The 57,671-nt window shown below is 54.8% G+C and carries 47 protein-coding genes, 5 tRNA genes and 1 pseudogene (2 of these 53 running past the window's edge); 30 read left to right on the top strand and 23 right to left on the bottom strand.

Annotated features, from left to right (window positions below):
* Positions 1 to 1,092: the 3' portion of a carbamoyltransferase HypF gene (gene hypF / locus SOM82_RS15850; RefSeq protein WP_320460443.1), read on the top strand. The gene continues 1,137 nt to the left of window position 1, outside the view; 1,092 of the gene's 2,229 nt are visible here — the last part of the coding sequence; its start codon lies off the left edge, out of view; its stop codon occupies positions 1,090 to 1,092.
* A 694-nt stretch (positions 1,093 to 1,786) separates the two neighbouring features.
* Here the strand turns inward: hypF and norW are convergent.
* Positions 1,787 to 2,920, bottom strand: a complete 1,134-nt coding sequence (gene norW / locus SOM82_RS15845) for an NADH:flavorubredoxin reductase NorW (RefSeq protein WP_320460442.1) — start codon at positions 2,918 to 2,920, stop codon at positions 1,787 to 1,789.
* Positions 2,917 to 4,365, bottom strand: a complete 1,449-nt coding sequence (norV, locus tag SOM82_RS15840; protein WP_320460441.1) for an anaerobic nitric oxide reductase flavorubredoxin — start codon at positions 4,363 to 4,365, stop codon at positions 2,917 to 2,919. The genes norW and norV overlap by 4 nt, the downstream gene beginning before the upstream one ends.
* A 186-nt stretch (positions 4,366 to 4,551) precedes the next feature.
* On the opposite strand from norV, the gene norR reads away from it, so the two are divergent.
* Positions 4,552 to 6,066 (top strand): nitric oxide reductase transcriptional regulator NorR, encoded by a 1,515-nt coding sequence (gene norR, locus SOM82_RS15835; protein WP_320460440.1) that lies wholly within the window; start codon positions 4,552 to 4,554, stop codon positions 6,064 to 6,066.
* Here norR and gutQ read toward each other — a convergent pair.
* Positions 6,063 to 7,028: an arabinose-5-phosphate isomerase GutQ gene (gene gutQ, locus SOM82_RS15830; protein ID WP_154125988.1), complete on the bottom strand. Its 966-nt coding sequence runs from the start codon at positions 7,026 to 7,028 to the stop codon at positions 6,063 to 6,065. The genes norR and gutQ overlap by 4 nt on opposite strands.
* A 203-nt stretch (positions 7,029 to 7,231) precedes the next feature.
* Between gutQ and mltB the strand changes: the two genes are divergently transcribed.
* The 18 genes from mltB (at position 7,232) to luxS (ending at position 21,279) form a co-directional block, all read left to right on the top strand.
* Positions 7,232 to 8,332 carry a lytic murein transglycosylase B gene (mltB, locus tag SOM82_RS15825; protein WP_320460439.1) on the top strand — a complete coding sequence of 367 codons (1,101 nt, stop codon included), beginning with the start codon at positions 7,232 to 7,234 and terminating at the stop codon, positions 8,330 to 8,332.
* Between the two features lie 303 nt (positions 8,333 to 8,635).
* A complete protein-coding gene (locus SOM82_RS15820) occupies positions 8,636 to 9,289 on the top strand; it encodes a metal ABC transporter ATP-binding protein (protein ID WP_320460438.1) in 654 nt (217 codons plus the stop codon).
* Positions 9,286 to 10,146, top strand: a complete 861-nt coding sequence (locus SOM82_RS15815; RefSeq protein ID WP_154125985.1) for a metal ABC transporter permease — start codon at positions 9,286 to 9,288, stop codon at positions 10,144 to 10,146. The genes SOM82_RS15820 and SOM82_RS15815 overlap by 4 nt, the downstream gene beginning before the upstream one ends.
* A 14-nt stretch (positions 10,147 to 10,160) precedes the next feature.
* The gene (locus SOM82_RS15810; RefSeq protein WP_320460437.1) at positions 10,161 to 11,039 is read left to right on the top strand and encodes a metal ABC transporter substrate-binding protein; all 879 of its coding nucleotides are present in this window, start codon (positions 10,161 to 10,163) and stop codon (positions 11,037 to 11,039) included.
* 130 nt (positions 11,040 to 11,169) lie between these two features.
* Positions 11,170 to 11,667 carry a nicotinamide-nucleotide amidase gene (gene pncC / locus SOM82_RS15805; RefSeq protein ID WP_154126493.1) on the top strand — a complete coding sequence of 166 codons (498 nt, stop codon included), beginning with the start codon at positions 11,170 to 11,172 and terminating at the stop codon, positions 11,665 to 11,667.
* An 83-nt stretch (positions 11,668 to 11,750) separates the two neighbouring features.
* The gene (gene recA / locus SOM82_RS15800; RefSeq protein ID WP_154125983.1) at positions 11,751 to 12,809 is read left to right on the top strand and encodes a recombinase RecA; all 1,059 of its coding nucleotides are present in this window, start codon (positions 11,751 to 11,753) and stop codon (positions 12,807 to 12,809) included.
* Positions 12,810 to 12,876: 67 nt separating this feature from the next.
* Positions 12,877 to 13,377 (top strand): recombination regulator RecX, encoded by a 501-nt coding sequence (recX, locus tag SOM82_RS15795; protein WP_320460436.1) that lies wholly within the window; start codon positions 12,877 to 12,879, stop codon positions 13,375 to 13,377.
* A gap of 131 nt (positions 13,378 to 13,508) precedes the next feature.
* Positions 13,509 to 16,136: an alanine--tRNA ligase gene (gene alaS, locus SOM82_RS15790; protein WP_320460435.1), complete on the top strand. Its 2,628-nt coding sequence runs from the start codon at positions 13,509 to 13,511 to the stop codon at positions 16,134 to 16,136.
* A 241-nt stretch (positions 16,137 to 16,377) separates the two neighbouring features.
* A complete protein-coding gene (gene csrA, locus SOM82_RS15785; RefSeq protein WP_000906486.1) occupies positions 16,378 to 16,563 on the top strand; it encodes a carbon storage regulator CsrA in 186 nt (61 codons plus the stop codon).
* A 342-nt stretch (positions 16,564 to 16,905) separates the two neighbouring features.
* Positions 16,906 to 16,998: transfer RNA gene (locus SOM82_RS15780), tRNA-Ser, on the top strand.
* A 4-nt stretch (positions 16,999 to 17,002) separates the two neighbouring features.
* A tRNA-Arg gene (locus tag SOM82_RS15775) sits at positions 17,003 to 17,079 on the top strand.
* A gap of 65 nt (positions 17,080 to 17,144) precedes the next feature.
* Positions 17,145 to 17,221 (top strand) — tRNA-Arg (locus SOM82_RS15770).
* Between the two features lie 197 nt (positions 17,222 to 17,418).
* Positions 17,419 to 17,495, top strand: a tRNA-Arg gene (locus tag SOM82_RS15765).
* A gap of 162 nt (positions 17,496 to 17,657) precedes the next feature.
* Positions 17,658 to 17,734, top strand: a tRNA-Arg gene (locus SOM82_RS15760).
* Between the two features lie 257 nt (positions 17,735 to 17,991).
* Positions 17,992 to 18,558 carry a fructose-1-phosphate/6-phosphogluconate phosphatase gene (yqaB, locus tag SOM82_RS15755; RefSeq protein ID WP_320461283.1) on the top strand — a complete coding sequence of 189 codons (567 nt, stop codon included), beginning with the start codon at positions 17,992 to 17,994 and terminating at the stop codon, positions 18,556 to 18,558.
* Positions 18,555 to 18,983, top strand: a complete 429-nt coding sequence (locus SOM82_RS15750) for a YqaA family protein (protein ID WP_320461284.1) — start codon at positions 18,555 to 18,557, stop codon at positions 18,981 to 18,983. Before yqaB ends, SOM82_RS15750 begins: the two co-directional genes overlap by 4 nt.
* 83 nt (positions 18,984 to 19,066) lie before the next feature.
* Positions 19,067 to 20,611 carry a glutamate--cysteine ligase gene (gene gshA, locus SOM82_RS15745; protein WP_154125979.1) on the top strand — a complete coding sequence of 515 codons (1,545 nt, stop codon included), beginning with the start codon at positions 19,067 to 19,069 and terminating at the stop codon, positions 20,609 to 20,611.
* A gap of 152 nt (positions 20,612 to 20,763) precedes the next feature.
* Positions 20,764 to 21,279 (top strand): S-ribosylhomocysteine lyase, encoded by a 516-nt coding sequence (luxS, locus tag SOM82_RS15740; RefSeq protein WP_154125978.1) that lies wholly within the window; start codon positions 20,764 to 20,766, stop codon positions 21,277 to 21,279.
* Between the two features lie 168 nt (positions 21,280 to 21,447).
* Here luxS and emrB read toward each other — a convergent pair whose 3' ends face one another.
* From emrB to SOM82_RS15680, 12 genes and pseudogenes are all read right to left on the bottom strand, one after another.
* The gene (emrB, locus tag SOM82_RS15735) at positions 21,448 to 22,986 is read right to left on the bottom strand and encodes a multidrug efflux MFS transporter permease subunit EmrB (protein ID WP_320461285.1); all 1,539 of its coding nucleotides are present in this window, start codon (positions 22,984 to 22,986) and stop codon (positions 21,448 to 21,450) included.
* A 16-nt stretch (positions 22,987 to 23,002) separates the two neighbouring features.
* Positions 23,003 to 24,175, bottom strand: coding sequence for a multidrug efflux MFS transporter periplasmic adaptor subunit EmrA (gene emrA / locus SOM82_RS15730; protein ID WP_320461286.1), 1,173 nt, complete (start codon positions 24,173 to 24,175; stop codon positions 23,003 to 23,005).
* A gap of 189 nt (positions 24,176 to 24,364) precedes the next feature.
* On the bottom strand, positions 24,365 to 24,895 hold the full coding sequence (mprA, locus tag SOM82_RS15725; RefSeq protein ID WP_154125975.1) for a transcriptional repressor MprA: 531 nt from the start codon (positions 24,893 to 24,895) through the stop codon (positions 24,365 to 24,367).
* A 382-nt stretch (positions 24,896 to 25,277) separates the two neighbouring features.
* The gene (locus SOM82_RS15720; protein ID WP_320461287.1) at positions 25,278 to 26,462 is read right to left on the bottom strand and encodes an MFS transporter; all 1,185 of its coding nucleotides are present in this window, start codon (positions 26,460 to 26,462) and stop codon (positions 25,278 to 25,280) included.
* Between the two features lie 217 nt (positions 26,463 to 26,679).
* Positions 26,680 to 27,675, bottom strand: coding sequence for a glycine betaine/L-proline ABC transporter substrate-binding protein ProX (gene proX, locus SOM82_RS15715; protein ID WP_320461288.1), 996 nt, complete (start codon positions 27,673 to 27,675; stop codon positions 26,680 to 26,682).
* Positions 27,676 to 27,745: 70 nt separating this feature from the next.
* Positions 27,746 to 28,813: a glycine betaine/L-proline ABC transporter permease ProW gene (proW, locus tag SOM82_RS15710; protein WP_154125972.1), complete on the bottom strand. Its 1,068-nt coding sequence runs from the start codon at positions 28,811 to 28,813 to the stop codon at positions 27,746 to 27,748.
* On the bottom strand, positions 28,806 to 30,008 hold the full coding sequence (proV, locus tag SOM82_RS15705; protein WP_154125971.1) for a glycine betaine/L-proline ABC transporter ATP-binding protein ProV: 1,203 nt from the start codon (positions 30,006 to 30,008) through the stop codon (positions 28,806 to 28,808). Before proV ends, proW begins: the two co-directional genes overlap by 8 nt.
* Positions 30,009 to 30,340: 332 nt before the next feature.
* A pseudogene (gene nrdF / locus SOM82_RS15700) lies at positions 30,341 to 31,300 on the bottom strand (class 1b ribonucleoside-diphosphate reductase subunit beta).
* A gap of 9 nt (positions 31,301 to 31,309) precedes the next feature.
* On the bottom strand, positions 31,310 to 33,454 hold the full coding sequence (gene nrdE, locus SOM82_RS15695; protein WP_320461289.1) for a class 1b ribonucleoside-diphosphate reductase subunit alpha: 2,145 nt from the start codon (positions 33,452 to 33,454) through the stop codon (positions 31,310 to 31,312).
* Positions 33,427 to 33,837, bottom strand: coding sequence for a class Ib ribonucleoside-diphosphate reductase assembly flavoprotein NrdI (gene nrdI / locus SOM82_RS15690; protein ID WP_154125968.1), 411 nt, complete (start codon positions 33,835 to 33,837; stop codon positions 33,427 to 33,429). The genes nrdE and nrdI overlap by 28 nt, the downstream gene beginning before the upstream one ends.
* Positions 33,834 to 34,088, bottom strand: coding sequence for a glutaredoxin-like protein NrdH (gene nrdH, locus SOM82_RS15685; RefSeq protein ID WP_154125967.1), 255 nt, complete (start codon positions 34,086 to 34,088; stop codon positions 33,834 to 33,836). The genes nrdI and nrdH overlap by 4 nt, the downstream gene beginning before the upstream one ends.
* A 246-nt stretch (positions 34,089 to 34,334) precedes the next feature.
* Positions 34,335 to 34,661: an ElaB/YgaM/YqjD family protein gene (locus tag SOM82_RS15680; RefSeq protein ID WP_100779197.1), complete on the bottom strand. Its 327-nt coding sequence runs from the start codon at positions 34,659 to 34,661 to the stop codon at positions 34,335 to 34,337.
* A 160-nt stretch (positions 34,662 to 34,821) separates the two neighbouring features.
* Here SOM82_RS15680 and SOM82_RS15675 point away from each other — a divergent pair, with 160 nt between their 5' ends.
* Entirely contained in the window at positions 34,822 to 35,166 is a 345-nt protein-coding gene (locus SOM82_RS15675) for a DUF2002 family protein (RefSeq protein ID WP_100779198.1), read from the top strand.
* Positions 35,167 to 35,199: 33 nt separating this feature from the next.
* Here SOM82_RS15675 and alaE read toward each other — a convergent pair whose 3' ends face one another.
* Positions 35,200 to 35,649 carry an L-alanine exporter AlaE gene (alaE, locus tag SOM82_RS15670; protein WP_154125966.1) on the bottom strand — a complete coding sequence of 150 codons (450 nt, stop codon included), beginning with the start codon at positions 35,647 to 35,649 and terminating at the stop codon, positions 35,200 to 35,202.
* A gap of 647 nt (positions 35,650 to 36,296) precedes the next feature.
* Here alaE and stpA point away from each other — a divergent pair.
* On the top strand, positions 36,297 to 36,701 hold the full coding sequence (gene stpA / locus SOM82_RS15665) for a DNA-binding protein StpA (RefSeq protein ID WP_154128822.1): 405 nt from the start codon (positions 36,297 to 36,299) through the stop codon (positions 36,699 to 36,701).
* 36 nt (positions 36,702 to 36,737) lie between these two features.
* Here stpA and SOM82_RS15660 read toward each other — a convergent pair whose 3' ends face one another.
* Positions 36,738 to 36,917: a GDFGVC terminal motif YodC-like protein gene (locus SOM82_RS15660; RefSeq protein ID WP_154128823.1), complete on the bottom strand. Its 180-nt coding sequence runs from the start codon at positions 36,915 to 36,917 to the stop codon at positions 36,738 to 36,740.
* 264 nt (positions 36,918 to 37,181) lie between these two features.
* Between SOM82_RS15660 and SOM82_RS15655 the strand changes: the two genes are divergently transcribed.
* Positions 37,182 to 37,340, top strand: coding sequence for a YqaE/Pmp3 family membrane protein (locus SOM82_RS15655; RefSeq protein WP_154128824.1), 159 nt, complete (start codon positions 37,182 to 37,184; stop codon positions 37,338 to 37,340).
* Between the two features lie 5 nt (positions 37,341 to 37,345).
* Here the strand turns inward: SOM82_RS15655 and SOM82_RS15650 are convergent, their stop codons facing one another.
* The gene (locus SOM82_RS15650; protein WP_154128825.1) at positions 37,346 to 38,275 is read right to left on the bottom strand and encodes a LysR substrate-binding domain-containing protein; all 930 of its coding nucleotides are present in this window, start codon (positions 38,273 to 38,275) and stop codon (positions 37,346 to 37,348) included.
* Positions 38,276 to 38,643: 368 nt separating this feature from the next.
* Here SOM82_RS15650 and SOM82_RS15645 point away from each other — a divergent pair, with 368 nt between their 5' ends.
* The 7 genes from SOM82_RS15645 to SOM82_RS15615 all read left to right on the top strand — a co-directional run bounded on the left by SOM82_RS15645 (position 38,644) and on the right by SOM82_RS15615 (position 47,423).
* Positions 38,644 to 39,249, top strand: a complete 606-nt coding sequence (locus tag SOM82_RS15645; protein ID WP_154128826.1) for an ankyrin repeat domain-containing protein — start codon at positions 38,644 to 38,646, stop codon at positions 39,247 to 39,249.
* A 109-nt stretch (positions 39,250 to 39,358) separates the two neighbouring features.
* Positions 39,359 to 40,900, top strand: a complete 1,542-nt coding sequence (fdrA, locus tag SOM82_RS15640; protein WP_320461290.1) for an acyl-CoA synthetase FdrA — start codon at positions 39,359 to 39,361, stop codon at positions 40,898 to 40,900.
* On the top strand, positions 40,900 to 42,315 hold the full coding sequence (locus tag SOM82_RS15635) for a YlbE family protein (protein WP_414672127.1): 1,416 nt from the start codon (positions 40,900 to 40,902) through the stop codon (positions 42,313 to 42,315). The genes fdrA and SOM82_RS15635 overlap by 1 nt, the downstream gene beginning before the upstream one ends.
* Before the next feature lie 11 nt (positions 42,316 to 42,326).
* On the top strand, positions 42,327 to 43,871 hold the full coding sequence (locus tag SOM82_RS15630) for a xanthine permease (RefSeq protein WP_154128829.1): 1,545 nt from the start codon (positions 42,327 to 42,329) through the stop codon (positions 43,869 to 43,871).
* 215 nt (positions 43,872 to 44,086) lie between these two features.
* Entirely contained in the window at positions 44,087 to 45,037 is a 951-nt protein-coding gene (locus SOM82_RS15625; RefSeq protein ID WP_320461291.1) for a carbamate kinase family protein, read from the top strand.
* 15 nt (positions 45,038 to 45,052) lie between these two features.
* A complete protein-coding gene (locus SOM82_RS15620; RefSeq protein ID WP_320461292.1) occupies positions 45,053 to 46,432 on the top strand; it encodes an amidohydrolase family protein in 1,380 nt (459 codons plus the stop codon).
* Between the two features lie 256 nt (positions 46,433 to 46,688).
* Positions 46,689 to 47,423: a class I SAM-dependent methyltransferase gene (locus tag SOM82_RS15615; protein WP_320461293.1), complete on the top strand. Its 735-nt coding sequence runs from the start codon at positions 46,689 to 46,691 to the stop codon at positions 47,421 to 47,423.
* A 62-nt stretch (positions 47,424 to 47,485) separates the two neighbouring features.
* Here SOM82_RS15615 and SOM82_RS15610 read toward each other — a convergent pair whose 3' ends face one another.
* The 5 genes from SOM82_RS15610 to SOM82_RS15590 all read right to left on the bottom strand — a co-directional run.
* Positions 47,486 to 48,046 (bottom strand): Ail/Lom family outer membrane beta-barrel protein, encoded by a 561-nt coding sequence (locus SOM82_RS15610; RefSeq protein WP_154128833.1) that lies wholly within the window; start codon positions 48,044 to 48,046, stop codon positions 47,486 to 47,488.
* 232 nt (positions 48,047 to 48,278) lie between these two features.
* Positions 48,279 to 48,641: a hypothetical protein gene (locus SOM82_RS15605; RefSeq protein ID WP_320461295.1), complete on the bottom strand. Its 363-nt coding sequence runs from the start codon at positions 48,639 to 48,641 to the stop codon at positions 48,279 to 48,281.
* Between the two features lie 9 nt (positions 48,642 to 48,650).
* Complete coding sequence (locus SOM82_RS15600) at positions 48,651 to 56,675, bottom strand: two-partner secretion domain-containing protein (protein WP_320461296.1); 8,025 nt, start codon at positions 56,673 to 56,675, stop codon at positions 48,651 to 48,653.
* A complete protein-coding gene (locus SOM82_RS15595; RefSeq protein WP_320461297.1) occupies positions 56,668 to 57,216 on the bottom strand; it encodes a toxin-activating lysine-acyltransferase in 549 nt (182 codons plus the stop codon). The genes SOM82_RS15600 and SOM82_RS15595 overlap by 8 nt, the downstream gene beginning before the upstream one ends.
* On the bottom strand, positions 57,216 to 57,671 hold the end of the coding sequence (locus SOM82_RS15590) for a ShlB/FhaC/HecB family hemolysin secretion/activation protein (protein ID WP_320461298.1). The gene runs 1,224 nt beyond the window's last position; the window shows 456 of its 1,680 coding nt (coding positions 1,225-1,680); its start codon lies beyond the right edge, outside the window; the stop codon is at positions 57,216 to 57,218. Before SOM82_RS15590 ends, SOM82_RS15595 begins: the two co-directional genes overlap by 1 nt.

Genomic DNA, 57,671 nt, shown 5'->3' with positions numbered 1-57,671 from the left:
GCGTTACCCGCCGGATTTACCGATATTCCTCCCATGCTTTGCCTGGGGGCCGAGATGAAAAACACCTTTTGTCTGGTACGCGGTGAACAGGCGGTGTTGAGTCAGCACTTTGGCGATCTCAGCGACGATGGCGTCGAAAGTCAGTGGCGCGGGGCGCTGTCGGTGATTCAGCAAATGTATGATTTCAATCCACAGCGGATCGTGACGGACGCTCATCCCGGCTATCGCTCGGCACAGTGGGCCAATGAACTGGCTCTGCCTAAAGAGACAGTGTTGCATCACCACGCGCATGCAGCAAGCAGCCTGGCTGAAAACGGCTGGGCGCTGGATGCAGGCGATGCGATCGCGCTGGTGCTGGACGGTATCGGAATGGGAGAGAAGGGAAAGCTGTGGGGCGGTGAATGTTTGCGGGTCAACTATCGCGAATGTGAGCATCTGGGGGGCTTGCCCGCGGTGGCGCTGCCCGGAGGCGATCTGGCGGCGAGACAACCCTGGCGCAATCTGCTGGCGCAATGCCTGGCATTTATTCCTGACTGGCAAGCGCGCGCGGAAACCCGCGCCGTGCAGCAACAACAGTGGCCGCTGCTGGCGACAGCCATTGAGCGGGGGATCAACGCGCCGCTGGCCTCTTCCTGCGGACGTCTGTTCGATGCCGTGGCCTGCGCGCTGAATATCGCCCCGGAGCGGCAAAGTTATGAAGGCGAGGCCGCCTGCAAACTGGAAGCCCTCGCTGCGCAATGCCCAGGGATTCACCATCCGGTGACGCTTCCTGTCGAAAATAATACGCTGGTTATGCCCCTGTTCTGGCAGCAGTGGCTCGACTGGCAGGCACAGCCGTGCGAGCGCGCGTGGGCATTCCACGATGCGCTGGCAAAAGGGCTGGCGGAGTTAATGCGCCATCACGCCCGACGGCTCTCTCTGCGGACGTTATGCTTTAGCGGTGGCGTGATGCATAACAGCGTGCTGCGCGCGCGGCTGCAATATTACCTGGCTGATTATCAACTTCTTTTTCCCTCTCATCTGCCTGCGGGCGACGGGGCAATCTCCTTTGGACAGGCGGTGGTGGCCGCCGCGCGAATACACGCTATCTGACTGTAAATGAAGAGATATGCACGACGATTTTCATTTCAGGTTTTGCTCGCGGTCATTTTTTGGCTGGTCTGTTAATGGAGAAATTAATTTTTATTGAGTGGGAGGGGCATTATCTGGCGCGATAAATAATGGTCCCGGAAATGCCGGATTCACAATTATTTATCCGTTTATCATTTGCAGATTCATCTTTTTGTTCAACTCGCGCAGGTGTTTCAGAGCAATCAGGACGTTGCAGGCACAGGCGCAAACCATGATGGCTGGCTATTTCCAGTAAACGAACTCATCCTTCAAATAAATATACTTATTAAAGATAAATTCCTTTATATTTGCGTTCACATCAGATGATATCTGGAGTTTTTATTCATTCCCCATTATATGGAGTAGCGGGCGTTTGCTTTTAAGCGATATACGCGATATTTATCTGTGGCTGGCGTTAAGTGAATAAAATTCGATGTCGATATCGCGGGCTAATTAGAAATACTTTTTTAGCGGGAATTGATAAAGCGGTAATGAGTCCAAAAAAATACTCCGCTATCTCAAACATTGATGTGAGTAATCAAAAAAGGATATTAATTGATGATTTATCTTATATGTATTTATTTAGTGAATGTGATGCGCAAAAAAAAGCCCCGGGACATCGGGGCTGCGGATAAAAAAATCCTAAGGTTAAGTAAGCGTGGCAAGAGAGTGAGGGTTAAATTGTTAACGATTTCAGCAGGGCAAAAGCCTCCTTCATCCGATCTTCGCTGACCACAAAGGCGCGCAGTTGACCGTCATTATCGACGCCTTTGGCGACCATTCCCTGGGGTTCAATCGCGATTTGCCAGTTTAAATCCTGTCGTTGCGTTTCACCTGCGAGATGCAGCGGCAGTTCTGGTGTTTTGACCTTCACCAGCATGGCTGGCAGCTTCAGCGGCGCGCTGGCACCGAGCAGATTTTTAGCCAGATACATGGCGCTCAGCTGGATAGGTTGCAGGAACGGCAGGACCTGGCCGTTAATTTCTGCGCAGTCACCCAGAGCAAAAATATCGGGCTGCGTGGTTTGCAGATAGCTGTCCACTTTCACACCCCGCTGGGTTTCAGCCCCGGCGCGATGCGCCAGCGTCGTTTCCGGGCGCAGACCTGTTGCAGCGACAACCACATCTACCTCAACACAACGATTGCGATCGAGCATGGCGCAGATGCTGTTACCCATTTTCGTCAGACTCTGCAGCTGCGATTTCAGCACCAGATGAACGCCCATATCCGTCAGGCGATGCTGTAAGCGACTGCTTACTTCTGCCGGCATTAAGGCAGAGAGCAGACTGGCGGCGTGATCGACCAGCGTTACTGATTTTCCGGCGCGGCAGAAATCCATTGCCAGCTCGGTGCCAATCAATCCGCCCCCGACGATCATGACCCGCTGCGCATCGCGCAGCGTGGTTTCACTGGCCTGATACTCTTGCTGGCTGTTCAGGGTCAGCATCAGTTCACGGCCTTCAACCGGCGGCACAAACGCTGAAGCCCCCGTTGCCAGTACCAGCTTATCGTACTGCCATGTTTTATCTTTACTTTTTACGACATGCGCACTGGCGTCGATATCCGTGATCCAGGTATGCGGAAACAGGCGCAGATGATATTGTTCAGCAAATTCCCCCGCTGTCTGGCGGGTGAGATCGCCGGCGCGCTGATTCTGGCTTATAACATGGCTTAAGTCCGGTTTGTTGTACTCGTCCATGCTGTCAGCGGCGATGAGCGTTAGCGGAACCGTCGTATCTTGTTTGCGGATATTTTTGACCAGCTGGCGGGCGGCAAAGCCCGAGCCGATGATGACAATACCGTGGCTCATTTTGCCTCCGATGCCAGTTCGTCGAACACGTCTTTACCAAGTGAACATTCCGGGCAGAGGAAATTATCTGGTACTTCACTCCACGGCGTGCCGGGTGCGACGTCCTGCAGCGGTTCGCCGAGTTCGGGATCGTAGATCCACTGGCAAACGCTGCACTGCATGCAAGGACCCAGATCGGCTGTGGCAACGGTGGCGCTAGCCGCGGCTTCTGGCTGCGCTGTTTCGCTGACTGCGGCTTGCGGAAGCGGAGCGAGCGCCCACTGACGAGCGATATCACGGCCATGCTGGCGGCAGATTTCCAGTGCGTCGATATCCGGACGCCATTTCGCCTTCAGGCTCAACGACATTTCGAAACCGGCATCCTGCAGTCGGGTGGAGAGACGGTCCACTGCGCCACCGCTCCAGCCATGCGAACCAAAGGCGCTGGCGCGTTTGTTACGGAAGCGCAGGCCGGTCATCTCTTCGACCAGACCGGCAATCTTCGGCATCATCACGTTGTTCATCGTGGAGGTCCCCACCAGCACACCTTTGGAGCGGAAGACGTTGGTCAGAATTTCGTTTTTATCACTGCGCGCCACGTTGAAGATTTTCACCGCCACGTTCGGGTCAACTTCGTTGATGCCTTGGGCAATTGCATCGGCCATCATGCGGGTGTTGTTGGACATGGTGTCATAGAACAGCGTGATGCGATCTTCCTGATAATCCGCCGCCCATTTCAGATACAGCTCAACGATTTGGGTTGGGTTTTCGCGCCATACCACACCGTGAGAGGTGGCAATCATATCGACCGGCAGGTTGAAGCCGAGGATCTCTGTGATTTTTGGCGTCACCAGGCGGCTGAACGGCGTCAGGATATTGGCGTAGTAGCGTTGGCACTGTTCGAACAGCTCAGTTTGATCGACTTCGTCGTTGAACAGACGTTCGTCGCAGTAGTGCTGGCCAAAGGCGTCGTTACTGAACAGCACCGCATCGCCAGTCATGTAAGTCATCATGCTGTCCGGCCAGTGCAGCATCGGCGTTTCTACGAAGATCAGCTGTTTGCCGTTACCGATATCCAGCGAGTCACCGGTTTTTACGGTGTGGAAATTCCATTCAGGATGGTGATGGTGACCGTTAATGGAGTCGATAGCGTTAGTGGTGCAGTAAATCGGGGTATCCGGAATATGCGACATCAGTTCGGTCAGTGCGCCGGCATGATCTTCTTCCGCATGGTTAATAATGATGTAATCAATATCCGCCAGATCGATTTCGCTGCGCAGGTTCTGCACGAACTCACGGCTGAATTTATGATCGACGGTATCGATCAGCACATTTTTGCCTTCACGGATGAGATAGCTGTTATAGCTGCTGCCGCGCAGCGTTTTATATTCGGTGCCGTGAAAGTCACGCACTTCCCAGTCACGTTGGCCAACCCAATGAATGTTATTTTTAACCAGAATAGACATAGCAACCTCTAATGAACACGGTGTTTTAAAAAAAGATGTTTTTGCTATATCAAGTTACGTGCCAACTTTTAAATTATTGATTTTATGTATATTTAAAAATATTCACCCAAAATGAGTAGTCAATATGACTGTACTGTTTGTTGTCAATATGACATTGTGTATTGTCAAAATGACAGTGAGGCGAACATGAGTTTTTCCGTAGACGTGCTGGCGAAGATTGCCATTGAGTTACAGACCGGTATCGGCCATCAGGATCGTTTCCAGCGGCTGATCTCCACGCTGCGCCATGTGCTGGATTGCGATGCGTCAGCGCTGCTGCGCTACGAAGGGCGACAATTTATTCCGCTGGCGATCGACGGGCTGGCTCAGGATGTCCTGGGGCGGCGGTTTACGCTGGAGGGGCATCCGCGCCTCGAAACGATTGCCCGTGCGGGAGACGTCGTCCGTTTCCCGGCCGACAGCGATTTGCCCGACCCCTATGATGGTTTGATTCCGGGGCAAGAGAGCCTGAAAGTGCACGCCTGTATTGGCCTGCCGCTATTTGCCGGACAAAACCTGATTGGCGCGCTGACGCTCGACGGCCTGTTGCCCGATCAGTTCGATACCTTTAGCGATGAAGAGTTACGCCTGATTGCTGCGCTGGCTTCCGGCGCGCTAAATAACGCGTTGCTGATTGAGCAACTTGAAAGCCAGAATATTTTGCCGGGCACGCCTACTGCCTTTGAGCAGGTGGCGCACACGGAAATGATCGGCCTGTCGCCGGGAATGGCGCAGCTGAAAAAAGAGATCGAGATCGTTGCGGCTTCCGACCTTAACGTTTTAATCAGCGGCGAAACGGGCACCGGAAAAGAGCTGGTGGCGAAGGCCATTCATGAAGGCTCGCCGCGCGCCGTGAATCCGCTGGTGTATCTGAACTGCGCCGCGCTGCCGGAGAGCGTGGCAGAAAGCGAATTGTTCGGGCATGTCAAAGGGGCGTTTACGGGGGCGATCAGCAACCGTAGCGGTAAGTTTGAAATGGCCGATAACGGCACGCTGTTCCTTGATGAAATTGGCGAGCTGTCGCTGGCGTTACAGGCCAAGCTGCTGCGCGTACTGCAGTACGGCGATATTCAGCGAGTGGGTGATGACCGCAACCTGCGGGTCGATGTCCGCGTGCTGGCGGCCACGAACCGCGATCTGCGCGAGGAGGTGCTGGCCGGGAATTTCCGCGCCGACCTGTTCCATCGTTTAAGCGTGTTTCCGCTCTCCGTACCGCCGCTGCGTGAGCGTGGTGAAGATGTTGTGCTGCTGGCGGGCTATTTCTGCGAACAGTGCCGGCTCAAGATGGGATTATCGCGCGTGGTCCTTAGCCCAGGGGCCCGTCATCATCTGCTCAGTTACGGCTGGCCGGGAAATGTGCGCGAGCTGGAACATGCGATTCACCGCGCGGTGGTCCTGGCGCGCGCGGCGCGAACCGGTGATGAAGTGGTGATCCATGCGCGTCATTTTGCACTGCATGACGATGCGCCAGCGGTAGTGACCCGGCAAGCGCCTGCAATCGCCAACGAAAACCTGCGTGAAGCAACGGAAGCATTTCAACGGCAGATGATTACCCGCGCGCTGGAACACCATAACGGCAGCTGGGCGGCGTGTGCGCGGGCGCTGGAGACAGACGTCGCCAACCTGCACCGGCTGGCGAAGCGTCTGGGTCTGAAGGGCTAGATAATGCCGGCCTGGTAAAAATCCTGCAGGTTGATAGCGCCGCAAAGCTTACCGCTGTTGTCCACTACCGGAGCGGCGGTGATTTTGCGTTTCATCAGCACCTCTTTGGCTTCAATGGCGCGGCTGTCGGCGTTGAGCGTCAGGCCGCCAGTGGTCATGGCCTCACTGACAATGGCTTCGAGCTTGCCGCCGCCAACCAGCCAGCGGCGCAGGTCGCCGTCGGTAAAGACCCCTTTCACCAGGCCCTTATCATCACACACGGCGACCAGTCCTAACCCGGTACGGCTCAGTTCGAGCATGGCGTCCATGACGCTGGTATCGAGTTTCACCTGCGGAATGGCATCATCAGTGCGCATCAGGTGATGCACTTTATTGAGCAGACGCGCGCCCAGCGCACCCGCCGGATGAGAACGGGCAAAGTCCTCTTCGTTAAAGCCGCGTGCCTGCATGACGGCCATCGCCAGCGCATCGCCCATCATCAGGGTGTTGACGGTGCTGGAAGTGGGGGCGAGATGCATCGGACAGGCTTCGCGCTCGACTGAAATATCCAGCGTGGCTTTGGCTGCCAGCGCAAGTGGCGAACGGGATTTGCCGGTCATCGCCAGCAGGGCGACCGATTTTTCCTGCAGGCGCGGAATAATTAAATCCAGTTCTTTTGCCGAGCCAGAATAGGAGATAAACAGCATGACATCGCGGCTTTCAATCATCCCCAGATCGCCGTGCAGGGCTTCTGCCGGGTGAACGAAGAATGCCGGGGTACCGGTGCTGGCAAGCGTGGCGGCAATTTTTTTACCGATATGACCGGACTTGCCGATACCGGCAACAATGACTTTGCCTTCGCACTGGATAATCGTATTCGCCGCACGAACAAAATCCTCGCCCAGTCTTTCCGGCAGGCGGCTGGCTTCCTGCAGCTCCAGCAATAATGTCTGACGGCCTGTGTTTAGCAGAAAATCACTCATCTTTATCTCCGGTTATGATTCCTTTCTCTTCTGGTCATGGCAGAACAACAGAAGGGTGAATTCGCCCATGATAGTGCATTCTGTTACTCCTCATCATGAGGAATGATGAAAGATTTTGCTTACGGCCACAGAACCGCTTCCTTGAGGTGTCGGGGATGCTTTACCATACTTGCCACTTATCGAATTCGTTAAATGGATGTCTCATGGTCAAGCGTCGTTATGCAGCGCTCTTACCCGCGCTGATTATGCTTGCTGCCTGCAGCAGCAAACCGAAAACAGAGGAAGTTCAACAGACGGCTGGTGCGCCTTCCGGCGGTTTTCTGCTGGAGCCGCAGCACAATGTGATGCAAATGGGAGGCGATTTCGCTAACAACCCCGCTGCTGAACAGTTCATTGATAAGATGGTGAGCAAGCATGGTTTTAACAGGCAGCAGTTGCAGGAGATTTTGTCGCAGGCAAAACGGCTGGATTACGTGTTGCGTCTGATGGACAGACAGGCGCCTACCGCACAGGCGCCGACGGGGCCAAACGGCGCATGGCTCCGCTATCGCAAACAGTTTATCACCCCTGATAACGTGCAAAATGGTGTGGCGTTCTGGAATCAGTATGAAGATGCGTTAACGCGTGCATGGCAGGTTTACGGCGTGCCGCCGGAAATTATTGTCGGCATCATCGGCGTGGAAACCCGCTGGGGCCGCGTAATGGGTAAAACGCGTATTCTTGATGCGCTGGCGACGCTCTCCTTCAACTATCCCCGCCGTGCGGAATATTTTTCGTCCGAGCTGGAAACCTTCCTGCTGATGGCGCGTAACGAGCAGGACGATCCTCTTGATCTGAAAGGCTCTTTTGCAGGCGCAATGGGCTACGGCCAGTTTATGCCGTCCTCGTATAAAGAGTATGCCGTAGACTTTAATGGCGACGGCCACGTTAACCTGTGGGATCCGGTGGACGCGATCGGCAGCGTCGCGAATTACTTCAAGGCGCACGGCTGGGTGAAAGGCGATCCGGTAGCGGTGCAGGCGAACGGGCAGGCACCAGGGCTGGCAAATGGCTTTAAAACCAATTACAGCGTTTCGCAGCTCGCGGCGGCAGGATTAACGCCGATGCAGCCGCTGGGCAACCATCAAACGGCCAGCCTGTTGCGACTAGATATCGGCACAGGTTATCAATACTGGTATGGTCTGCCGAATTTCTACACCATCACTCGCTATAACCACAGTACGCACTATGCGATGGCGGTATGGCAGCTCGGCCAGGCAGTCGCGCTGGCTCGCGTCCCTGCGGCTTCGCCGTTTAGTCAGTAGCCTCATTTCAGCCGGGGAAGCCCATTTGCCTCCCGGCAAAAAACCATTCAGTGGGCTAATGCCTTCATACCAGCCCTCTTCGACACGGAGAGGGCTATCGCTGCTGTAACATTTTGCCACACTCCTCTCAACGCCCTGCATTTACATCGTCGTCTCGTTTTATTATTGTTACGTTATAACATTTATTGATGGTGTGATAATGCCTTTCTCCTTTCTCTCTCTTTCTGCGCTCGCGCGTTTGCTGCTGGCCGTAGCGCTTATCTTGCTAATGAGTGTTGCCGTGCACTGGGCGGTAATTCTTCCATGATCGAACTGCAAAATCTGGTGGCGGGGTATGACCGCCAGCCTGTGACTCAGGCGCTTAACGGCGTGATTGAGCGCGGCAGTATGACGGCGATTATCGGGGCGAATGGCTGCGGAAAATCGACCTTACTCAAAACGCTGGCGGGTTTTATTCCTCCGGTTAGCGGTGAGTTTCACTGGCGCGAAAAGCGCCCGGTAATCGGCTGGCTGGCGCAACGCCATGAGCTGGAGGCGCAATTTCCCCTTACCGTTGGAGACGTGGTGAGTATGGGCTGCTGGCCTGCTATCTCGCTGCTGGCGTCTTATCGACGAGAAACACGCCAGCGCATTGCCGCTGCGCTCGAGCGCGTTGGGCTGGAGGCGATGGCCGCCTCCACGATTGATGAGCTTTCGGGTGGCCAGTTTCAGCGCATGCTGTTTGCCAGAGTGTTAGTGCAAAACGCCCCGCTGGTGATGCTGGATGAGCCCTTTACCGGTGTGGACGAAGCGACCTGCAACGTGCTGATGTCCCTGATGCTAGAGATGTATCAGCAGGGGCAGACCGTGCTGGCGGTATTACATGACAGCGAACGCGTGTCGCGTCACTTCCCGCAAACCCTGCGGCTTGATGGCGATCGGTCACACTGGCATCACGAGCGGGTGAGGGTGGCATGATCTGGCATCTCTTTTTTCAACCGTTTATTGAATACGGCTTTATGCGCCGTGCGCTGGTCGTGTGCCTCGCGCTCTCGGTGAGCACGACCGCGCTGGGTGTCTTTTTGCTACTGCGTCGCATGAGTCTGATGGGCGATGCGTTGTCGCATGCCATTTTGCCCGGCGTTGCCGTGGGATATCTGCTGAGCGGGATGTCACTTCTGGCGATGAGTATTGGCGGGTTTATCGCCGGAATTGTTGTCGCACTGGTGGCCGGGCTGGTCAGTCGGCGGACTCCGCTGAAAGAGGATGCCAGCTTCGCGGGACTCTACCTGGGATCGCTGGCACTGGGCGTCACGCTGGTATCGCTGCGCGGGTCGAGCGTTGACCTGCTGCATCTGCTTTTTGGCTCGATTCTGGCGGTGGATAACGACGCCGCGCTGTTTGTGGCAGGCGTATGTGCATTAACCGTGGTGATGCTTGCGCTGTTCTACAGAGGGCTGGTCACTGAAGCGTTTGATACTGCGTGGTTACAGGTCAATGCGCGTTGGCTCCCCGGACTGCTGCACGGGCTCTTCCTTTCGCTCCTGGTGCTTAACCTGGTCGCCGGATTTCAGGTGCTCGGCACTCTGATGGCGGTGGGGTTGATGATGCTGCCTGCTGTGGCAGCACGATGCTGGATGCGCACCCTGCCGGGATTGCTCCTTATGGCCGGACTGAGCGGCATTCTGTGCGCCTGGCTTGGTTTGAGTTTGTCGTGGACGGCAAGCCTACCTGCCGGGCCATCCATTGTTCTCACCGCCAGCGTCTGGTTCTTTTTTTCAGTTTTATTTGGCACGCGTAGCAGGCTGGCTGGCAGTCTGCGCGCGCTTTTTTAACGCAAGGGGAAACGATGAAACATACCGGGGTAGTGATTGCGCTTGTGCTGGGAGTCATGTCGCACGGGGCGCTGGCAAAAACGCTGAATGTGGTGACCAGTTTTTCTGTCCTGGGCGATATGGCGCAAGAGGTTGGCGGCGATCGTGTGAAGGTGACAACGCTGGTAGGGCCCGATGGCGATCCGCATACCTTTGAGCCATCGCCAAAAGACAGCGCAGCACTCAGCAAGGCCGATGTGGTGGTGGTTAACGGTCTGGGGCTGGAAGGCTGGCTCGATCGACTGGTCAAGGCATCGGGTTTTAAAGGCACGCTGGTGGTGGCGTCAGAAGGTGTGAAAACGCACACCCTTGAAGAGGAGGGTAAAACGGTTACCGATCCTCATGCCTGGAACAGCGCCGCGAATGGTGCACGGTATGCGCAAAATATTCTGCAAGGACTGGTGAAGGCGGACCCTCAGGATAAAACAGCTTTTGAGGCGGCGGCTCAACCCTATATTGCGCAACTGACGCAGCTCGACAGCTGGGCGAAATCACGTTTCAGTCAGATCCCGCGGGAAAAACGTAGGGTATTAACCAGTCATGACGCATTTGGCTATTTCGGCCGTGCCTATGACGTGGATTTTATCGCGCCGCAGGGGCTCTCTTCAGAAAGCGAGGCCAGTGCCGCGCAGGTGGCTGATATTATTAATCAGATTAAAGCCGACGGCGTGAAAACCTGGTTTATGGAAAACCAGCTGGATCCCCGTCTGGTGAAACAGATTGCGAACGCCACTGGCGCACAGCCGGGCGGCGAGCTTTATCCAGAAGCGTTAACCGCGAAGGGCGGTGCTGCGGATACCTATGTCAAAGCGTTTCGCCATAACGTCAACACTATCGCAGACAGCATGAAGTAATTTTTCCCTAAAGGCCGATGCCTCTTATCGGCCTTTTCTGAAGCCTCCTCGTAAAAACCAAACACCATCCCCATATCTGTTGAGAAAGTGCTATCTTGTGCTGCATGTTTTTCAGGAGCCGGAAGCGATGATGACTGACCATGAACTGATGCAGCTTAGCGAAGTGGTAGGGCTGGCGTTGAAGCAGCGTGGAGCGACGCTGACGACGGCGGAATCCTGCACGGGCGGTTGGGTGGCAAAAGTAATAACGGATATCGCGGGTAGCTCCGCCTGGTTTGAACGCGGTTTTGTGACCTACAGTAACGAAGCAAAAGCGCAGATGATTGGGGTACGAGAGGCCACGCTGGAACAGCACGGCGCTGTCAGTGAACCCGTGGTCGTCGAAATGGCAATTGGGGCACTCAAAGCCGCTCGCGCAGATTACGCGGTTTCTATCAGCGGTATTGCCGGGCCGGATGGCGGCAGCGATGTCAAACCGGTGGGCACCGTGTGGTTTGGGTTTGCCACGGCGCAAGGCCAGGGGATCACGCGCCGGGAATGCTTTAGCGGTGACCGCGAAAGCGTGCGCCGTCAGGCGACGGAATATGCGTTAAAAACGCTCTGGCAACAATTTCTACAAAACACTTGATACTGTATGACCATACAGTATAATTGCACCAACAGAACAGAATTCACTATCCGGCGCACATCCCCGGCATGACAGGAGTAATAATGGCTATCGACGAAAACAAACAGAAAGCGTTGGCGGCAGCACTGGGCCAGATTGAAAAACAATTCGGTAAAGGCTCCATCATGCGCCTGGGTGAAGACCGTTCCATGGACGTGGAAACCATCTCCACCGGTTCGCTTTCTCTGGATATCGCACTGGGTGCGGGCGGCCTGCCAATGGGCCGTATCGTAGAAATCTACGGGCCGGAATCTTCAGGTAAAACGACCCTGACGCTGCAGGTTATTGCTGCCGCGCAGCGCGAAGGTAAAACCTGTGCGTTTATCGACGCCGAACACGCGCTGGACCCGGTATATGCCCGTAAACTGGGTGTTGATATCGACAATCTGCTGTGTTCTCAGCCGGATACCGGTGAACAAGCGCTGGAAATCTGCGATGCACTGGCCCGTTCAGGTGCGGTAGATGTTCTCGTTGTTGACTCCGTTGCAGCGCTGACGCCGAAAGCAGAAATCGAAGGCGAAATCGGTGACTCTCACATGGGCCTCGCGGCACGTATGATGAGTCAGGCGATGCGTAAACTGGCGGGTAACCTTAAGCAATCCAATACTCTTCTGATTTTCATCAACCAGATCCGTATGAAGATTGGTGTGATGTTCGGTAACCCGGAAACCACTACCGGTGGTAACGCCCTGAAGTTCTATGCTTCTGTTCGTCTGGATATTCGTCGTATCGGTGCGGTGAAAGAGGGCGATAACGTCATCGGTAGCGAAACCCGCGTCAAAGTGGTGAAGAACAAAATTGCTGCTCCGTTCAAGCAGGCTGAGTTCCAGATCCTCTACGGTGAAGGCATTAACTTCTTCGGCGAGCTGGTTGACCTTGGCGTGAAAGAGAAGCTGATTGAAAAAGCGGGCGCCTGGTACAGTTACAACGGCGAGAAGATTGGTCAGGGTAAAGCGAACGCAATCTCCTGGCTGAAAGACAACCCGGCCGCAGCAAAAGAAATTGAGAAGAAAGTGCGTGAGCTGCTTCTCAACAACCAGGACTCTAAGCCTGACTTTGTCGTCGATAGCGCTGACGTTGAAGAAACCAAAGAAGATTTCTAATATCTTCGTCTAAAAACAAGGGCTGCGATTGCGGCCCTTTTTGCATTTGTAAAACAGCAGGTTTGTTATGAGCGAAACTCCCCAGCGTCGCCCTGCCTATGCTCGTTTGCTGGATCGTGCAGTACGAATTCTGGCAGTACGCGATCACAGTGAGCAGGAGCTACGCCGCAAACTCTCGGCACCGGTGATGGGTAAAAACGGCCCGGAACAGATAGATGCTACGGCCGAAGACTATGATCGCGTCATTGCCTGGTGCTACGAATACCGTTATCTGGATGACACCCGTTTTGTAACCCGCTATATCGCCAGCCGTAGCCGCAAAGGTTATGGCCCCGCGCGTATTCGCCAGGAGCTAAACCAAAAAGGAGTTGCGCGTGCGTCCATCGAACAAGCGATGCGTGAGTGCGACATCAACTGGTGTGAACTGGCGCGGGCGCAGGCCATTCGTAAGTATGGTGAACCGCTGTCGCGTGAATTTTCAGAAAAAGTCAAAATCCAGCGATTTTTGCTGTACCGCGGCTTCCTGATGGAAGATATTCAGGATATATGGCGTAATTTTGCCGATTGAACGCATGCGGGATTTTACTTCCCTCTAAAGAAAACTTATCTTATTCCCACTTTTTCCAGTAGCGAGTCCGTCCAGGTATTCACAGGTACAGGCTGGCTACGACATTTCGTTAGCTTGATTTCAGGATAATTATGAGCAAGAGCACCGCTGAGATCCGTCAGGCGTTTCTCGATTTTTTCCATAGTAAGGGACACCAGGTTGTTGCCAGCAGCTCCCTGGTACCGAACAATGACCCGACTCTGCTGTTTACCAACGCCGGGATGAACCAGTTCAAGGATGTTTTCCTTGGTCTCGATAAGCGTAATTATTCCCGCGCCACGACTTCACAACGTTGCGTGCGTGCGGGTGGTAAACATAACGATCTGGAAAACGTCGGCTACACCGCACGTCACCACACTTTCTTCGAAATGCTGGGTAACTTCAGCTTCGGCGACTATTTCAAACACGACGCCATTCAGTTCGCGTGGGAATTGCTGACCGGTGAAAACTGGTTCAACCTGCCGAAAGAGCGTCTGTGGGTTACCGTTTACGAAACCGATGACGAAGCTTACGAAATCTGGGAAAAAGAAGTTGGTATCCCACGTGAGCGCATTATCCGCATCGGCGACAACAAGGGCGCGCCGTACGCGTCTGATAACTTCTGGCAGATGGGCGATACCGGTCCTTGCGGTCCGTGTACTGAGATCTTCTACGATCACGGCGACCACATCTGGGGCGGTCCTCCGGGAAGCGCAGAAGAAGACGGCGATCGCTACATTGAGATCTGGAATATCGTCTTCATGCAGTTCAACCGCCAGATCGATGGCACCATGGAGCCGCTGCCGAAGCCATCTGTTGATACCGGCATGGGCCTGGAGCGTATCGCCGCCGTTCTGCAGCACGTTAACTCCAACTACGACATTGATCTGTTCAGCACGCTGATTAAATCCGTTGCTGAAGTGACCGGTGCAACCGATCTGAGCAACAAATCCCTGCGCGTCATTGCCGACCACATTCGTTCCTGTGCGTTCCTGATTGCTGATGGCGTTATCCCGTCGAACGAAAACCGTGGCTATGTTCTGCGTCGTATCATTCGTCGCGCCATTCGTCATGGCAATATGTTGGGCGCGAAGGACACCTTCTTCTACAAACTGGTGGGTCCACTGGTCAGCGTCATGGGCGCAGCGGGTGACGAACTGAAAAGCCAGCAGGCGCAGGTTGAGCAGGTTCTGAAAACTGAAGAAGAGCAGTTCGCGCGTACCCTTGAGCGCGGTCTGGCGCTGCTGGATGAAGAACTCTCTAAACTGTCCGGCGATACGCTGGATGGCGAAACGGCTTTCCGTCTGTATGACACCTACGGCTTCCCGGTTGACCTGACGGCTGACGTTTGCCGTGAGCGTAACATCAAAGTAGATGAAGCCGGTTTCGAAGTCGCGATGGAAGAACAGCGCCGTCGTGCGCGTGAATCCAGCGGCTTTGGCGCAGATTATAACGCCATGATCCGTGTTGACAGCGCCTCTGAATTCCAGGGTTACGACCATCTTGAACTGACCGGTAAAGTCACCGCACTGTTTGTTGACGGCAAAGCCGTGGACAGCATCAGCGCAGGCCAGGATGCCGTTGTCGTTCTGGACAAAACCCCGTTCTATGCGGAATCTGGCGGTCAGGTGGGCGATAAAGGCGAGCTAAAAGGTAGCGATTTTACCTTCACCGTCACTGACACCCAGAAATACGGCCAGGCAATTGGCCACGTCGGCAAACTGGCTACAGGTTCCCTGAAAGTCGGCGCAGGCGTGAAAGCCGAAGTGGATGAAGCTCGCCGCGCGCGCATTCGTCTGAACCACTCGGCAACGCACCTGATGCATGCCGCTCTGCGCGATGTGCTGGGTACGCACGTTGCTCAGAAAGGTTCTCTGGTGAATGACAAAGTGCTGCGCTTTGACTTCTCTCATTTTGAAGCGATGAAACCTTCTGAAATCCGCGCGGTGGAAGATATGGTTAACGCACAGATTCGCCGTAACCTGCCAATCGAGACCCACATCATGGATCTCGAAGCAGCAAAAGCGAAAGGTGCGATGGCGCTGTTTGGCGAGAAGTATGATGAGCGCGTTCGTGTACTCAGCATGGGTGATTTCTCGACCGAACTGTGCGGTGGTACTCACGCCTCCCGTACGGGTGATATCGGCCTGTTCCGTATCGTTTCTGAATCGGGCACGGCGGCAGGTGTTCGTCGTATTGAAGCGGTGACCGGTGAGGGTGCGATTGCCAGACTGCACGCTGAAAGCGATCAGCTGCACGACATCGCTCAGTTGCTGAAAGGCGATAGCCAGAATCTGGGTGACAAAGTGCGTAGTACGCTGGAACGTACGCGTCAGCTGGAAAAAGAGCTGCAGCAGCTCAAAGAGCAGGCGGCAGTGCAGGAGAGCGCTAATCTCTCCAGCAAAGCGGTTGAAATTAAAGGTGTTAAACTGCTGGTCAGCGAACTGGCAGGTGTTGAACCTAAGATGCTCCGTACGATGGTTGATGATCTGAAGAACCAGCTTGGTTCAACGATTGTTGTCCTGGCGACAGTGGCTGAGGGTAAGGTTTCTCTGATTGCGGGTGTCTCTAAGGATGTGACAGACCGCGTGAAAGCAGGGGAACTGATTGGCATGGTCGCTCAGCAGGTGGGTGGCAAAGGTGGCGGTCGTCCTGACATGGCGCAAGCCGGTGGTACGGATGCAGCGGCACTTCCAGCGGCATTGGCCAGTGTAGAAAGCTGGGTAAGCGCTAAACTGTAATAATTACAAAGCGTAACCAGACGCCATAACCACAAGGTTATGGCGTATTTGTCACTACGCTATCGATAACGATAAAGTCAGGTTGAGTTTGTGTATATCGGCTAAACTTACGTTTAACAGAATGTGATGCCGTGACTGCTTACACATTACGTGTTTGTCATCGCTTACTTTTTGGCGTTATATGATGGATAATGCCGGGATACAAGAGACCCGACTCTTTTAATCTTTCAAGGAGCAAAGAATGCTGATTCTGACTCGTCGAGTTGGTGAGACCCTCATGATTGGGGATGAGGTCACCGTGACAGTTTTAGGGGTAAAGGGTAACCAGGTTCGTATTGGTGTGAACGCCCCTAAAGAAGTCTCTGTCCATCGTGAAGAGATCTACCAGCGTATCCAGGCTGAAAAATCCCAGCAGTCCAGTTACTGATATTATCGCGTCTCGCCGCCCGGCGAGACGCAACGCTCTCGTCATTTTTCCTGCATAAAGTTACCGTTCGATTTCATTCCTTCTGTTTTTTGTCACTCTGCAAACCTTATCTCGCTCAAAGACCGCAATTTTGTCTGAGGATTTCTGTGCTGATGTCCGCAAAATCCGTTTATAAAACACCCTCTTTGTGGGTTTTCCATGCGAATTGACTGCGATTTGTGCAAACGATAAAAGCTTGTGGAAAATTGTTTGACTTATAAGTCCCAGAAAGTAATATATGCGCCACGCAGCGACGAAGAGCTCTTAACAAGTTCTTCGAAGCACTCGAAAGAGGCGTTGTGTGGTGAGGTGGCCGAGAGGCTGAAGGCGCTCCCCTGCTAAGGGAGTATGCGGTCAAAAGCTGCATCCGGGGTTCGAATCCCCGCCTCACCGCCATTTTGCATCCGTAGCTCAGCTGGATAGAGTACTCGGCTACGAACCGAGCGGTCGGAGGTTCGAATCCTCCCGGATGCACCATCATTATCAGTGTTGCGGCTTGTTGAGTGACATTGAATCAGTAGTAAAAGTAGTACCCCCCTGATGCATCCGTAGCTCAGCTGGATAGAGTACTCGGCTACGAACCGAGCGGTCGGAGGTTCGAATCCTCCCGGATGCACCATCTTCTCCGAGATAACAGCAACGCTGTTGTTTTATGGTCTGCGAGATGCTCGCGAGTACCAGGGAGAATAACGTTGCTTTAGCAACGGCCCGTTGGGCGAGGCGCAACCGAGTAATCCTCCCGGATGCACCATCTATTACTTCATATTGCTTTAGAAGTGATATGACGTATCAAGCAGTAAAATAGTAAATCCCGATGCATCCGTAGCTCAGCTGGATAGAGTACTCGGCTACGAACCGAGCGGTCGGAGGTTCGAATCCTCCCGGATGCACCATCTTCTCCGAGATAACAGCCGCGCTGTTGTTTCAAGGTCTGCGAGATGCTCGCGAGTACCAGAGAGGATAACGTTGCTTTAGCAGCGGCCCGTCGGGCGAGGCGCAGCCGAGTCATACATCCCGGATGTACCATTTACTATGCCATTAGCAGTACCCCTGATGCATCCGTAGCTCAGCTGGATAGAGTACTCGGCTACGAACCGAGCGGTCGGAGGTTCGAATCCTCCCGGATGCACCATCTTCTCCGAGATAGCAGCCGCGCTGTTGTTTCATGGTCTGCGAGTAAATCGCAAGCACCAGGGCGGATAACATTGCTATAGCAATGGCCCGCAGGGCGAGGCGCACTCGAGTCATCCTCCCGGATGCACCATTTCTTCTCAGTATCTCCCCCCAGCTCAATTCCTCATCATCCCCTTTGTATTACCACCAGAATCAGCGACAAAAATCCTCGTTTACGATAAAGTAATGTCTTGTTAATCGTTTGGCGAGAGCACGATGTACGCACAGTATGACGGTTTGATCTTTGACATGGATGGCACCATCCTCGATACCGAACCCACGCATCGTAAAGCCTGGAGTGATGTTCTTGGTCGTTATGGTATGCGCTTCGATCTGCAGGCCATGATTGCGCTTAACGGCTCGCCCACCTGGCGAATCGCTCAGGCGGTGATTGAACTGAATCAGTCCGATCTCGATCCTCATCAGCTTGCCCGCGAAAAAACCGATGCAGTCAAAGCGATGCTTTTAGATACTGTTCGTCCTCTTCCGCTGATTGACGTCGTCAAAGCGTGGCATGGCCGTCGCCCGATGTCGGTTGGGACAGGCAGTGAAAGTGCGGTTGCAGAAGCACTGCTTCAGCATCTGGGCTTACGCCATTATTTTTCCGCGGTGGTTGCCGCCGATCATGTCAAAAACCATAAACCTGCACCGGACACCTTTCTGCTTTGCGCAGAGCTAATGGGTGTGCCTGCGCACAAGTGCGTGGTTTTTGAGGATGCAGACTTTGGTATTCAGGCGGCTCGCGAAGCCGGTATGGACGCCGTGGATGTGCGTCTGCTGTGAGTGACCTGCTGTCACTTGCTTCATTATTTGCCAGCAGTTTTTTAAGTGCCACACTTCTACCGGGTAACTCCGAAGTTGTGCTGGTCGCGATGCTGCTATCGGGCGTCAGTCAACCGTGGTTGTTAGTATTAATAGCAACAATGGGTAATAGCCTTGGAGGGCTGACTAACGTTATTCTTGGGCGTTTCTTTCCGCTTCGTGAAAAATCACGCTGGCAGGAAAAGGCAGCAGGCTGGCTTAAACGCTATGGTGCTGCCACGCTTTTACTAAGCTGGATGCCTGTAATAGGCGATTTACTGTGTCTGCTGGCGGGATGGATGCGCATCTCCTGGGGACCAGTGCTCTTTTTTTTATGCCTTGGCAAGGCGTTTCGCTATGTCCTTGTGGCATGGGCGACACTGCAGGGCATGACGTGGTGGCACTAATTGGTGGAGTGATAAAACGACCTTCAATCGTCAACCATTACAATTATGCTGGATAACTATTAATTGACAGGCGGGAGGTCAATTTGATCCCGGACGTATCACAGGCGCTGGCCTGGCTGGAAAAACACCCTCAGGTCCTGAAGGGTATTCAGCGTGGGCTTGAGCGCGAAACACTGCGCGTAAACGAAGATGGTAGCCTGGCGACAACAGGTCATCCTCAGGCGTTAGGCTCAGCGTTGACACATAAATGGATCACTACCGATTTCGCTGAAGCGCTGCTTGAGTTCATCACGCCAGTCGACGGCGATATTGACCACATGCTCACTCTGATGCGTGACGTTCATCGTTTCACTGCCCGGCAGTTGGGCGATGAGCGTATGTGGCCGCTCAGCATGCCTTGCTATATTGAGCAGGGGCAAGATATTGAGCTGGCGCAGTACGGCACGTCGAATATCGGTCGGTTAAAAACGCTCTATCGTGAGGGCCTGAAAAATCGCTATGGCGCGCTAATGCAGACTATTTCCGGTGTGCATTACAACTTCTCGCTGCCAATGGCGTTCTGGCAGGCGAAATGCGGTGAAACCGATAAAGAAGCGATTTCTGCGGGCTACTTCCGTTTGATCCGCAACTACTATCGCTTTGGCTGGGTTATCCCTTACCTGTTTGGCGCGTCACCGGCTATTTGTTCGTCGTTCCTGCAGGGCAAACCGACCACGCTGCCGTTTGAGAAAACCGACTGCGGCATGTATTACCTGCCGTACGCCACCTCTCTGCGCCTGAGCGACCTGGGTTATACCAATAAGTCGCAAAGCAATCTCGGAATTACGTTTAACGAATTGCACGAATATGTGGCAGGCTTAAAGCGGGCGATCAAAACGCCGTCGGAAGAGTACGAAAAAATCGGCCTCGAAAAAGACGGCAAACGCCTGCAGATCAACAGCAACGTTTTGCAGATTGAAAACGAGCTGTATGCGCCGATTCGTCCGAAACGCGTTACCCGCAGCGGCGAAGCGCCATCGGATGCGCTGGAACGCGGGGGAATTGAATACATTGAAGTTCGCTCGCTGGACATCAACCCGTTCTCACCGATTGGTGTGGATGAGCAGCAGGTGCGCTTCCTCGATCTGTTTATGGTCTGGTGCGTGCTGGCGGATGCGCCAGAGATGAGCGCTGATGAATTGCTGTGTACGCGTACAAACTGGAATCGTGTGATTCTGGAAGGACGCAAACCCGGCCTGACATTAGGCATTGGCTGCGAAACGGCGCAGTTCCCGCTGGCAAAAGTGGGTAAAGATCTGTTCCGCGATCTCAGGCGCGTGGCGCAAACAATGGACAGCGTCTACGGCGGCGAGGAGTATCAGAAAGTGTGCGATCAGTTGGTCGAATCTTTTGATAATCCTGAACTGACGTTCTCTGCCCGTATTCTGCGTTCTATGATTGATCAAGGTATCGGTGGAACGGGCCGTTCGCTCGCCGCACAGTATCGTGACATGCTGCAGCAAGAGCCGCTGGAAGTGTTGAGCGAAGAGGATTTTGTTGCGGAGCGCGAGGCATCAGTGCTGCGCCAGCAAGAAGTTGAAGCGGCAGATACCGAATCGTTTGAAGCATTTCTGGCGAAGAACGCCTGACACAAAAGAAAAAGGCCACATCGCTGTGGCCAAAATATACATCTCTGAAATCAGGGATGATGATAACAAATGCGCGTCTTTCATATAGTCAGACGTGCAGATGAACAAAGAGTTCATTTTATTTTAAAAAAAATCACTATCGGAGGTGACGTATGCCGTTATTAGATAGCTTCACAGTCGACCATACCCGTATGGAAGCACCTGCAGTACGTGTGGCAAAAACCATGCATACCCCGCACGGCGACACGATCACCGTATTTGACCTGCGTTTCTGTGTGCCGAATAAAGAAGTGATGCCGGAAAAAGGCATTCACACTCTGGAGCACCTGTTTGCCGGGTTTATGCGCGATCACCTGAATGGCAACGGCGTTGAGATCATCGACATCTCCCCAATGGGTTGTCGTACCGGTTTCTACATGAGCCTGATTGGTCAGCCTGACGAAACGCGTGTCGCCGATGCCTGGAAAGCAGCAATGGCCGACGTGCTGAAAGTGAAAGAGCAGAACCAGATCCCTGAGCTGAATGTTTACCAGTGCGGCACTTATCAGATGCACTCTCTGGAAGAAGCGCAGGAAATCGCCCGTCACATTATCGATCGTGATGTGCGCGTGAACAGCAATGAAGAGCTGGCTCTGCCGAAAGAGACACTGCAGGAACTGCACATCTAGTAGTACACCTTTTCCCTCTTCTTCCGGGAGAGGGTTGGGTGCGGGTTGTTTCAGCATGATGCGCTCCTGTTGTCTTTTCACTGGCGTGAAGCGATTTCAGGAGCGCTGCTTTATCAGGACTGACAGAAGCTGTAGCGAAATGGACAACTTTCCCGGTGAGGCTAGTGGCTAGTGCGCGCCACCGCCACCACCGCCCGCACCGAATGGCGGTTTAGCGAACCACACCAGTCCCAGCAAGAGGATGAAAATCCCTGCCGAAATCCAGAAAATCTCATTTGCAGAAATAATCAGACCCTGGTTGGTGATTTGCTGTGCAATCCAGCCTGACGCCTGTTGCTCCGTCATCCCCATTCCCTGCAGTTGGTTATACATCTCCTGCGAGTTTGGGTTGAACGGGTTAACCGATTCGGTCAGTTGCGCATGGTGCAACGACTCGCGGTTGGTCCATAGCGTGGTGGTGATCGATGTACCGATGGAGCCTGCAAGCGTTCGGGTAAAGTTCGACAGACTCGATGCCGCCGCCAGACGCTCAGGCGGTAAGCCAGAGAGTGTGATGGTGGTCAGTGGCATAAAGAAGCACGCCACGGCAAAGCCCTGGATAAACTGTGGCCACGCCGATGCGCCAAAGTCCATGCCCGGCTCGAACGTGTACGCACGCCAGTAGAAGCACACCGCATACATAATAAAGCTGAATGTCACCAGCCTGCGCATGTCGAGTTTATGGGCGAAGCGACCAATAATCGGCGACAGCAAGACCGGAATTAAACCGACCGGCGCTGAAGCCAGACCCGCCCATGTCGCGGTATAGCCATACACCTCCTGCAACAGCTGCGGCAGCAGAACAATCGCGCCAAAGTAGAGCATATAAGCGAGACTGATACACAGGCAGCCGATGGTAAAGTTTCGCGACTTAAACAGCGATAAATCGACTATCGGGTTATCGTCCGTCAGCTCCCAGACAATCAGGAAGCTAATCGCGACCACCGCCACGACGGTCAACACGATGATCTCTTGCGAAGCGAACCAGTCCAGCTCTTTGCCCCGGTCCAGCATGATCTGCAGGCTACCGATCCCCAGCACCAGAAGCGCTAGGCCCACGCCATCAATGCGCCGCTGCTCGGTCTTGGTTTCCCGACCGCGCAGGGATTGCAGCGTCATCAGCACCACCACCGCACCGATAGGCACGTTGATAAAGAAGATCCATCCCCAGTGGTAGTTATCGCTGATAAAACCACCGAGGATCGGGCCACAAATGGGCGCAACGATAACCGTCATGGACCACAGCGCCAGTGCGATAGAGCGTTTAGCAGGCGGGTAGTTGCTGAGCAGCAAGCTTTGCGACAGCGGAATTAAAGGCCCGGCAACAATCCCCTGAAGCACGCGGAAGAAGATCAGCATCGTCAGGCTGTTGGACATGCCGCACGCCCAGGAGGCGATAACAAACAGAACCGTTGACCACAGGAACAGCCGGACTTCGCCGACGCGTTTCGCCAGCCAGCCGGTAATCGGAATCGAGATCGCATTCGCAACCCCGAAAGAGGTGATGACCCACGTCCCCTGGCTCAGTGACGAGCCAAGGTTACCGGCGATAGTCGGGATCGCCACGTTCGCGATGGTGGAGTCCAGCACCTGCATGAATGTCGCCAGCGACAGCGCAATGGTCATAATGACCAGCTGCGCCCCCTCCAGCGGTTTTTGCTGTTGCATAACGCTCACCTTCGGATTAACCGGCGTTCGCTTTCACGATGTCGTTAATCAGCGTATTGACCGGATCAAGGCTGATTTCACGGGCGTTACTTTCATAGGCCGGGTTAGTGCGAACCTGATTAGCCAGCATCTGGCCTTCACGGTCAGCCGTATCCACGGTGACGAGCGTCGATAAACCGATACGCAGCGGGTGATCTGCCAGCTGTTTTTGATCCAGCTCGATTCGGACAGGCAGACGCTGAACCACTTTGATCCAGTTACCGGTGGCGTTTTGCGCAGGCAACAGAGAGAACGCGCTGCCGGTCCCCATGTCGAGACCCACCACTTTACCGGTATATTTCACATCATCGCCGTAAATATCACTGACGATCGTTGCGGTCTGGCCGATACGCATATGGGCGAGCTGCGTCTCTTTGAAGTTGGCATCCACCCACAGATTATTGGCCGGAACAACCGCCATCAGCGGCGTGGTCTGGCTGATCTGCGCGCCAGGCTGGACGGCACGACGCGACACGTAGCCGGTCAACGGACTGACGATTTTGGTACGCTGAAGGGCAAGCCAGGCGTTACGAACTTCGGTTGCGGCTTGTTTAACGGCGGGCTGATCTTCGAGCTTCGTTCCCAGAATCATCGCCTGGTTGGCGTTGTACTGTTGAATCGCCACATCCAGCTGTGCCTGTGCGCTAGCCACGGCGTCACGCGCGTGTTGCAGCTCTTCACGGCCAATGAGGTTGGCGGAACCCAGCGGTATGCGGCGGTTCAGGTCGCTTTGCGCCTGCGCCAGCGCCGTTTTTTGCACGTCAATGCTTGCCTGCAACTGCTTGCTGTTAATCATCGACTGGCGAGTCTGTCGCACGCTTGAGGCCAGCTCAGTCTGCGCTTTTTCAAACGCCTGCTGGGCATCGGTCGGATCGAGCGTAACCAGCACATCCCCTTTTTGCACAAAGTCGGTATTATCAGCCCAGACTTTCGTCACGCTGCCCGAGACCTGCGCCATAATCTGAACCTGGTTCCCTGCCACGTACGCATCATCGGTTTCTTCAATATGACGCAGTACTAAAAACCAATAGATCCCATATGCCACTGCAATAATAATAAAGAGCAAGGTCAGCAGAAGAAGGGCGCTCTTACGTTTGCCTTTCTTATTGACCGGTTGCTGCGGGGGAATGTTCTCCGCATTTGCGCTCATTGTTGTTCTCCACGATCTTCTTATTTTCACATCGGCTGGGCCGACCTGTTGTCAGAAAGGCCAGCAGTGTGACGTGCTGGCCTGTCAGTTTACTTTTATACCCGGCACGCTTCGGGTTGCAGCGGCGTTTTGTGCCTGCAACGGAAAGCATGACGGGTTGAAATCTGGATGTTTGAGCGTGTTGTCGCGTTAGCTCAGCGCCTCAAGAATGACGCCATCCTCATCCATCTGATCCAGACGGGTGAGAAGCTTGCGAGTGATATGCTCCAGCTGATCGCGCTCGGCAGTACTCAGAGCAGACCAGAGTTGATGCAGACAGTTGTGCTGAGGGGGAAGCACCTCGCGCAGGAATTCATGACCTTTGTCGGTCAATTGCAGATGCAGGCAGCGGCGGTCGTTATCGCTTTCACGGCGCTCAATCCAGCCGCGTTTTTCCAGCTCATCCGCAATACGGGTGGCATTGGTGCGGGACGAGCCCAGCGCGCAGCTCAGTTCAGACGGCTGAATGCTGTGATCTTCCTGAGACTCCAGCGTAATCAACGCCATAAACAATGTCTCGTTAATCCCTTGAGCTTTCAGCATCTTATTGCGGTTTTCCAGCAGCTTGCCTTGCATGTGCATGCACAGGCGAGTTAACAGGATCTCCTGATACGGGAAGTCCTCGTAACGACTGGCGCGAAATTTAAGCATTTGTTCAATGGGCGTAAACGAACTATCCATTTGGGCATGACCTCATTAATTACAGTCGATATAGTAACGACAGTGACAAATAATGTAAATAAATTATTTGTGCGGTTATATCCGCCATATGAATGTCACTGTCAGAAAGTGCCGGGTGAATCCGTGACCCGGTGAGCACAGAAGCGATAGGGCAAGCGCCCGCGGAAGACAGAGTCGGGTGATGGGAAACAGCATGAAGTTTCAAACGGGGCAGGGAATGTAACAATCTGATGGAATCTGGAGCGGCCAGTAAGTCTGAACTATTCATGCGGCAATTAAATATGTCACCCACATTAAAATTTCTGGGATAAATGATTTCCCCTCACCTTAACAGACTGAGGGGCTCCTTAACACCCTAAGAAGCCCCAAAGCGATGTAAAGCTTAGTGAATCGCTTCCTGAAGATGATATCCGCGCCACCAGAAGAACAGGTTAAGCACAGCGACGACCGTCCCCGCCAGACATACGCCCGCCCATCCGCCATGCTGCCACGCAGAGGCCGAGATCAGCGAGCCCGCCGCACCGCCAATAAAATAGCTGGTCATGTAACCGGCTGTCAGGCGGTTACGCGCGTCGGGTTTAACACGATAAATAACCGTCTGGTTGGTGATATGCACGCCCTGAACCGTCAGGTCGAGCACCAGAATACCGACAATCAGCGCCAGTACGGAGATATGTCCATACCAGATAGCGGCCCAGGAGAGCAGCAGTAAAATCAGCCCGGCGCTGGTGGTCAGATGGGATTTACCTTTATCTGCAAGCCCACCGGCAGGACGCGCGCCCAGCGCACCAGCGGCACCGGCCAGACCAAACAGGCCGATGACTCCTTCAGAATAATTAAATGGCGGAGCCGCCAGCAGGAAAGCCATCGACGTCCACAAAATGCTAAAGTTGGCGAAGGTGAAACAGCCAAGTAAAGCGCGAGTTCGTAGCAGTTTATCCTGAGTGAACAGACTGAAAACGGACCCCAGAAGCTGCGGATAATTGAGATGATTTTCCTGCTTCACTTTTGGCAGACCGCGCCACAGAGCAAACGCCATCAATACCATCAGAACGCTGGCCACCCAGTAAACGGTGCGCCAGCCGCCGAGACTCGCCAGCAGTCCGGCGACCGTTCGCGCCAGCAGAATCCCCAGCAGTAAGCCGCTCATAATCGTGCCGACCACTTTGCCGCGTTTTTCCGGGGCGGCGAGGGTGGCGGCCAGCGGCACCAGTATTTGCGCGACGACCGAGAACAAACCGGTAAGGGCGGTGCCGAGGATCATCATCGCCAGCGACTGGCTGGAGGCGGTGATCAACATCCCGCCTGCCGCCAGTAAGGTCATGATGACGATAAGGCGACGGCGCTCGAACATGTCGCCCAGCGGAACCAGAAACAGCAGGCCAGCGGCGTAGCCGAGCTGCGCGGCGGTGACAATAAAGCCCGCCGAACTGGCGGAGAGTGAAAATGCCCGCGCGATAGTATCGAGCAGGGGTTGGGCGTAATAGTTACTGGCCACCGCCAGCCCCGTTGCCACAGACATTAACAGGATGAGCGCGGGGCTAAGCCCCTGAGTATTTTTGGTCATTATTCGCAGGAATCGTCAGTTGAGTGATTATTTTTCAGAGAACAATCATAACGGATGTCTGTGAATGTTGGGGAGTTGTTACGTAGTGGTTTGTGCGGTTTAGGGAAAGTGCGGTCTGACGCCCACTCCTTTGACGGAGAATCGCGGAACGACAGCGCTAATCAGTGCCCTCTCCCTTGAGGGAGAGGGTTAGGGTGAGGGGGAAAACCCTCCGATTTTATTTCTGCGCAGCCAGCGCCTCTTTCACCCAGCCGTCAAACTGCTGCTGGTGGGCTTTGATCCAGCCATCAACGTGGCCCTGGACATCGGCTTCAGACGATTTCCCTTCATGCATCATGGCGTTCTGCGCGTTGATATCCGCCAGCGGCAGCTTCATCACCGAAAACAGCTTCGCCGCAGCCGGGTTTTTCTCAGCCCAGGCTTTATTGGCGACGATGTGCATCGTATTCACCGGGAAACCATAGTTCATGCCGTTTGGCAGTTTGGTGTCGATATCTTTTTGCTCGCCAGGCAGTGAGGAGAACGGAACCTGCAGCCACACCACGTCTTTACCCGGTTTCAGCACGTCGCTCACCCAGTACGGTGTCCAGGTGTAATAGATAACCGGTTTGCCTTCTTTAAAGCGGGCAATGGTATCGGCCATCATCGCGGAATAGTTACCGTGGCTCACATCAACGGTCTTCTCCAGATCGAAGGCTTTATTCTGGTGATTAATTACCGCTTCGCAGCCCCAGCCAGGAGAACAACCCATCATGTCGGCCTTACCGTCGCCGTTGGTGTCGAACAGTTTGGCGATTTTCGGATCTTTAAGCTGTTCAATATTGGTAATGTGGTATTGATCGGCGGTTTTTTTATCAATCAGATAACCCTGCGCCGCACCGGTCACGAAGGTCCCTTCACGGTAGAATTTCTTGCTACCGCCCGCAGCAGCATACATATCGTCATGCAGCGGTTGCCAGTTAACGGCAGTAAACGTGGCATCGCCAGAGGCAATCGAAGTATAGCCAACGTTGTAATCCACTTCGCTTGGCTTATCGACCGTGTAACCCAGTTTTTCCAGCGCGCGGCTGACAATCAGGGTCTGGAAACTCTCTTCGGAAATTGTGCTCTGAACCGGTTTAACGGTGATGCCTTTGCCTGGCAGATCGGCTGCAAATGTGCTGGTTGAGACAAGGGTGGCAAACGCTGTGGCAAAAAGTACGCTATGTCGCATCGTTATTCCTTAATTTTAGGGGGGACTTTGTAGACCCGGCAAGCGCGTCGCCGCCGGGTAAGCTACATCGTTACTTAATGAAAGGGCGAGTGATTAACCCTATTGGGCCGGTGGTGTACCAGCGACGATTGCCGCGACTGCGTGAATCGCGACCGACAGCCTGAGTCAGGCGATCGAGAATGATGGCAAGGATCACAATCCCCACGCCGCCCACGGTCGCCAGCCCCATATCGAGGCGGCCAATCCCGCGCAGGACCATCTGACCCAGCCCGCCAACGGCGATCATCGAGGCGATCACCACCATAGAGAGGGCGAGCATCAGCGTCTGATTGACCCCTGCCATAATGGTTGGCATGGCCAGCGGCAGCTGGACTTTGAACAGCATCTGTCGTGGGCTTGCGCCAAACGAACGGGAGGCTTCAATCAAATCGGCCGGCACCTGGTTAATCCCCAGAATGGTCAGGCGAATAATCGGCGGCAGGGCGAAGATAATGGTGACCACCACGCCCGGCACGTTACCGATACCGAACAGCATGACGATCGGCACCAGATAGACAAACGCCGGAGTCGTCTGCATCGCATCAAGCAGCGGCCGAATGATTTTTGCCGCCCGTGGGCTACGTGCCAGCCAGATCCCCATCGGCAAACCGATCACTACGCAGAACAGCAGCGCAGTCAGCACCAGTGCAAGCGTGATCATTGCCTGCGACCAGGCGCCAATCGCGCCGATCGCAATCAGTGAAATCAGCGTGGCGATCCCCATTCCTGCGCTACCGAACTGCCAGGCGATCAGGGCAAACAACACAATGGCGACGGGCGCAGGCATCCCCAGCAACAGCTGCTGGAAGCCGTTAAGGATATAATCCACGGGCACACGAATGCCCTGGAACAGCGGGCGGAAATGCGTGACGACCCAGTCGATCCCTTCGGTCACCCAGCTGTCCAGCGGGATCAGGGTCTTATGGAACGGATCCATAATATTGAAATGCTCTGGAGCCGGCGCCGGAGCGCTGGTGAGCCAGTCGGCAGCGCCGTTGCCGTCAGCCGGTGCCGGGGTTGAAGAGCCCCATGCATCTGCCGATTGTGCAGCGCTATCCGCCGCCTCTGTGGTTCCCCACGGATTAGATTGATCAGCCATTGTTTGCCCCCTCGCGATCTAAAGCCTGCAGCAACATTCGTTTTGAGATGATGCCGACGTACTGGTGTTCTTCTCCGACGACCGGGACCGCACAGGGGGCCTGACCGACATGAGAGAGCAACTCGCTGAGCGGCGTTTCGGCATCGACGGCAAGCGGAGAGTCGATGAGCGCCGCGTCGATTCCCTGATTTTCACTGAGCGCGGATTTCAGAGAGTCGATGGAGACAATGCCAACATATTTATTGCCACGTTCAATGACATAACCATATTCACGGTCTTCATCCTGCAACAATTTCAGTGCAGAACGCGGGCCGAAACCGGGCGTGCGGCGAATAATGCCATTCGGTGAACGACGTGCAATATCTTTAGCACTGAACACCTGGCTAATATCCACACCGCGGAAGAACGTACGCACATAATCATTAGCGGGATTATTCAGAATTTCATCCGGTGTTCCCACCTGTACGACTTCACCGTTTTGCATAATGGCAATACGATCGCCAATACGCATTGCTTCATCGAGATCGTGAGAAATAAAGACCACGGTGCGCTGATGTTTTGCCTGCAGTTTTACCAGTTCATCCTGCATCTCGGTGCGAATTAATGGATCGAGGGCTGAGAAGGCTTCATCCATTAATAATATATCGGGATTAATCGCTAATGCGCGGGCCAAACCAACGCGTTGACGCATACCGCCGGAAAGTTCATCCGGGTAGCCGTGGGCGTAATTTTCCAGACCAACCTGACGTAACGCATCCAGGGCTTTTTCCTGGCGTTCTTGAGCCGCAACACCCGCTAATTCCATACCGAAGGCGGTATTATCCAGCACCGTCATATGTGGCATTAGCGCGAATGACTGAAAGACCATCGCAATCTTTTTCCTGCGCACCTCACGAAGTTCGGTCTCCGATATTCTGGCGATATCCACGCCATCAATCAGCACCTGTCCGCGGGTGGGTTCAATCAGGCGATTGAGAAGGCGAACCATAGTGGATTTACCCGAACCGGATAACCCCATGATGACAAAAATCTCGCCTTCTTCAATTGCCAGACTGGCGTCTTTAACGCCAAGCGATAGCCCTGTTTTTTCCAGGATTTGTTCTTTTGAAAGCCCTTTTTCAATATATTTAAATGCGCGCTGTGGATGCTCGCCAAATACTTTATAGAGATTTTTAACTTCTAATTTAATTGCCATGCAATAGAGTGGTTCCTGTTATTAGTTTACGTCGATATGATTACCAGTGGATATAATTGTCTGGCGTTACCCTAACATACTCAGAATCTGAGACAACCCTTGCAGGGTTTGCGGTGTGAATTTTGCGGTAAGCGAAACGGCTGAATTTCCCGTGAGATAAGGGCTGAGCGCAGGTCGAATTTTTCTGAGATTTTTGTCAGCGCGCAGCTCAATTTCACCTGAATCACAATGATTCAGGTGAATATGAAGCTGAAATGACAGTGTAGATGATGAGGAAATAGATGTGAGGAATTATCGAACTTACATTAAATTAATGAGCGCTATATTACTGCTCAAAAATCCCAGTCCTCGTCCTCGGTCTCCACCGCTTTTCCCATGACATATGATGACCCGGACCCGGAAAAGAAATCGTGGTTTTCGTCGGCACCAGGAGAGAGCGCTGCCAGAATAGCTGGATTCACTTCCGCCATTTCTGCCGGGAATAAAGCCTCATAGCCGAGATTCATGAGCGCTTTGTTGGCGTTGTAGCAGAGAAACGCTTTCACATCCTCAACCCAGCCCGTTCCGGCATACAGTTCTTCGGTATAACTCAGTTCGTTATCATAGAGATCCATCAGCAAATCGAGGGCAAAACCTTTCAGCTCCTCGCGTTTGTCTTCGTTTATTTTCTCCAGTCCTTTCTGTTACTTATAGCCAATATAGTAGCCATGCACCGCTTCATCGCGAATAATCAGGCGAATCAAATCAGCGGTGTTGGTCAGTTTCCCGCGGCTCGACCAGTACATCGGCAGCCAGAAGCCAGAATAGAAGAGGAACGATTCCAGAAATACGCTGGCGATTTTCTTCTTCAGCGGCTCATCGGCCCGGTAATATTCCAGCACCAGCTGGGCTTTGCGCTGCAACGAAGGGCTCTCTTCACTCCAGCTGTATGCCGCATCCACCTCTTTGGTCTGACACAGGGTCGAAAAAATAGAGCTGTACGATCGGGCATGCACCGCTTCCATAAAGCTGATATTCGACATCACCGCCTCTTCATGGGGGGTGAGGGAATCAGCCATCAGCGCGGGCGCGCCGACGGTATTCTGGATAGTGTCCAGCAGCGTTAAGCCGGTAAAAACACGGATCGTTAGCTGTTGCTCTGCATGGCTCAGGGTTTGCCACGCCGGGATATCATTCGACAGCGGGACTTTTTCCGGCAGCCAGAAGTTGCTGGTCAGGCGATTCCAGACCTCCAGATCTTTATCGTCCTGAATTTTGTTCCAGTTAACGGCACTGACGCGTGACAGTTTCATCCTTTCTCCTTACAGCGCGCAGGACACGCAGCCTTCGATTTCGGTGCCTTCCAGCGCGAGCTGGCGCAGGCGAATGTAATACAGCGTCTTGATACCTTTCTTCCAGGCATAGATCTGCGCTTTGTTAATATCCCGGGTGGTGGCGGTATCGGGGAAGAACAGGGTCAGCGACAGCCCCTGATCCACATGGCGGGTCGCCTCGGCGTAAGTATCAATAATTTTTTCAGGTCCGATTTCATACGCATCCTGATACAGCGCCAGATTCTCGTTAGTCATAAACGGGGCAGGGTAATAGACGCGTCCGGTTTTACCTTCTTTGCGAATTTCGATTTTCGAGACGATCGGGTGAATGCTGGACGTCGCATGATTGATATACGAGATTGACCCGGTCGGCGGAACCGCCTGCAGATTCTGGTTATAAATGCCGTGACGCATCACGTCGTCGCGCAGCTGCTGCCACATCGCGCGCGTCGGCAACGTGATACCGGCGCGGGCAAACAGCGCACGCACTTTCTCCGTTTTCGGCTGCCAGTCGCTTTCCAGATACTGATTAAAATACTCTCCGCTGGCATAGCGCGACTGTTCAAAGCCGGCGAAACGCTGATTGCGCTCGCGCGCCAGCTTCATCGACGTATTAAGGGCATGCCAGGTAATGGTATAGAAGTAGAGATTGGTGAAATCCAGCCCCTCTGCGCTGCCGTAGGCAATCCCTTCGCGCGCCAGATAGCCGTGAAGGTTCATCTGCCCCAACCCGATGGCGTGAGAGGCGGTGTTACCCGCTTCAATCGACGGCACGCTGCGGATATGGCTCATGTCAGACACCGCCGTCAGGCCGCGGATGGCGGTCTCCACGGTGCGGCCAAAATTCGGTGAATCCATGGTGTGGGCAATATTCAGCGAACCCAGATTGCAGGAGATATCTTTGCCGATATCGGCATAGTCCAGATTCTCATCGTAGGCAGAGGCGCTGTTGACCTGCAAAATCTCGGAGCACAGGTTGCTCATGTTAATCCGCCCGGCAATCGGGTTGGCGCGGTTCACCGTATCTTCAAACATCATGTACGGATAACCGGATTCAAACTGGATCTCGGCCAGCGTCTGGAAAAAGTCGCGGGCGTTAATGTACTTTTTGCGGATCCGATCGTCAGCCACCAGCTCGTCATACCGTTCGCTGATGGCCATATCGCCGAACGGTTTGCCATAGATGCGCTCAATATCATAGGGCGAGAAGAGGGCCATTTCGCCATTCTCTTTGGCGAGCTGGAAAGTGATATCCGGGATCACCACACCCAAAGAGAGCGTTTTGATGCGGATTTTTTCGTCGGCGTTTTCGCGTTTGGTGTCGAGAAAACGCAGAATATCCGGGTGATGCGCGTGCAGATAGACAGCGCCCGCGCCCTGGCGTGCGCCAAGCTGATTGGCATACGAAAACGCGTCTTCGAGCATTTTCATCACCGGAATCACCCCGGAAGACTGATTTTCGATGCGCTTGATCGGCGCGCCGGACTCCCGCAGATTCGACAGCAGAAACGCCACGCCACCGCCGCGTTTGGAGAGTTGCAGGGCGGAGTTCACCGCGCGGCCAATCGACTCCATATTATCTTCAATGCGTAACAGGAAGCAGGAGACCAGCTCGCCGCGCTGCGCTTTACCGCAGTTCAGAAACGTCGGCGTCGCAGGCTGGAACCGCCCGGATAAGATCTCATCGGTGAGCTGCTGCGCCAGATCTTCATCACCCTGCGCCAGCGTTAAAGCCACCATACAGACCCGGTCTTCAAAACTTTCCAGATAGCGTTTGCCGTCGAAAGTTTTAAGCGTATAGCTGGTGTAATACTTCCACGCGCCGAGAAACGTCCGGAAGCGAAAACCGCTGGCGTGGGCCCGCTCGAAAAGCGTTATCACAAACGCGCGAGCGTAACGGGTCAACACCCGCTCATCGTAATATCCTTCTGCAATAAGATAGTTGAGCCGCGCTTCAGGGCTGGCAAACGACACGCTGTGAGGGCGGACATGAGCGGCAAAAAAGGCCTCTACCGCCTCATGATCTTTGCCGAACTGAATATGCCCCTCGCGATCGTAGAGGTTAAGCATGGCATTTAGCGCGTGATAATCAGTCGATCCCTGGATTACGCGTTCTGCGGTTGTTGTTGCCAAAATTCGTTCACTCCTTTACGCACATTCTCTACGTCCTGCTGTGTCCCCATCAGTTCAAATCGATAGAGATACGGCACGCCGCACTTTTGAGAGATAACATCCCCGGCGCGACAGAATGCATCGCCAAAGTTGCGATTGCCTGCCGCGATCACGCCGCGAATCAGCGCCCGGTTATGCGGATCGTTCAGAAAGCGGATCGCCTGACGAGGCACTGCCCCCGCCGTTCCTCCGCCGCCATAGCTGGGGACCACCAAAATATAGGGTTCGTCTACCTGAATCCGCTCGCGCTCGTTAAGTGGAATACGCACCGCGGGCAACCCGACGCGCTCAATAAAGCGGAGCGTATTTTCCGAGCTGCTGGAGAAGTAGACGAGCACACTCATGCGCTGATGGCCTGAGTGTGCAGGCGATTAATCATATCCGGACGAAATCCTGACCAGCTCGTATCACCGGCGATCACCACCGGCAGCTGACGAAAGCCCTGAGCGCGGAGGGTATCGGCAGCATCCGGGACTAAATCCACATTCACCATTTCAAACTCCACGCCGCGACTTTCCATCGCGCGTTTGGTGGCGTGGCACTGAACACAGTCGTTACGAGTGTAAATAGTAATGCGCATGATTCGTATTTCCATCTAAAATGAGAGAACGGCGCGAATGAACGCGTCAGATTGTGTGTATCTTGCTAATGAGGATACTAGATGTAGTTGGTGTAAGTTTCAACCATACAAGATATGGGATTTATAGATTAATTCTGCCCGGGTGATGACGATAACGGGCAAGGCCTGAGTGTATGCGGGGTGTGGTTGATTTTTAGCCAGAAAAATAAAAACCCCCGTCCGCAGGGGCGAACGGGGGCTCTCGATGATGCGCGTGACAGATTATTTACGCAGGGTCAGCAGGGCGCCAATAAATATCCCTACAGCCGCGACAGTCCCCACTGCGTACAGGGGTTTTTCGCGAATAAAGGTGTTGGCGCAGCCAATCGCATCACAGGCGGCTTGCGTCGTGCGCGAGCGGCCATGCATTCTGGCGCGGGTTTCGCGCAGCAAAGACTGAGCCTTACGTCTGGCGACATCCGCCTCATCCTTTGCATCAGAACCCCAGGATTTTAAAACATCCTCCAGCGTGTCTGCTAATTGGCTGACATCGTTACGAATATCCTGAGCGTCGTCATTAATATCGTTTCGGTTCGGTCTGTTAAACATACGATCCTCCATAATTTTGCGTTCACATTCAGTTTAGCTCAGGATTTTAATATCTGAAGCGAGTCACGACTTATCTGGTCGTTTGTGGATTTATCTGAAAGCGTTGCTAATGCTGAATATTGTAAGGTTGGCCCGCAGGAAAAGATAACGAGGATAAAATATGTATTTACGACCCGATGAGGTGGCGCGCGTTCTTGAAAAAGCGGGTTTCATCATGGATGCAGTGACTCAAAAAACATACGGTTATCGCCGTGGCGATAATTATGTTTACGTTAATCGCGAAGCCCGAATGGGACGCACTGCGCTGATTATTCATCCCACGCTGAAAGACAGAAGTTTGTCGTTTGCTGAACCCGCCACGGATATCAAAACCTGCGATCATTATCAGGAGTTTCCCCTCTATTTAGCCGGGGAGAGGCACCAACACTATGGTATACCGCACGGTTTTAGTTCCCGCATGGCGCTGGAGCGATTTCTGACAGGTTTGTTTGGCGAACCGCAATAAGCACGCGGCTGGCACCGGGCCAGTCGCTTTGAATCACGCCCGGGACTGATGGTACTGACTGACTTTAAACAGTCGACGACAGTAATCGAGGAAGTAGCCATACACGGCGCCCATCAGCATCGACACCACAATATTGCTGCTGACCGCAGCGGCAATCTGATGCCAGTCTGCGCCCACGGTCAGAAGAATCGCCACATATACCGGTGACTGGAAAGTGACGTAGGCCAATACGTCAGCCAGGTTTTTGATCCAACCCGACGGGCCGACGCGACGCGCCACGCGCATCACCGCATCACGGTAAAAACCATACGGCCATGCAATAAGGATGTTGACGGGGATAGCCACCAGTCTGGAAGAAAGCGACTGCTCAAAAGACATTCCGGAGAGGAATATTTCGATCAGCATGTTCACTACGGAACAGTAGACAACCATCGCGAAAGTGTCTGCAACTGCGTGACGCAGGCGAGACTGCGGTGAGAACATGTCCGAACTCCTTGAGAAGAACACTACAGGGAAATTTGACCTTCGGCGACTGGTGCTTTAGGTTGGTTTTATTGACGTGTATAGGGTATATCTCTGCATTGAAACTCACAATGAGTGATAAATTTTTATTTATTGCCGTTTTTTCCACAAAACTCTCTAAATCAATCCGCTTTAACCCCGCTTCGGCATTTTGTGTTTAGCCTTGATAAATATACAATAAAATCATTTGGTTATAATTTTAATCGTTGTAATGGGTAAGGGCTGGGGGGAGAGATCAGCAGACTCTTTTTCGCACGGGGTAAAAGTTGAAATGCATTGTGATAAATGTCCTTTCAGCGCCGGGCTGGCAGTGAATAATTCTGTTTTTCGATATGTTTTTTTATGCTTACATGTTGATTTTTTATTCACTGATGTATGCCGTCAATGGCGAACTTATCAAAAATTGCCTGACCTGAAGTGAAATATTGTGTGATGAACAAAAATGTTATGGGCAGGGAATGCAAATAAAGGTAACGATATTTAAATAAATATTTTTTTAATATCCTTAATAAAAGTCAGGGAGCAATGTAACTGGATATTCAAAGTAAAGTGGATTACCATATTGCACTATTGCTTGTGATATCAACTCATAAAAGGTCTTCGGTAATATGTCTTCAATGTTACAAAATCTTAATAATATCCGTACCCTTCGCGCAATGGCGCGTGAATTCTCAATTGACGTGCTTGAAGAAATGCTGGAAAAATTCCGCATCGTTACGGAAGAAAAACGTAATGAGCAAGACGAAATGCAGCAACAGCAGGCAGAGCAACAGCAGAAAATTAATGCCCTGCTGGAACTGATGAAAGCCGATGGTATTTCCCCGGAAGACTTACTGGGTAAAGAAGTGCTGAAAGGCGCGAGCCAGCCGCAAAAACGTCAGGCGCGTGAAGCGAAATACCGTTTTACTGACCTGAATGGTGAAGAAAAAACCTGGACCGGTCAGGGACGTACGCCGAAGCCGATTGCAAATGCGCTGGCAAACGGTAAATCACTGGATGATTTCTTAATCTAAGTATTTCCGCAGGGCGGTATCACGCCGCCCTGAACATTAGCAGACGCCGAAATCGCCGTCTTCTTTATAAAGCGTAACATCTGCCGCCTTCAGCGTGTGCTTTTCTCCCTGCTCATTATTCGCCTGCACCGCGACGATCTGATCGTCATGCACTTCGACGACTTTCAGCTTTGGCCCGCCCATACGCGGCTGCACAAGATCTCCAACTGTAAACATCTTTACCTCCTCATTGTTGTTGTCATGATTACCTTAGCCCACGTCCGACAGCCGGTACAGTCGATATGACCGATTACTGCTAAAGCGTCGCCCTGCGTGCCGCTTAATGAGTAAGCGGATTCTTAATCATGCGGTTAAACCGGTGTAAAGAGGGTAAAAGAGCGTAAAAGCGAAGCCATGAGATGGCAGACCACGCTAAACTGGCTACGCTTAGAGATAAATCTCTTTTTTTACAATTACCTGTTTAGCTTGTATGGAGAATGTATGGGTTTCTGGCGTGTTGTTTTTACCATTATTTTACCGCCGCTGGGCGTGCTGCTTGGCAAGGGTTTCGGCTGGGCGTTTATTTTGAATATCATTCTGACGCTGCTCGGTTACATCCCCGGGCTTATCCACGCATTCTGGGTGCAGACCCGCAATTAATCGCTTTAATGGCGGAAGAGTAAATCGCGATAAATTCCGGTCAGAACCCCTTTCGGTCCAAACTCCTGTTTGATCCAGCGGGTCACCTGGCCGGTAGCCGCATGTTGCGTCGCCAGCAGCATGCGGGAATCCTGGCGTGGATTATTAATCCGCCTCGTGACCAGCAGCCCATCTTCCACCGCCTCTCTGGCCATATGTTCCGGCAAAAATCCAATCCCTTCGCCCAGAATCTGACACTGACATTTAGTATTAAAGTCCGGGACCAGAATGGCCTCCTGACCGTGCAACAGCCAGCCCACTTTTTTATTAATCGTATGCGCCGTATCTTCGACCATGATATTGGGATACAGACGCAGCTGGCTCTCGGCGATGGGTTCGGGCGCAAACGCCAGCGGGTGTTGGGGGGAAATGGCAAACACCCAACGTATCGCCCCAATTTCGGTGTAATCAATTCCGCCGCCGTCGAGCAGTGTATCCGGTGCGCCAATCGCGATATTCGCCTGGTTGTTGATAATCGAATCCCAGACGCCGTTATACACCTCGGTCGTGACCGTGATCTGGCAGGTCGGAAACTGCTTTTTCAGGACCTGTAACAGCCTTGCGGTATGGCGCGGGGTATAGAGAAGCTGGTTGATACAGATCCGCACTCGCGCTTCGATCCCCTGCGAAATGGTATCAATCCCGCGCTTAATGGCGTGAAAGTCGTTCAGCAGATCGGTCGCTTTGCGGTAAAAGTAAAATCCGGATTCGGTCAGCTCAATGCTGCGGGTATTACGCACGAACAGCACCACGTCCAGCCCGGTTTCCATGCGTTTGATGGTGTAGCTAATGGCGGATGTGGTCACGCCCAGCTCTTCAGCCGCTTTGCTGAAACTGCCGAACCGCGCGGCGGTGGTAAACGCCAGCAGGTTCTCTTCAGTGAAAATAGAATTCATATCGCTCACTCTGTGCAACATGGCGCTGCGCCATTGTTGAATCTATTTGTAATCGCCTCTTACAGCAATCAGTTTTGAACAAAATTTAACACTGCGGTTACAACTCATTTGAACAGAATCACACTTCTGCTATTTTCTTTCAGGCCGCGTCTGACAAGGGATGTCGAGCCATAAGCAGAATGCGCTTCTGCGAAGAAAAAGCGCGCCAAAGATAAGGAAAATATTGCACCCACGCACGTTCTGGCTTGATTGTTAATTTTAATTCAATAATCACGAAGCTTACGATGAATGATATTTAAGCGGATTCTTTTCTTACAGGGCTGTTGCTATTCTCAGGTCATCAGAAATGAAAACATCGGAGTCTTTATATGTCTGCAAATGAACTCGTTACTGAATTTCTGCTGGCGGCAGAGCAGGGCAATACGGAGGCGCTCAAAGCCTGCCTGGCAAAAGGCGTGGATATCAATGCCACCAACCGTCAAAAAAGAACCGCTATTATTATTGCCAGTCTGAAAAAGCATTATTCATGCGTTGAATACCTCATCTCGGCCGGTGCGGATATTGACCACCAGGATCAGACCTGTTTTAACCCGTTCTTAATTAGCTGTCTGACGGATGATTTAACCCTGCTGCGACTTGTTCTGCCTGCCAACCCCGATCTCGATCGCCTGTCCCGCTTTGGCGGCGTGGGGATTACCCCGGCAAGCGAAAAAGGGCACGTTGAGATTGTGCGCGAATTACTGACGCATACCGATATCAACGTTAACCATACTAATTTCGTTGGCTGGACGCCGCTGCTGGAAGCGATTGTCCTCAATGACGGCGGGCCAAAACAGCAGGAGATCGTCAAACTGCTGCTCGACCACGGCGCCAATCCACACATGACCGATAAATACGGCAAATCGCCGCTCGAACTGGCGCGTGAAAAAGGCTATCACGCCATTGCCGAACTGCTGCTTGCTGCTGGCGCATAACTGATTTGGCAGGCCGACTCTGGCTTGCCTGAAATAACCAATATCACCTTCTCCATCATGTCATTAACCATGATGGCGGCCCCCTTTTGCCCGAATTCGGGAGGAAATCATGCCCACCAAAATCGTGATAAAAAAGAATACTTATTTTGATTCAGTCTCATTAATGTCGGTTTCCACCAAAGCGAACACATTGCCAGGCGTTGAGCAGGCCTTTGTGGCGATGGCGACGGAAATGAATAAAGGCGTATTAAAAAACCTCGGTCTGCTGACGCCGGAACTTGAGGACGCTAAAAACGGCGATCTGATGATTGTCATTAAAGGTGACGCGGCGAATGACGAAACGCTGGCGGCAATCGAAGATCTCTTTACCCGTAAAGAGCGCGGCGGCAGTCATGAAGCGCGATATGCCACGATCGCCAGCGCCAGAACGCACCGCCCCGACAGCAATCTGGCGGTAATTTCCGTCAACGGCTTATTCGCCGCCCGCGAAGCGCGACAGGCGCTGGAAAATAATCTTAACGTCATGCTGTTCTCGGATAACGTCTCACTCGACGACGAGCTGGCGCTCAAAACCCTGGCCCATGAAAAGGGGTTGCTGATGATGGGACCCGACTGTGGCACGGCCATCATTAACGGGGCGGCGTTGTGCTTTGGCAACGCGGTACGTCGCGGCCCGATTGGGATTGTCGGTGCGTCCGGTACCGGCAGCCAGGAGTTGAGCGCGCGAATTCATGAGTTTGGCGGCGGGATTTCCCAGCTTATCGGCACTGGCGGACGCGATTTGAGTGAGAAAATCGGCGGCCTGATGATGTTCGACGCCATCGCGATGCTTGAAGCCGACGACGCAACCGAGGTGATCACGCTGATCTCCAAGCCGCCTGCGCCGTCAGTCGCCGAAAAAGTGCTGGCCCGCGCCCGCGCCTGTCGCAAACCGGTGGTGGTCTGTTTCCTGGGCCGCAACGCCCCGCCTGCCGATGAAGACGGGCTGCAGTTTGCACGTGCCACCAAAGAGGCAGCGCTGAAAGCGGTACTGCTGACGGGGATTAAAAAAGAGTCTCTCGATCTGCATCCGCTCAACTGGCCGCTGATTGAAGAAGTGCGCGCGCGCCTCACTCCACAGCAAAAATACATTCGCGGCCTGTTCTGCGGCGGCACGCTGTGCGACGAAGCCATGTTCGCCGCGCTGGAAAAATTCGACGACGTCTACAGCAATATTCAGCCCGACCCGTCCAGACGCTTAGCCGATATCAACCGAAGCCAGGCGCACACCTTCCTCGATTTTGGTGATGACGATTTCACCAACGGCAAACCGCATCCGATGATCGACCCGACCAACCGCATCAGCCGTCTGTTACAGGAGGCGCGCGATCCCGAAGTGGGCGTCATCGTGATGGATTTCGTCCTCGGCTTCGGCTCTCACGACGATCCGGTCGGGGTGATGATCGACGCCATCAGGGAGGCGCAGGCCATCGCCAAAGCGGACAACCGCCCGCTGGAGATCCTCGGCTACGTGCTGGGTACCGATCTGGATACACCGTCGCTTTCGCAGCAGTGCCAGTTGCTCACCGATGCGGGCGTCATCTGGGCCAGCAGCAGCACCAATACCGGATTACTGGCGCGTGAATTTGTCTGCAAAGGGGAGAACGCCTGATGAAAACCTTATTTAACCAGCCGCTGAACGTGATTAACGTCGGTATTGCGATGTTCAGCGACGATCTCAAAAAACAGCACGTTCCGGTCACGCAGCTCGACTGGACGCCGCCGGGGCAAGGCAATATGCAGGTGGTGGAAGCGCTGGATCAGTTAGCGCTATCGCCGCTGTCGGACAAAATCGCCGCCGCCAACAAACTGGCGCTGGAGCGCATCATTCAGTCTCATCCGGTGCTGGTGGGCTACGACCAGGCCATCAACGTGGTCCCGGGTATGACCCGCACCACCATTCTGCACGCCGGGCCACCGGTGGGATGGGAGAACATGTGCGGTGCAATGCGCGGCGCAGTCACCGGAGCGCTGGTGTTTGAAGGGCTGGCTGACGATCTGGACGCCGCAGAGCGGCTGGCCGCTTCCGGCAAAATTACCTTCTCGCCGTGCCACGAACACGACTGCGTGGGCTCAATGGCGGGCGTCACCTCGGCGTCGATGTTTATGCATATCGTCGAGAACAAAACCTACGGCAACCGCGCGTTCACCAACCTCAGTGAACAGATGGCGAAAATTCTGCGCATGGGGGCCAACGATCGGAGCGTGATCGAGCGTCTGAACTGGATGCGTGACGTACTCGGCCCGATGCTGCGCGACGCGATGAAAATCATCGGCGAAATCGATCTGCGCTTAATGCTGGCGCAGGCGCTGCACATGGGCGACGAGTGTCATAACCGCAACAATGCCGGTACAACCCTGCTGATTCAGGCGCTAACGCCAGGGCTGATTCAGGCCGGCTATCCGGTTGAGCAGCAGCGTCAGGTGTTTGAGTTTGTCGCCAGCAGCGACTACTTCTCCGGCCCGACGTGGATGGCGATGTGTAAAGCCGCGCTGGATGCGGCACACGGTATCGAATTCAGCACCGTCGTCACCACCATGGCGCGCAACGGCTACGAGTTCGGCCTGCGCATTTCCGGCCTGCCGGGGCAGTGGTTTACCGGGCCTGCACAGCAGGTGATCGGCCCGATGTTTGCGGGTTACAAGCCAGAAGACTCCGGGCTGGATATCGGCGACAGCGCGATCACCGAAACCTACGGCATCGGTGGCTTTGCGATGGCGACGGCCCCGGCGATTGTCGCGCTGGTGGGCGGCACGGTGGACGAAGCGATCGATTTCTCGCGCCAGATGCGTGAAATCACGCTCGGCGAAAACCCGAACGTCACCATTCCGCTGCTCTCGTTTATGGGCATCCCGACCGCAATTGATATTACCCGCGTCGCCGGAAGCGGCATTCTGCCGGTGATCAATACGGCGATTGCCCACAAAGACGCGGGCATCGGCATGATTGGGGCGGGCATTGTCCACCCGCCATTTAGCTGTTTTGAAAAGGCGCTGTTGACCTTCCGCGATCGCTACTTTTTATAAGGCAAGCATCCATGAAAAGCATGAAACTGGAGTGGAAAAGAGGTGACTGGGCGGCCTATTTCGGGCTAATGACCAACAACCTGACCAATTTGCTGACCATGATGGGGCTGCTCATCTTTGTTGTCGGCATCCCGAAAGAGATTGTTTATGGACGTATCGCGCCAGCTTTCGGGCTGGCGGTACTGGTGGCCAGCATCTGCTACGCGTGGTTTGGCCTGCAGATGCAGCGCCAGACCGGGCGCACGGATGTGACGGCGCTGCCGTCTGGTCCCAGCGCACCGTCAATTTTTACCGTCACCTTTCTGGTGCTGATGCCGGTTTATCAGCAGACCGGCGACGCGGATTTCGCCATTCAGATTGGCCTGGTGTGGTGTTTTGTTGAAGCGATGATTCTGGCGGGCGGCTCGTTTTTAGGCGAAACCATCCGCAAGATGATCCCGCGCACCGTGCTGTTGTCCTGTTTGTCCGGGCTGGGTCTGCTGCTGCTGGCGATGAACCCGATGCTGCAGGCGTTTGAAGCGCCGACGGTCTCCTTCATCGTGCTGCTGCTGATCTTCATCAACTGGTTTGGCAAAAAGCCGATCTTCGCCCGCATCCCGACCGGTCTGTTGCTGCTGATCGCCGGAACCGCGCTGGCGTGGATCTCCGGTCTGCAAAGCCCGGACGCGATCAAAGCGTCGATGTCATCGTTCGGCTTCAATCCGCCAGAAGTCCACGTTGACAGTTTCATGCAGGGTCTGCCGCATGCGCTGCCGTATCTGGCCTCGGCGGTTCCACTGGGGCTGGCGAACTACATTTTTGACCTGGAAAACATCGAAAGCGCCCACGCGGCGGGAGATGAATACCCGACCCGCAAAGTGATGCTGGCGAACGGTCTGGCTTCGATGCTCGGCTGCCTGATGGGCAATCCGTTCCCGGTGACGGTTTATGTCGGCCACGCGGGATGGAAAGCGATGGGCGCCAGCATCGGCTACACGCTGGCTTCCGGGGTAACGATGTTCATTGTGCCGCTGTTCGGGCTGGGGGCGTTTATGCTCGCCATCATTCCGATGACCGCCATCGTGCCGATTCTGGTGTTTATCGGCGTGGTCACCGCCAACCAGGTGGTGAGGGAAACGCCGAAAGTGGAGGTTCCCGTCATCTTTATCTGCCTGTTCCCGTGGATTGCCAACTGGGCGCTCACCATGATGAACAGCGTGATGGGGGCGGCGGGCACCAACGCGGCGAAGATTGGCACCGACGTACTCCACAGCAAAGGCATCTACTACGAAGGGCTGGTGCATCTGGGCAACGGCGCACCGCTCGCCAGCATGTTATGGGGATGTATCGCGATTTTCGCCATCATCAACAAACCGCTGCGCGGGGCGATTGCCGCGGCGGTGGGTGCACTGCTGGCGCTGTTCGGCGTCATTCACGCCCCGGTGGTCGGATTTGCCGAAGGCAGCTCGCTGATGTTCGTGACGGCGTACCTGATGATGAGCGGCATGTTTGTGGTGAAGCACTTCCTTGATAGCCGTGAACTGGCGAGCGCTGCAGCGCCGGTTTCTGAAGCTTAAAACCTTTCCCCTCACCCTAACCCTCTCCCCACAGGGGAGAGGGGACGTTAGCTGCCCCGGCTCAAGATGAGAGGGGACGATAAACTTCTCCCACGGTGTGAAGGGGCCTTTTACTCCCTCTCCCCCATGGTGAGAGCGGGCTTTTACTCTCTCGCCCCTTTGGGGAGAGGGCAGGGGTGAGGGGAAACATACCGCACCGTGATAAAGGAAAACGTATGAAAGAACTCATGGTCGTTGCCATCGGTGGCAACAGCATTATCAAAGATAACGCCAGCCAGTCGATTGAAGATCAGGCGCAGGCGGTAAAAGCCGTCGCCGAGTCGGTACTGGAAATGCTCGCCTCTGACTACGACATCGTCCTCACCCACGGCAACGGCCCGCAGGTGGGTCTCGATCTCAGGCGTGCAGAGATCGCCCATGAGCGCGAAGGGCTACCCTTAACGCCGCTTGCCAACTGCGTGGCCGACACCCAGGGCGGGATCGGCTATCTAATCCAGCAGGCGTTGAACAATCGCCTTGCGGCGCGCGGTGAGCAAAAAGCGGTCACGGTGGTCACCCAGGTGGAAGTCGATCCGCAGGATCCAGGCTTTACCTATCCGACCAAGCCCATCGGCGCTTTCTTTAGCGAAACTCAGCGTGATGAACTGCAACACGCTCATCCCGACTGGCATTTTGTTGAAGACTCCGGGCGCGGCTACCGTCGCGTGGTGGCTTCCCCGCAGCCGATCCGTATTGTCGAAGCGGACGCCATCAAGACGCTGACGCAAAAAGGTTTTGTGGTGATTGGCGCTGGCGGCGGCGGGATTCCGGTGATCCGCACTAAAGAAGGCGATTATCAGAGTGTGGATGCGGTGATTGATAAAGATCTCTCGACAGCGCTGCTGGCGCGGGAGATCCACGCCGATGTGCTGGTGATCACCACCGGCGTGGAGAAAGTCTGCGTCAACTTTGGCAAGCCGAACCAGCAGGCGCTGGACACGGTAAATGTGGCGCAAATGACGCGCTATATGGAAGAGGGCCATTTCCCGCCAGGCAGCATGCTGCCAAAGATTGTTGCCAGCCTTGCGTTCCTCCATCAGGGCGGCAAACGGGTGGTGATTACCTCGCCAGACTGCCTGCCCGCAGCACTGCGCGGTGAGACCGGCACCCACATTGTGAATGCGTAACAAAAGGAAGATAAGATGAATGAGAATAAAAGCCGCCGTGAATTTATCAGCCAGAGCGGCAAAATGGTCACTGCCTGCGCGCTGTTTGGCGCGACCGGTTCCGTCGCGTATGCTGCCGATTCCGCTAAACCGATCTGCGAAACGGGCAAACCGATGAACATCACCGCCAAACACTACTATCTGGACAACGTACTGCTGGAGTCCGGTTTCCACTTTGAGGGCGACGTGGCGGTGAGCACCCGCACCGAGCTGAAAACGCTGGAGATCCAGGACGGTAAAATCCGCGCATTGCGCGATAACCAAAGCCACGCGGATAGCACGCTGCCGCATTACGATGCCGGCGGAAAATTGCTGCTTCCGGCGATGCGGGATATGCATATCCACCTGGATAAAACGTTTTACGGCGGCCCGTGGCGATCGCTGAATCGTCCGGCCGGGACGACCATCCAGGATATGATTCGCCTGGAGCAAAAGCTGCTGCCGGAACTGCAGCCGTATACCCAGGAGCGAGCGGAAAAACTGATCGATCTGATTCAGTCCAAAGGTTCCACCATCGCCCGTAGCCACTGCAATATCGAACCGACTTCCGGTCTTAAAAATTTGCAGAATTTACAGGCCGTGCTGGCGCGGCGTAAGTCGGGTTTTGACTGTGAAATCGTCGCCTTTCCGCAGCATGGTTTGTTGCTGTCAAAATGCGAACCGCTGATGCGCGAGGCGATGCAGGCTGGCGCGCACTATGTCGGCGGGCTGGACCCAACGAACGTTGACGGCGCGATGGAAAAGTCTCTTGATCTCATGTTCCAGATCGCGCTGGATTACGACAAAGGCGTGGATATTCACCTGCACGAAACCAGCCCGGCGGGCGTGGCGGCGGTGAACTATATGGTGGAAACGGTCGAGAAAACGCCGGAACTGAAGGGCAAACTGACCATCAGCCACGGCTTTGCGCTGGCGACGCTCAACGAGCAGCAGGTAGATCAGCTCGCCACACGCATGGCGGCGCAGCAGATCACTATCGCTTCCACCGTCCCGATTGGCACGCTGCATATGCCGCTCAAGCAATTGCGCGACAAAGGCGTATTCGTGATGACCGGGACCGACAGCGTGATTGACCACTGGTCGCCGTACGGTCTGGGCGACATGCTGGAAAAAGCGAATCTGTATGCGCAGCTCTACATCCGCCCGAACGAGCAGACGCTCTCGCGTGCGCTGGGGATTGCCACCGGCGATGTCTTACCGCTGAACGACAAAGGCGAACGCATCTGGCCGAAGGCTCAGGACGACGCCAGCTTTGTGCTGGTGGATGCCTCCTGTTCTGCCGAAGCCGTAGCGCGAATTTCGCCGCGTACCGCCACCTTCCATAACGGCAATCTGGTCTGGGGGACGGTGGGATAATATACATATCTCCCGTGGGAGAGGATAAAGTGAACGCCGGAAAACAGGCGGTAGTGGCACTTCTCCTTCTCCCCGTGGGAGAGGGCATCAGGCCGCACAAGGCAAAAGCAAAACGGCCACGCCAGTGACCGTTTTTAGTGTTTTCTCCCTCTCCCTGTGGGAGAGGGTCGGGGTGAGGGCATCAGACCGGTGAAGGAGAAACCGCCGCCCGACAATGCAGTATACTGCTATGCATATTCACAAAGAGGGATCTGCGATGGCACAAAATATCTATGATAATCCGGCGTTTTTTGAGGGCTACGCGCAGCTTCCGCGCTCGCAGCAGGGGCTGGATGGCGCGCCGGAATGGCCTGCGCTGAAAAGCATGCTGCCGGATCTGAACGGCAAATCAGTGATTGATTTAGGTTGCGGATACGGCTGGTTCTGCCGAAGTGCGCGTGAGATGGGCGCCGAGCAGGTGACGGGCGTTGATATCTCTGAAAAGATGCTTGCCCGCGCTGCGGAGTTAACCCCTGATGCGGCTATTCATTATCAGCGCAGCGATCTGGAGTCGCTGGTGCTGGAAGAAAACAGCGTTGATCTGGTCTACAGCTCGCTGGCGCTGCATTATCTGCCTGAGCTCGATACCCTGTTTGGCCATATCCAGCGTGCGCTTAAGCCCGGCGGTAGCCTGGTCTTTTCGATGGAGCATCCGATCTACACCTGCGCCTCGCGTCAGGGCTGGCTGACGGATGATAACGGCGAGCGCTTCTGGGGCGTGAATCAGTATCAGCAGGAGGGACAGCGCGTCAGCAACTGGCTGGCAGAGGGGGTGATCAAATATCACCGCACGCTTGGCACGACGCTGAATGCGCTGGTGAAAGCTGGACTGGCTCTTCGTGAAGTCAACGAATGGGGGCCGACGCAGGCGCAGATTGACGCCTGGCCTGCGCTGGCAGAAGAGGCTGAACGCCCGATGCTCGTGCTGATCGCGGTCGATAAACCTCTGTAATCACGTTGTTTAGCATGTGACGACAAAATCCCCTCTCCCGCACAGAGAGGGGCAGCGCAGGATTAGAAACGGTAACCGACACCCACATTCCAGCCGTTGATCGAGTGGCTGCCGTCGATATCGGCATTCGTGCCCTCGTAACCCACGTTAATTGCCAGTTCGGCGGTTGGGTTAAATTGCACGCCCGCGCCATACGCGAAAGAGGTCGATTTTTCAGAGAGGCTGTCTTTCTGGGTATAACCGTCGCCCGCGTTTACCCATTTGGTATCCACATCAGCTTTAGTGTGCGCCACGCCGCCCAGCGCATACAGAGAAACGTATTCATTAATACGATACGCCGGACCCGCCATCAGAGAGTAATATTTCACGTCGATGTGGTTTTTCACTGAATCAGAATCGACATAATATTTCTGGTCGTCGTCGCCGCTCATATAAGTGAATGAGCCCAGCACGCTCAATGGAGAATCCCACTCGTAGCGGTACTGAACGTTGACGCCACGAATATTTTTAAAGTTCTCAACCTTACTCTGTGCATAGCCAACAGAAACCGTCTGGTTATCCGCCAAAGCCGCGCCGCTGGCAAGGCTCGCAGCCACGAATACTGCCAGAGATATTTTTTTCATTTTCCGTAATCCTTGTGCCGTTTTTGGGGTGATTCACGCCGGTTAATTCCGGCAAAGAGGTCATGGATATTCCATGGCAAATAAAGCGGTTAAAATTGTTGGTTTTTTTGGCAGGGGATGAAATGGGGATTAATCCTAAAGACCGGAATATTCCTGGTTTATCCCTCCCCTATATTAGTAGGGGAGGGGCGTGATTTTATTTAGGGCATAATCCGGTGGGTTTTTTGTTCATTTAATTACATTTTCCGGTCGGGGCTTTCAGGGGGCCACATTGACCAAAATCGAGTAACACATAGCCTTTAGCCATCATGCAATTCTCAAGATGGGCTATTCGCTTGTCGTGCTGTTCCATTGTTTCTCCTCCGACAAGCTGATTGCGATTAAATGGCTGCGTATCAGGATCAATCGCCCTGTCCAGTCCACACGCGTAAAGATCCTGTTTTCGCTGCACCGTATTGGTCTGTCCGAGATGGCCTTTTTTCTGGATGGTCTGAACATAGGGAACATACTGATAATTGCTCGAATCCAGATCGGCAACAACGCATCCGCTTAGGTAAAGAGGACAAAGCAAAAGTAAGCCGCGACGTAATGTCATTGTCTAACCTCATTTGGATGCATTAAAGATAAAGTCCAGTAACTCGGGTGAAACCATCTCGGTCATGGCGAAAGGCGTGGCCAGCGGAATAGCGACGATAGTCCAGGTATTGGCCGCTTTTTCCGTTAAGGTGTTGCGCCCGCGGGAAGTATTCCCTTCGCTGTCATAAAAACCAGGCAATTGACCTCCGATATAATCATGCGTACCGGCATACGACTCTACGATGGTGTCACCAATATCGCCCCAGAACGTGCCCGCCTTGTATTCGCCAAAGGGTTCCAGCAATCCTCCGGTTCCCTGGAATCCACCGGTAGGTCCAAAGAGGCTTGCCGCTTCAGGGCTCTTTTCCAGGAAAGCATCAATGGTCGGGTATTCGGTTGTACCTTTATAAATGACCTTGCCATTTTCATCACGCAGAAGATTTTTGCCCGCGTCATCAGTTGTCGCGCAGCGTTGATTTTTTTTGCCACAGATAACATCCAGACCCACCCGAACACCGCCAGCTTTAATGCCATCATAAAGACCATTACTCTCTCCTGAAACATTACTGTAGGAGGTTTTGGTGTCTTTTATGCCGTCAAAGAGCAGCGAGTTTTTGATGGTCTCTTCACGCATTTTGGTCGCGGCCATTGCCAGCGTGCCCTGAGTGATGGCGGTATCAGGCGATCCGGCGACGATGCCAACCAGTGTTTGCAGGAAGCGGCGCTGATATTGCAGTTTATAGACTGCCGCCAGCGCGTCTTGTTGCTTAGCCTTATCACCGGACTCGATCGCCTGTTTCAACGCAGCTTGTGCCGTCGCCTGCTGCGCGTCCAGCAGTTGCCCAATCTGATGATTTGCATTTTCTTTGAAATCACGCGTCACGCGTACCTGCAAATTCAGCTCTTTAAACACGTCGTCTTTGTCGAAATTATTCTCCAGCTTGCCGGAGTTTGCGGCGGCCGTTTCGGTGGTGATATCGGTTTTAATGCCCTCAATCGGCTGCGTTTGTCCGTCAGGATCCGTGAGGGTGATATGGCTGGTGTTGATCCCGCTTCGGGTCACAGAGCTGTCGCTGCCGCTGTCATGGCCGATCCCGAAGGTCATGTTTTTATCCAGTGAGGCATACCCCTGCGCCGGGACCTGAGCGCCATTTTCGTTGAGCACCGTTTTGCTACTTTGCGGCGTGGCGTTATCGCCCAGCCCCATATCGGTGTTCATGCTCATTGAGCCGCCCACGGCAAAGCCATTGCCTTCGTATTCTGAACGGTTATGAATATCGCTCCAGCTCAGCGTGCCGGTGCTGAACTGATTTTTACCGGTCTGCTCGGCGCTCTCGCTGGAGGTAATGAGGCCACCTTGCAGATCCGTATGGTCTTTAACGTTAATGTTATAGCCATCGGCCCCCGCAAAGACGCCGGACTGCTCCTGCACCGAGGCGTAATCCGCATTGACCTTCGACTGTCCGTAATTGCCTGATGCCGCAAAGCCGAAGCCGACCGTCACCTGGCCGCCCGCGTTCATCTGCTTGCCGTCGTATTTCATGGTGTCCTGCAGGCTTTCGATATTCAGATTATCCGCAGTAATATCCACCCCTTTGCCCAACAGCTGACCGCCGCGCAGGGTAGTGGTTCCGCCGCTGATAATCCGGGTCTGACCGTCCATATCGCCAACGTGGCTGTTGCGCCAGGAGACGTCGTCACCGTTGCCGTGGCCTTTGCCAACGTTTGCCCCGGCGGTAACGCCAAACGAGGCGCCGCCCTGGCCGTAGCTCACCGCCACGCCGGCATTCCAGCCGCTGGACGCGTTATCGCTGCGTTCGTGACGCTCCTGTTTTGCCGCCACGATGTTCACATCGTGATCCGCGAACAGCGTCGTGCCTTGTTTGCCGCTCACGTCGGAGCCGACAATATTGATATCCGACTGCTCGCCGCCGGTCGCCACCACGACCGCCTGTTTTCCGGCATTCACTTTGCTTGCCAGAGCCGTGGTGCTGCGGGTCTCTTCGGTATTGGTTTGTTTGCTTTGACCATAGGTGAGCGACACGCTCACGTTCTGCGCCGCGGCCTGCGCGCCGTTCGCCATCAGCCCCTGCGCGGTGTTCATCATCGCGCTGGCGGCACGGGCGCTGTCCCATGCGGCGTTGGCGGCGGCCAGCATATTGATGCGGTCGTCGTTGCTTTTGCCCACGTCCTGTGCGGTTTCCAGCGCGCCGCGAACCGCCATCACCACCGGCACGTTCACCGCCAGCGTGAATCCTTTTTGTTCGACGGTACGTTTGTATTGAGAGGCCCAGGTATCCTGTGCCGCCTCAATGGTGACGTTTTTGCCCTGAATCGCCACATTGCCGTTTGGCGAGGAGACGCTGCTGCCGGTCTGTCGGTAGTCGTTGCCCGCCAGCAGAACCGTGTCGCCTTGCAGGCTGCCCACCAGTGCGCCCTGACCGGCTTTCGCCTGGCTGGCCCGATCGGTTGTCTCTTTATGCGACCCGACGGTAAAGCCAATCCCACCGGAGCTTAACAGCCCCGATTTTTTCTCCTGCTTCAGATGCGTTTCATCATTGCGCCCGCCCATAGTGGTGAGGGTCAGATCGTTCCCGGCCTTGAGCGCCACATTCCCGGTACCCACGACGCTACTTCCCGCCACCGTCAGGTCATTACCGGCGATAATTTTCACTGAATCGGCGCTCAGTTCGCTGCCCTGAACGGTCTGTTTATCCACCGTATCGCGGGTGGTGCGGGTCGTTTTCGACATCCAGCCGTTACCGCCCACCACTTTATGCCGCTCGTCGAGCTGGTTTTCGTTGAGGACCCCTTCGATGTTGATATCGCGGACCGCACCCAGCGCCAGCGCGCCGTCAGACGTGATTGACGCGCCGCGGGCATTGATGTCATTTCCTGCCGCCAGCGTCACGCCGCCGCTGCCGCTGATGCTACTACCGTTGTGCTCCACGCTGCTCTGTTTCAGCGTGTTATCCGCATCCCAGATCAGATTATCACTGCGGGCCGTGGCCACCGTGTTCAGATTGACGTCACGTCCGGCCACCAGTTGCGCTTTGCCATTCTCGCCGCTGGCGATCACCTGCGCCCCTGTCAGCGTAATATCGCGACCGGATTGCAGGGCCAGCTTGCCATTGTCATCCTGAACGTAAATACCGGACACGCTGTCGATGGTGGTGCGGCTAAAGCGATTTTCACCGTTAACTCTCTCTGCGCTGTTAACGGTGCTGGTGGCGTTGATATCACGGCCTGCGCTGGCCAGCAGGCTGCTGCCGCCGACGATAGCGCCACCGATATTGTCGATGTCGGTGCGGGCGTTCAGATTCACGTCCGCCGCCTGAAGCGTGCCGGTCTGGTTGGTGATGTTGTTTGCATCAAGCTGAAGCACCTTGCGCCCGGCAATGGTGCCGCTGTTAAACAGATCGCCATTCAGCTTCATCGAGACATTATTCCCGGCAATCAGTGCGCCGGAGCCATCAATATCGCCCTGTTTCACTTTGGCGTAGACCTGCGGCACCAGCACGGTCTGCATCGAGCCGTCCGGCATTTTCACCCGGGTATTGACCAGCCAGACGATATCGCCGGTCAGCAGCGCCATTTGTTCAGGCGTGAGCGCCACGCCGAGCTTCAGGGAATACTGTTTCCCGAAGGTGATGCCTTTATCCATCAGCGATTTAAACTGGTCTTCATCATTGCTAAAGCCATCAAGATAGCGTTGACCGGTGAGACCAATGACCTGCTCACGCACCAGCCGCTGCTCGTAATAGCCATCGCCCAGACGTTTCAGGGTGGTATCGCTATTCGCGGTCAACGCGTTTTGCATATAGTCGCTACCGAGCCACTTTTTCTCGTTGGTGAAGCGCGGGTCCGTCTCCACCAGATACGGGACGTCCGATGACGGATTCACCTTAAACAGGCTGTTGTCCGGGAGCGTGGTGTTAGGCCCGATAATACGAATGGCACCGTCGGCAGGCGTCACTTCAAACTGCTGACCCGCAGGAGGCGTCACGGGTTCGCCCGGCGAGACGGTCTGCTGTGGCGAAGCGCTGACACCCGCCGCCTGACCAATCACCGTATCCGTTCCCTGTAAAACTCGCGGCGTGATGTTCAGCTGACTGCCTTCGACGCTGCCGTTGCTCACCAGCTGGCCCGGCTTCAGGGCAATGCTCTGAATCGCCGTAGGCGGAGTGTAAGCCGTGGTGCGACGGCCCTGTTCATCGTCGCCTTTGTGGCGAATGCGGTAGTAATGCGTGACATAACCCGCGTCGGTGGTATGCCGCTCACCGGGCACATCGTCGTTAAGCACCGAGCCCATGGCCTCGGTAGAGAGCGTACCGCCAGCGACAATCTGACTCTTGTCGTTAAACAGCCGATCGCCCGTCAGGGTCATATTGCCGCCGGAGAGAATTTTCGCCGGATCGCTCTCTTTGATGCGGGTCTCTTCAATCGTACGGGTATAGGTGTACTGGTTGAAATCGTCGTGTCCGTGGCCGCTCAGTTCCGGCGTATTGAGATTGCGCAGTCCGTCGGATGAGTTGCCATCCACCCAGACGCCTTCGTCACCGGCCTTCCAGCGGTTGGTGGAGCCGGAGTGCTGATATTCGGTCAGCGGCTCCTGCGAAACCAGCACGATTTCGGTGGAGAAATGGTCATTGATGTTGTTGATTTGTCCGGCGGCGATGGACATATCCCCGGCGGACTCAATGGTTGAACTGTGGTTATTGATTGCCGCAGCGCGTCCGGTGGCGGCGCCGTTAGCGTCCAACGCCCCGCCAATCAACATCGTGCCTGCGCTGTAGATCAGCCCGTGGTCAACGTTATTCAGCGTCTGCACGCCCAGATCCACGCGCTCGCGTCCGGCAAGCGTGGCCGCCGTGCCGTTTTCTGCGAGGTTATTAAAGGTGATAGCGTTGACGCCCACCGCGTCGCCGTAGATGCGCCCGGTGCCGATGTTATTCAGCGTGTCAGCGTTGATGCGAGTATGGATCCCATCAATCAGGCCGTAGTTCGCCAGCGTGCCGGTGGTGTTAAGCGTATTGCTGCCAGCGTTGATTTCGCCACTGAGCGTATTAGTGAGGCTGGCGCTCTGCACGTTCAGCGCGCTGCCTGCCAGCAGTTTCCCGCTGTTGGTGAGATCGCCCGACGTGCTGAAGGTGAGGTTGCCGTTGGCGATGGTCGCGCCGCTGTGGTTTACGCTGTTTGCGCTGCTCAGATCCATATCACCCAGCGATAACAGCTGGCCGCTGCCGTCGATATTCTGCGCGTGGAGGTTCAGCGTTTTGCCGGCCTTCACCGTGCCGCCCTGGTTCATCACGTCCAGACCGTTGCCCGAGATATCCAGCAGGCCGGAAGAGGCCAGCGCACCGCCGCTGTTATTCAGCGTACCATTGTTGCGAATTGTGAGCGCGCTATCGGCCAGCAGACTCCCGTTCTGGTTGTCCAGCGCGTCGGTATTCAGCGTCACCTGCTGGCCTTCCAGCCCCTGATTTTCACCGAGCGTATTCTGGTTGACGAAGTTCACTGCGTTCAGCGTGACGCTTTGACCGCCGCGAATTAAGCCGGACACGTTATCCACCACGCCGCGGGCGCTGTCGAGCAGCAGATCGCCCACCGACTGGATCTGACCGCCGCTGTTTTGCAGGTTATCCGAGTGAAGCGCAGTGGTGGATTCGCCGATGACGCGCCCGCCGCTGCGGTTATCCATCGTGGTGGCCGCAATATCGGCGGTCCCTTTTGCCGCCAGCGTACCGGCCTGGTTGTCGAGCGTGCCGGCGGAGAGATCCAGCGATCCCAGGCTGTTGAGCGTGCCGGAGCCATTGCTGAGGCTGACGGTGCTTATCCGAACGCCATTGCCCTGCAACAGCCCGGCCTGGTTGATCACCTGACTGGCTGGCGTCAGGGTCAGACTATCGCCCGCCGCCAGCTGTCCGGCGGTATTATTGAGGGTATCGCCGGTGAAGGTAAGGCCTTTACCGGCAAACGTTTCGCCGCTGCTGTTATCCAGCGTGCCGCCATTAAGGGTCATGTCGCCAACGGCTTTCACCGCACCGCCCTGGTTAAGCAGCGTATCAAACCGGGCGTTGAGGCTCTGGTCGGAGCCGATCTGGCCGCTGCGGTTATCAACCTCACTGCCGTCGAGGGTCAGTGCGCCGTTACTGGCCAGGAAGCCGCTTTGGTTATTCAGCGCGCCGTTTGTCACGCTGAGCGCACCGCGCGAGAGCAGGGAGCCGGACTGGTTATTCAGGCTGCCCGCATTGAGTGCGAGGGTGGCGCCGTCGGCAACAATCACCCCCTGTTGGTTATCGATCCCGGCGGCGTCGATGCGTTGGGTTTTCGCCGCTTCGATTCGCCCCCCGGCATTGCGGATAGCCTGGCTGCTGCGGATTTCGCTATCGCCTGCGGCAGCGGAGATCAGCCCCTGCTCATTATTCAAAGCGCCGGCATCCACGTGAGTGTTATCCGCCACCGCGACGACCTGCCCCTGGCGGTTATTCAGCGATTGCGCTTTCAACGCGACGCCGTGGGTGGCGGCTATTTGCCCCTGCTGGTTATCAATCGTGCCCGGCAGATTGATTGTCAGCGTGCTTTTTCCGGTCTGGATCAGCTTACCGTGCTGGTTGGCGAGATGGTGTGCGTTCACGGTCAGGGTATCGGCACTGATTGAACCGCCGTTGTTGTTGAGCTGTTTACCGCTGCGCGCGGTGAGTTCAGTGGCATTCACCTGGGCGCTGGTCGTGGTGAGATCGCCCGTGCCGCCGTCAAGCACGACGCGTTTCCCCTGCGTCTGGCTGCCGCTCAAATCCACGCCCTGACCACGGACGCTCAGGTTGCCGCCCGCCAGCGTCTGCCCGTGAGCCTTCAGCTGACCGCTGGTGCTCAGCTGTAAATCCCCCGCGCTGGCAAGCTTACCGTCACTTTTTACTCCGGCGGCCAGGACGCTGTTTTTCTCGCTGTTGAGGGTGTCCGCTTTCACCTGCGCATTGTTGCCCGCGGTGAGCACGCCGCTGTTGCTGAACGCGCTGGCGGTCTGGACGGTGGCGCTGTCGCTGGCCCGGACCCGTCCGCTGTTTTCGATGCGCCCGTCGGCGCTAATGGTAACGCTGCCTGCCTGAGCCCCGATAGCCCCGGCGTTACGCACCCCGACGCCTTTTTCGGTGCCGACCATGCGGATTTTACCGGCGTACATTCCGCCGAGGCTGGCGACATCGACCGCCAGCTGCGGTCGTGTGGCTGCATCCTCGCTGCCTTTGATTATTTTTTCATGCGCCGCATCGACCTTATTGCGCCCGGTGGTCACCTTCAGATCGTTAGCCCACAGCCCGGCATTCACTTTGACCGAGCGGGCGATGATATCGGTGTAATCCGCGCCAGAGGTATCCATCCCGGCGCCTTCTACCACCACTTCGCCGCGCTCAACGTTGAACCCGGTGAGATTGCCGTTGTTCATCTGCGCCTGACCGGTGGTCAGCGTCGCGCGATTGGCGTTGATAAAACCGCATCCGCTACAGGTAATGCCCGACGGGTTGGCGATCACCACCTGCGCTTTTTTTCCTGCCACTTCAATCATGCCGTTCAGCTTGCTGGGATCGCGTGAACTGACTTCGTTCAGGATCACCTTCGCTTCGCCTTTCGCCAGCCACGGGTTGCCGGACACCATACCGCCCAGCTGCGTCCGGGTATTTTTATGCGAGTTATTCAGGATGGCGCCTTTCTGGCTCACGTCAAACTGGGTGTAATTATTGCGTGAAACCCCGGCTTTGGACGGGGTCTGGATATTCACCTGCGGCGTACCGTTAGCGCTGTTTATCACCGTCGGCTGCTGGTTCTTTGGCGCGCCCGTGTTAGCCACAATGTTGGCCTGCGCCGTCTGTATCGCGCCCATCGCCAGCCAGAGGCTAAAGCTTATTGCACTGATTTTACCGATCAGGCGGCTGTGGGTATGTCCGATGCCTGCTGCGCGCGAAGAACCGGCGCGGCCCGAACGGGCGATATCTGCCACCACCATCAGCATGCCGCGCGCTTTGTTGAAAACGATACGATAGAGGTTCTTATTCATGGGTCGTTCCTTTAAACGCTTCCGGCAGGTTGACGGCGAGCGGGTGATTCAGTTGCCAGTGTTTTGCTGATTCGCGGGTGACGTGCGTGCCATGGAACATCACGACGCGTTTACCGCGCTCTTCCCCACGGTGATACAGCGCCCGCCAGCAGTGATCCGGGAAAATGTCGTGGCGGATCAGCGTTTTCATGGCGGCGGTGTGGCCGAACGGAGTGATCCAGTCGCAAAACCAGATCCGATCGCCGCTGTCCCAGTCCTCTTCTTTCATTTCAATCGACGGGCGCGTGAGGTAGCGCGCTTCCGCTTCTTCGTTGAGCCAGGCCCAGCTGAGAAAGAAAATCGGACGTCCGTTCTCCACCGCCAACACGTACTGCTGGCGTTTGATGATGGGCAGAAGCAGAGTCGGTAAAGCATGCAGTGGCGCATCCCGATGCATGGGGGAGTGCATCCACAGCCAGACGGTAGCTCCAAGAACTTCGGCTTCGTTTTCTTCACCGCCGAGGATCAGCGGGGCTTTGATATCCAGGTTTCCGACGCGCATTACCAGCTCCAGTTGAGGTTGAAGCCCAGAGTGAGCGAGCTGGTGTGGAAGCCGTCCGGTTTCGAGAACGGCGTGCCGGCAAACAGGTCGTAGCCGGTGTTGAAGGCGCTACCCCGCAGGCCAGCCACGCCGCCGGCCAGATGTTGACCAATCAGCGGGTCTGAGCTGTAACCGCCCACTTCGCCGTAATCGGCCCCGAGATACAGTTCCTGATTCGGCAGCGGCGTGCTCCAGCCGAGGTCGTTACGCACATACCATCCGTGGCTGGCGTTGAGGGTGCGCTCGCCGTCAAAGCCGCGCACCGACCAGCGGTTACCGATGGCAAATTGATCCTGCGGCGTCAGCGGCGTATTGCTCATCTGGCGCAAATACTGAACGTTGTAACGGAAGTTTTGCGAGCCGATCTCAAACGGCAAATCGAGCTGGGCGTTGAGCTGGATAATTTTGCTGAGCGC

The sequence above is a fragment of the Lelliottia sp. CFBP8978 genome (genome assembly GCF_034046055.2).
Classification (GTDB): domain Bacteria; phylum Pseudomonadota; class Gammaproteobacteria; order Enterobacterales; family Enterobacteriaceae; genus Enterobacter.
This window is presented reverse-complemented; position numbering and strand designations above follow the sequence as displayed.

What these genes read in the sequence shown, in the direction of transcription:
- norW (WP_320460442.1), bottom strand. Translation starts at nt 2,920, where the DNA reads ATGAGCCACGGTATTGTCATCATCGGCTCGGGCTTTGCCGCCCGCCAG.
- norV (WP_320460441.1), bottom strand. Translation starts at nt 4,365, where the DNA reads ATGTCTATTCTGGTTAAAAATAACATTCATTGGGTTGGCCAACGTGAC.
- norR (WP_320460440.1), top strand. Translation starts at nt 4,552, where the DNA reads ATGAGTTTTTCCGTAGACGTGCTGGCGAAGATTGCCATTGAGTTACAG.
- gutQ (WP_154125988.1), bottom strand. Translation starts at nt 7,028, where the DNA reads ATGAGTGATTTTCTGCTAAACACAGGCCGTCAGACATTATTGCTGGAG.
- mltB (WP_320460439.1), top strand. Translation starts at nt 7,232, where the DNA reads ATGGTCAAGCGTCGTTATGCAGCGCTCTTACCCGCGCTGATTATGCTT.
- SOM82_RS15820 (WP_320460438.1), top strand. Translation starts at nt 8,636, where the DNA reads ATGATCGAACTGCAAAATCTGGTGGCGGGGTATGACCGCCAGCCTGTG.
- SOM82_RS15815 (WP_154125985.1), top strand. Translation starts at nt 9,286, where the DNA reads ATGATCTGGCATCTCTTTTTTCAACCGTTTATTGAATACGGCTTTATG.
- SOM82_RS15810 (WP_320460437.1), top strand. Translation starts at nt 10,161, where the DNA reads ATGAAACATACCGGGGTAGTGATTGCGCTTGTGCTGGGAGTCATGTCG.
- pncC (WP_154126493.1), top strand. Translation starts at nt 11,170, where the DNA reads ATGACTGACCATGAACTGATGCAGCTTAGCGAAGTGGTAGGGCTGGCG.
- recA (WP_154125983.1), top strand. Translation starts at nt 11,751, where the DNA reads ATGGCTATCGACGAAAACAAACAGAAAGCGTTGGCGGCAGCACTGGGC.
- recX (WP_320460436.1), top strand. Translation starts at nt 12,877, where the DNA reads ATGAGCGAAACTCCCCAGCGTCGCCCTGCCTATGCTCGTTTGCTGGAT.
- alaS (WP_320460435.1), top strand. Translation starts at nt 13,509, where the DNA reads ATGAGCAAGAGCACCGCTGAGATCCGTCAGGCGTTTCTCGATTTTTTC.
- csrA (WP_000906486.1), top strand. Translation starts at nt 16,378, where the DNA reads ATGCTGATTCTGACTCGTCGAGTTGGTGAGACCCTCATGATTGGGGAT.
- yqaB (WP_320461283.1), top strand. Translation starts at nt 17,992, where the DNA reads ATGTACGCACAGTATGACGGTTTGATCTTTGACATGGATGGCACCATC.
- luxS (WP_154125978.1), top strand. Translation starts at nt 20,764, where the DNA reads ATGCCGTTATTAGATAGCTTCACAGTCGACCATACCCGTATGGAAGCA.
- emrB (WP_320461285.1), bottom strand. Translation starts at nt 22,986, where the DNA reads ATGCAACAGCAAAAACCGCTGGAGGGGGCGCAGCTGGTCATTATGACC.
- emrA (WP_320461286.1), bottom strand. Translation starts at nt 24,175, where the DNA reads ATGAGCGCAAATGCGGAGAACATTCCCCCGCAGCAACCGGTCAATAAG.
- mprA (WP_154125975.1), bottom strand. Translation starts at nt 24,895, where the DNA reads ATGGATAGTTCGTTTACGCCCATTGAACAAATGCTTAAATTTCGCGCC.
- SOM82_RS15720 (WP_320461287.1), bottom strand. Translation starts at nt 26,462, where the DNA reads ATGACCAAAAATACTCAGGGGCTTAGCCCCGCGCTCATCCTGTTAATG.
- proX (WP_320461288.1), bottom strand. Translation starts at nt 27,675, where the DNA reads ATGCGACATAGCGTACTTTTTGCCACAGCGTTTGCCACCCTTGTCTCA.
- proW (WP_154125972.1), bottom strand. Translation starts at nt 28,813, where the DNA reads ATGGCTGATCAATCTAATCCGTGGGGAACCACAGAGGCGGCGGATAGC.
- proV (WP_154125971.1), bottom strand. Translation starts at nt 30,008, where the DNA reads ATGGCAATTAAATTAGAAGTTAAAAATCTCTATAAAGTATTTGGCGAG.
- nrdI (WP_154125968.1), bottom strand. Translation starts at nt 33,837, where the DNA reads ATGAGTGTGCTCGTCTACTTCTCCAGCAGCTCGGAAAATACGCTCCGC.
- nrdH (WP_154125967.1), bottom strand. Translation starts at nt 34,088, where the DNA reads ATGGAAATACGAATCATGCGCATTACTATTTACACTCGTAACGACTGT.
- SOM82_RS15680 (WP_100779197.1), bottom strand. Translation starts at nt 34,661, where the DNA reads ATGTTTAACAGACCGAACCGAAACGATATTAATGACGACGCTCAGGAT.
- SOM82_RS15675 (WP_100779198.1), top strand. Translation starts at nt 34,822, where the DNA reads ATGTATTTACGACCCGATGAGGTGGCGCGCGTTCTTGAAAAAGCGGGT.
- alaE (WP_154125966.1), bottom strand. Translation starts at nt 35,649, where the DNA reads ATGTTCTCACCGCAGTCTCGCCTGCGTCACGCAGTTGCAGACACTTTC.
- stpA (WP_154128822.1), top strand. Translation starts at nt 36,297, where the DNA reads ATGTCTTCAATGTTACAAAATCTTAATAATATCCGTACCCTTCGCGCA.
- SOM82_RS15660 (WP_154128823.1), bottom strand. Translation starts at nt 36,917, where the DNA reads ATGTTTACAGTTGGAGATCTTGTGCAGCCGCGTATGGGCGGGCCAAAG.
- SOM82_RS15655 (WP_154128824.1), top strand. Translation starts at nt 37,182, where the DNA reads ATGGGTTTCTGGCGTGTTGTTTTTACCATTATTTTACCGCCGCTGGGC.
- SOM82_RS15650 (WP_154128825.1), bottom strand. Translation starts at nt 38,275, where the DNA reads ATGAATTCTATTTTCACTGAAGAGAACCTGCTGGCGTTTACCACCGCC.
- SOM82_RS15645 (WP_154128826.1), top strand. Translation starts at nt 38,644, where the DNA reads ATGTCTGCAAATGAACTCGTTACTGAATTTCTGCTGGCGGCAGAGCAG.
- fdrA (WP_320461290.1), top strand. Translation starts at nt 39,359, where the DNA reads ATGCCCACCAAAATCGTGATAAAAAAGAATACTTATTTTGATTCAGTC.
- SOM82_RS15635 (WP_414672127.1), top strand. Translation starts at nt 40,900, where the DNA reads ATGAAAACCTTATTTAACCAGCCGCTGAACGTGATTAACGTCGGTATT.
- SOM82_RS15630 (WP_154128829.1), top strand. Translation starts at nt 42,327, where the DNA reads ATGAAAAGCATGAAACTGGAGTGGAAAAGAGGTGACTGGGCGGCCTAT.
- SOM82_RS15625 (WP_320461291.1), top strand. Translation starts at nt 44,087, where the DNA reads ATGAAAGAACTCATGGTCGTTGCCATCGGTGGCAACAGCATTATCAAA.
- SOM82_RS15620 (WP_320461292.1), top strand. Translation starts at nt 45,053, where the DNA reads ATGAATGAGAATAAAAGCCGCCGTGAATTTATCAGCCAGAGCGGCAAA.
- SOM82_RS15615 (WP_320461293.1), top strand. Translation starts at nt 46,689, where the DNA reads ATGGCACAAAATATCTATGATAATCCGGCGTTTTTTGAGGGCTACGCG.
- SOM82_RS15610 (WP_154128833.1), bottom strand. Translation starts at nt 48,046, where the DNA reads ATGAAAAAAATATCTCTGGCAGTATTCGTGGCTGCGAGCCTTGCCAGC.
- SOM82_RS15605 (WP_320461295.1), bottom strand. Translation starts at nt 48,641, where the DNA reads ATGACATTACGTCGCGGCTTACTTTTGCTTTGTCCTCTTTACCTAAGC.
- SOM82_RS15600 (WP_320461296.1), bottom strand. Translation starts at nt 56,675, where the DNA reads ATGAATAAGAACCTCTATCGTATCGTTTTCAACAAAGCGCGCGGCATG.
- SOM82_RS15595 (WP_320461297.1), bottom strand. Translation starts at nt 57,216, where the DNA reads ATGCGCGTCGGAAACCTGGATATCAAAGCCCCGCTGATCCTCGGCGGT.